Annotated in this window: 42 protein-coding genes and 1 pseudogene; 32 read left to right on the top strand and 11 right to left on the bottom strand. The window is 41.0% G+C overall.

Annotation, left to right across the window (positions count from 1 at the left end):
• The first annotated feature begins 463 nt into the window (after window positions 1-463).
• The gene (locus V7K46_RS12915) at window positions 464-1,426 is read left to right on the top strand and encodes a hypothetical protein (RefSeq protein WP_335113639.1); all 963 of its coding nucleotides are present in this window, start codon (window positions 464-466) and stop codon (window positions 1,424-1,426) included.
• A gap of 268 nt (window positions 1,427-1,694) precedes the next feature.
• Here V7K46_RS12915 and V7K46_RS12910 read toward each other — a convergent pair whose 3' ends face one another.
• Window positions 1,695-2,057, bottom strand: a complete 363-nt coding sequence (locus V7K46_RS12910; RefSeq protein ID WP_335113637.1) for a response regulator transcription factor — start codon at window positions 2,055-2,057, stop codon at window positions 1,695-1,697.
• 47 nt (window positions 2,058-2,104) lie between these two features.
• On the bottom strand, window positions 2,105-3,505 hold the full coding sequence (locus V7K46_RS12905) for a response regulator (protein ID WP_335113635.1): 1,401 nt from the start codon (window positions 3,503-3,505) through the stop codon (window positions 2,105-2,107).
• Window positions 3,506-4,256: 751 nt separating this feature from the next.
• On the opposite strand from V7K46_RS12905, the gene V7K46_RS12900 reads away from it, so the two are divergent.
• The 25 genes from V7K46_RS12900 to V7K46_RS12780 all read left to right on the top strand — a co-directional run bounded on the left by V7K46_RS12900 (window position 4,257) and on the right by V7K46_RS12780 (window position 39,084).
• Window positions 4,257-4,931 (top strand): vWA domain-containing protein, encoded by a 675-nt coding sequence (locus tag V7K46_RS12900; protein WP_335113633.1) that lies wholly within the window; start codon window positions 4,257-4,259, stop codon window positions 4,929-4,931.
• A gap of 50 nt (window positions 4,932-4,981) precedes the next feature.
• A complete protein-coding gene (locus tag V7K46_RS12895; RefSeq protein WP_335113631.1) occupies window positions 4,982-5,764 on the top strand; it encodes a PP2C family serine/threonine-protein phosphatase in 783 nt (260 codons plus the stop codon).
• Window positions 5,765-5,821: 57 nt separating this feature from the next.
• A complete protein-coding gene (locus V7K46_RS12890) occupies window positions 5,822-7,990 on the top strand; it encodes a tetratricopeptide repeat protein (RefSeq protein ID WP_335113629.1) in 2,169 nt (722 codons plus the stop codon).
• A 927-nt stretch (window positions 7,991-8,917) separates the two neighbouring features.
• A complete protein-coding gene (rfbF, locus tag V7K46_RS12885; RefSeq protein WP_335113627.1) occupies window positions 8,918-9,691 on the top strand; it encodes a glucose-1-phosphate cytidylyltransferase in 774 nt (257 codons plus the stop codon).
• Between the two features lie 162 nt (window positions 9,692-9,853).
• The gene (gene lhgO, locus V7K46_RS12880) at window positions 9,854-11,068 is read left to right on the top strand and encodes an L-2-hydroxyglutarate oxidase (protein ID WP_335113625.1); all 1,215 of its coding nucleotides are present in this window, start codon (window positions 9,854-9,856) and stop codon (window positions 11,066-11,068) included.
• 393 nt (window positions 11,069-11,461) lie between these two features.
• On the top strand, window positions 11,462-12,490 hold the full coding sequence (locus V7K46_RS12875) for an NAD-dependent epimerase/dehydratase family protein (protein WP_334965937.1): 1,029 nt from the start codon (window positions 11,462-11,464) through the stop codon (window positions 12,488-12,490).
• A gap of 110 nt (window positions 12,491-12,600) precedes the next feature.
• Window positions 12,601-13,869 (top strand): class I SAM-dependent methyltransferase, encoded by a 1,269-nt coding sequence (locus V7K46_RS12870; RefSeq protein ID WP_335113623.1) that lies wholly within the window; start codon window positions 12,601-12,603, stop codon window positions 13,867-13,869.
• A gap of 409 nt (window positions 13,870-14,278) precedes the next feature.
• Window positions 14,279-15,250, top strand: a complete 972-nt coding sequence (locus V7K46_RS12865) for a glycosyltransferase family 2 protein (protein WP_335113621.1) — start codon at window positions 14,279-14,281, stop codon at window positions 15,248-15,250.
• A 180-nt stretch (window positions 15,251-15,430) separates the two neighbouring features.
• Window positions 15,431-16,438 carry a glycosyltransferase family 2 protein gene (locus V7K46_RS12860; protein WP_335113619.1) on the top strand — a complete coding sequence of 336 codons (1,008 nt, stop codon included), beginning with the start codon at window positions 15,431-15,433 and terminating at the stop codon, window positions 16,436-16,438.
• Window positions 16,439-16,478: 40 nt separating this feature from the next.
• Window positions 16,479-17,330 (top strand): phytanoyl-CoA dioxygenase, encoded by an 852-nt coding sequence (locus V7K46_RS12855; RefSeq protein WP_335113616.1) that lies wholly within the window; start codon window positions 16,479-16,481, stop codon window positions 17,328-17,330.
• A 432-nt stretch (window positions 17,331-17,762) separates the two neighbouring features.
• Entirely contained in the window at window positions 17,763-18,320 is a 558-nt protein-coding gene (gene rfbC / locus V7K46_RS12850) for a dTDP-4-dehydrorhamnose 3,5-epimerase (protein WP_335113614.1), read from the top strand.
• 175 nt (window positions 18,321-18,495) lie between these two features.
• Window positions 18,496-19,734: a glycosyltransferase gene (locus tag V7K46_RS12845; protein ID WP_335113612.1), complete on the top strand. Its 1,239-nt coding sequence runs from the start codon at window positions 18,496-18,498 to the stop codon at window positions 19,732-19,734.
• 258 nt (window positions 19,735-19,992) lie between these two features.
• A complete protein-coding gene (locus V7K46_RS12840) occupies window positions 19,993-21,306 on the top strand; it encodes an NAD(P)H-dependent oxidoreductase (RefSeq protein ID WP_335113610.1) in 1,314 nt (437 codons plus the stop codon).
• Between the two features lie 288 nt (window positions 21,307-21,594).
• On the top strand, window positions 21,595-22,695 hold the full coding sequence (locus V7K46_RS12835; protein ID WP_335113608.1) for a glycosyltransferase: 1,101 nt from the start codon (window positions 21,595-21,597) through the stop codon (window positions 22,693-22,695).
• A gap of 147 nt (window positions 22,696-22,842) precedes the next feature.
• A complete protein-coding gene (locus tag V7K46_RS12830) occupies window positions 22,843-25,071 on the top strand; it encodes a GumC family protein (RefSeq protein WP_335113606.1) in 2,229 nt (742 codons plus the stop codon).
• A 643-nt stretch (window positions 25,072-25,714) separates the two neighbouring features.
• Window positions 25,715-26,434, top strand: a complete 720-nt coding sequence (hepC, locus tag V7K46_RS12825) for a heterocyst development glycosyltransferase HepC (protein ID WP_335113604.1) — start codon at window positions 25,715-25,717, stop codon at window positions 26,432-26,434.
• A 153-nt stretch (window positions 26,435-26,587) separates the two neighbouring features.
• Window positions 26,588-28,420, top strand: a complete 1,833-nt coding sequence (hepA, locus tag V7K46_RS12820) for a heterocyst formation ABC transporter subunit HepA (protein ID WP_335113602.1) — start codon at window positions 26,588-26,590, stop codon at window positions 28,418-28,420.
• 222 nt (window positions 28,421-28,642) lie between these two features.
• Window positions 28,643-29,803 (top strand): glycosyltransferase family 4 protein, encoded by a 1,161-nt coding sequence (locus tag V7K46_RS12815; RefSeq protein WP_335113600.1) that lies wholly within the window; start codon window positions 28,643-28,645, stop codon window positions 29,801-29,803.
• A 54-nt stretch (window positions 29,804-29,857) separates the two neighbouring features.
• A complete protein-coding gene (locus tag V7K46_RS12810; protein ID WP_442939836.1) occupies window positions 29,858-30,868 on the top strand; it encodes a glycosyltransferase family 2 protein in 1,011 nt (336 codons plus the stop codon).
• A gap of 137 nt (window positions 30,869-31,005) precedes the next feature.
• Window positions 31,006-32,202: a glycosyltransferase family 4 protein gene (locus tag V7K46_RS12805; RefSeq protein ID WP_335113598.1), complete on the top strand. Its 1,197-nt coding sequence runs from the start codon at window positions 31,006-31,008 to the stop codon at window positions 32,200-32,202.
• The gene (locus tag V7K46_RS12800) at window positions 32,120-33,076 is read left to right on the top strand and encodes a glycosyltransferase family 2 protein (protein ID WP_335113596.1); all 957 of its coding nucleotides are present in this window, start codon (window positions 32,120-32,122) and stop codon (window positions 33,074-33,076) included. The genes V7K46_RS12805 and V7K46_RS12800 overlap by 83 nt, the downstream gene beginning before the upstream one ends.
• A 187-nt stretch (window positions 33,077-33,263) precedes the next feature.
• Window positions 33,264-34,718, top strand: coding sequence for an O-antigen ligase domain-containing protein (locus V7K46_RS12795; RefSeq protein ID WP_335113594.1), 1,455 nt, complete (start codon window positions 33,264-33,266; stop codon window positions 34,716-34,718).
• Between the two features lie 58 nt (window positions 34,719-34,776).
• A complete protein-coding gene (locus V7K46_RS12790; protein WP_335113592.1) occupies window positions 34,777-35,898 on the top strand; it encodes a glycosyltransferase family 4 protein in 1,122 nt (373 codons plus the stop codon).
• A 121-nt stretch (window positions 35,899-36,019) separates the two neighbouring features.
• The gene (locus V7K46_RS12785) at window positions 36,020-37,669 is read left to right on the top strand and encodes a GMC family oxidoreductase (protein WP_335113590.1); all 1,650 of its coding nucleotides are present in this window, start codon (window positions 36,020-36,022) and stop codon (window positions 37,667-37,669) included.
• Between the two features lie 341 nt (window positions 37,670-38,010).
• Window positions 38,011-39,084 (top strand): SBBP repeat-containing protein, encoded by a 1,074-nt coding sequence (locus tag V7K46_RS12780; protein WP_335113588.1) that lies wholly within the window; start codon window positions 38,011-38,013, stop codon window positions 39,082-39,084.
• Window positions 39,085-39,282: 198 nt separating this feature from the next.
• On the opposite strand, the gene V7K46_RS12775 is transcribed toward V7K46_RS12780, so the two are convergent.
• The 6 genes from V7K46_RS12775 to V7K46_RS12750 form a co-directional block, all read right to left on the bottom strand.
• On the bottom strand, window positions 39,283-40,467 hold the full coding sequence (locus V7K46_RS12775; RefSeq protein WP_335113586.1) for an MFS transporter: 1,185 nt from the start codon (window positions 40,465-40,467) through the stop codon (window positions 39,283-39,285).
• A 521-nt stretch (window positions 40,468-40,988) separates the two neighbouring features.
• Entirely contained in the window at window positions 40,989-41,993 is a 1,005-nt protein-coding gene (locus V7K46_RS12770) for an SDR family oxidoreductase (protein WP_335113584.1), read from the bottom strand.
• Between the two features lie 551 nt (window positions 41,994-42,544).
• Entirely contained in the window at window positions 42,545-43,816 is a 1,272-nt protein-coding gene (locus tag V7K46_RS12765; RefSeq protein WP_335113582.1) for an ATP-grasp domain-containing protein, read from the bottom strand.
• Between the two features lie 197 nt (window positions 43,817-44,013).
• A complete protein-coding gene (locus V7K46_RS12760) occupies window positions 44,014-45,630 on the bottom strand; it encodes a GIY-YIG nuclease family protein (protein WP_335113580.1) in 1,617 nt (538 codons plus the stop codon).
• A gap of 76 nt (window positions 45,631-45,706) precedes the next feature.
• Window positions 45,707-46,246: a DOMON-like domain-containing protein gene (locus tag V7K46_RS12755; protein WP_335113578.1), complete on the bottom strand. Its 540-nt coding sequence runs from the start codon at window positions 46,244-46,246 to the stop codon at window positions 45,707-45,709.
• On the bottom strand, window positions 46,243-47,361 hold the full coding sequence (locus tag V7K46_RS12750; protein WP_335113576.1) for a phosphotransferase enzyme family protein: 1,119 nt from the start codon (window positions 47,359-47,361) through the stop codon (window positions 46,243-46,245). Before V7K46_RS12750 ends, V7K46_RS12755 begins: the two co-directional genes overlap by 4 nt.
• A gap of 194 nt (window positions 47,362-47,555) precedes the next feature.
• On the opposite strand from V7K46_RS12750, the gene V7K46_RS12745 reads away from it, so the two are divergent.
• Together V7K46_RS12745 and V7K46_RS12740 are read left to right on the top strand one after the other, a co-directional pair.
• A complete protein-coding gene (locus V7K46_RS12745; protein WP_335113574.1) occupies window positions 47,556-48,554 on the top strand; it encodes an aldo/keto reductase in 999 nt (332 codons plus the stop codon).
• Between the two features lie 59 nt (window positions 48,555-48,613).
• Window positions 48,614-49,210, top strand: coding sequence for a TetR family transcriptional regulator (locus V7K46_RS12740; protein WP_335113572.1), 597 nt, complete (start codon window positions 48,614-48,616; stop codon window positions 49,208-49,210).
• 325 nt (window positions 49,211-49,535) lie between these two features.
• On the opposite strand, the gene V7K46_RS12735 is transcribed toward V7K46_RS12740, so the two are convergent.
• Both V7K46_RS12735 and V7K46_RS12730 read right to left on the bottom strand, forming a co-directional pair.
• Entirely contained in the window at window positions 49,536-50,975 is a 1,440-nt protein-coding gene (locus V7K46_RS12735) for an MlaD family protein (protein WP_335113570.1), read from the bottom strand.
• Between the two features lie 204 nt (window positions 50,976-51,179).
• Window positions 51,180-51,968, bottom strand: coding sequence for an ABC transporter ATP-binding protein (locus V7K46_RS12730; RefSeq protein WP_335113568.1), 789 nt, complete (start codon window positions 51,966-51,968; stop codon window positions 51,180-51,182).
• Window positions 51,969-53,134: 1,166 nt separating this feature from the next.
• Between V7K46_RS12730 and V7K46_RS12725 the strand changes: the two genes are divergently transcribed.
• The 4 genes from V7K46_RS12725 (at window position 53,135) to V7K46_RS12710 (ending at window position 57,358) form a co-directional block, all read left to right on the top strand.
• Complete coding sequence (locus tag V7K46_RS12725) at window positions 53,135-54,172, top strand: threonine aldolase family protein (protein ID WP_335113566.1); 1,038 nt, start codon at window positions 53,135-53,137, stop codon at window positions 54,170-54,172.
• 187 nt (window positions 54,173-54,359) lie between these two features.
• On the top strand, window positions 54,360-54,506 hold the full coding sequence (locus tag V7K46_RS12720) for a hypothetical protein (protein WP_335113564.1): 147 nt from the start codon (window positions 54,360-54,362) through the stop codon (window positions 54,504-54,506).
• 282 nt (window positions 54,507-54,788) lie between these two features.
• The gene (locus V7K46_RS12715) at window positions 54,789-55,136 is read left to right on the top strand and encodes a hypothetical protein (protein WP_335113562.1); all 348 of its coding nucleotides are present in this window, start codon (window positions 54,789-54,791) and stop codon (window positions 55,134-55,136) included.
• Window positions 55,137-55,327: 191 nt separating this feature from the next.
• Window positions 55,328-57,358, top strand: coding sequence for an amylo-alpha-1,6-glucosidase (locus tag V7K46_RS12710; protein WP_335113560.1), 2,031 nt, complete (start codon window positions 55,328-55,330; stop codon window positions 57,356-57,358).
• A gap of 81 nt (window positions 57,359-57,439) precedes the next feature.
• Here the strand turns inward: V7K46_RS12710 and V7K46_RS12705 are convergent.
• Window positions 57,440-57,671: pseudogene (locus V7K46_RS12705) on the bottom strand (hypothetical protein); the annotation flags it as partial.

Raw genomic sequence — 57,671 nt, 5'->3', positions numbered from 1 at the left:
AAAAAAGTTAACAGCATCAGCGATCGCAGAACTTGAATTTTTAAAACTCGATAAAACCTCATAAGTAATATTTTGTCACTCCACAAACTACAAAAATCAGGCTTCACTCTTTTTTGTAGTGTAATTGCATTCTATTGTAGTACTCAATAGAGGTAAATTTGCCCTGTTTGAGCCGAAAAATTACTGCTAAAACTGCCTCTAAAGCATTCACCAGAAGGATTATTGAACAATTTATCTGAAATTTGACTCAACAATATCAAAACAATGGCCAATCCAATCTAAATTTTGTTCATTTTAAATATAAATCTGATTTTGTATAGTTTTACTAAGTGTGGTACTTGCTGTATTTATTCGTATTTTTTTTTGAAGATGAAAGTCAAAAAATGCTTTCATTCATGTCGTTGATCTTCCTATTGATGGAGGAATTTAAGTTTGAGTAATAAGTAATAGGAGTTTAATTCTAATGGCAACTTCTGACAATAGCAATCAAACAACTGCCGGGTCACAAGGTAGTAGCAACACTTCAACTGGTAATGGCAATTTTTCTTTCAGTGATGGCAAATGGCAGTCCACCGATGGCAGCAGTTTAGATGGTGGCGGTAGCTTTGGTAGCGCTGCTAGTGATAGTAATATCTTCGCTTCCTTCATTGGTGGTAGCACATCTGGTGGTGGTAGCAACCCCTTTACTGGTGGTAGCACATCTGGTGCTAGTACCTCTAGTGCTAACAATACGGCCGCTAGCGGCAACCTCCCTGGTAACTTACCATTTGGCAGCACTCCCCCCTCCAAGGAAAGTGGTAGCAACCTACCTGAAACAGGTAACGGTCTACCTGTACCTTATAACAGCGACAACTGGGTATTTGATATTCAAAACTTAGATGGTGCAAATGCTACTGGTAACAGTGGTCAAGGTAACGGTAACTGGTTATATGGTAGTAACAATACAACCGACGGTAATGGTAACTGGAATTTTGGTAGTAGCAACACAACCAACGGTAACGGTAACTGGAACTACGGTGATGGTGGCAAAAGTAAAGGTAATGGCAACTGGAGCTTTGGTAACGATAACACAACCTCCGGTAATGGTAACTGGAACTTAAGTAATAACAACGACATCTTTGGTAATGCCAATACACAGACTAGTAGTAACAATGATATCCTTGGTAACGGCAACACTGGTAGTGTAAGTAACAGCAATCTCCTTGGAAATCGGATTGAAGCCAGTGGTGATGGCAAAACACTTGTTGGTAATGAAGGCTGGAATTTTTCTGTTAGTGGCAAACTGATATCGCTAGGTAGTACTACGCCCAGTGAAGCTATCGGCACTGATGTCAGCAGTTTACTCAGCAGTCCTGACCTTATAACATCCGCGATGTCAAATCCAGGTTACAACAACGCGAATTATAATTTCTCTGCCATATCCTAAAACTTTCTAGCAGACAAAAGCCAGTTTTTGCATCGGCAAGCCTGTCTATTGTGGCAATGGGCCTTTTGCCAACTTGAGTTGATTACATTTTGAATACAATACTTCTCGGTTAAGCTAAGGTACATTCCTGTTCCAATGATATTCACGGACAGTATAGCGGTTACCGTATGGGTAAGGTACAGAAAAAATAATTAACCGCAGATAAACACAGATACTCGCACACCTAACCCATGTACCTCATTAAAATGAGAATCCCTATATTCCCTTTTCACTCTACAAGAGATTTGAGCGCATGTAATAATTGCTGTTTAGTAAAAGGCTTAGTTAAATAAACATCTGCACCTTGTCGCATTCCCCAAATCCGGTCAATTGGCTGATTTTTAGAACTACAAATAATAATTGGTACTTTTTGAGTCACTGGATTTTTTTTGAGTTGACGGCAAAATTCAAAACCGCTAATTTCTGGCATTACCACATCAGTAATAATCGCATCCAAACGATGAGTTATTGCCTTACTCATCCCATCTTTGGCATCATAAGCTTTAATTACCGTGTGTCCATTCTCTCTTAAAAAACTATTGATTAACTCCAACTGAGAAGGAGCATCTTCAACAACTAAAACTGTAGCCATATTGATTGATTCTCACTAGCTCAAATTCGTTAGATTTTGTGGTTAATTTAAGTCAAATGCATGAAGACTGTTTTCAGCAATTCGGCGCGTGAAAACGGTTTAGTGAGATATCCAGATGCACCTACCAGTTTTGCTTTTACTTTGTCTACAATTCCTTTATTCCCAGTGACAAAAATGATCGGAGTATTTTGAAAAGTTAAATTGTTTCGTATAATCCGGCACAACTCATAACCATCGATTCCTACCATGTTTAAATCCAGCAAAATTAAGTCCGGTTTGTGCCTTATAATTGACAAAACGGCTTTTAATGGATCGTTGATAGTCACTACAGAAAAACTTTCATTTTCTAAGAAATGGCTAATTTCTTTGAGAATTGTGGGGCTATCATCTACAGAAACGATTTTGTGGACTGTTTGTGCCGTTACAGTAGCAGCCGTTACTCTTTGGTAAGTAGGATTTATGTTATTTGATATTGTCGGTTCCTGAAAGTTTTCTTTTGGAGGAGTAGAAATCTGTGGTAGGTGAACAGGAGCTACATTCTCTTCAGAAATATCTGGGTAAGACTTGACGGTAGTGTTTAGTTTTTCTTTGGTATCAACTAATGTAATTAATTTTGAGAAAAGCGTAGGCGTAGCCCGTTGTAGACATCGCTCTTCAAATATCTTTGGTAATTTATCAAATGGTGGATCAGGTTCATGCAAGATAATCTCGCCCTTAACGATGTAAGGGTATAAATTGCGAGCCAGTTGGATTTCATCTTGATTCAAAATTACCGCCAGATGACACAGGCTGAAACCCTTCATCCAATTAGTTAAATCTGGCTGGAGTTTTGGCAAATCTTTTTCCTCAATTTTGCTGTTAATCAACAGATATGGACGTTGATATGGAGAGGAAATTTTCGGAACAAAAGCTTGCCAATTCTGTAATCTTACTTGGCAACGTTCTAGAATTTTTTCTACATCTAACCTACAAATTTTTGGCATTCTATTAAGTGGTTCTGTTAATTCATAAATACCTTCTTTGATTAGCAAAAATGATTCAATCACCTCTTTAACCAATTCTTGAATCAGCACTGCTGCTTGTGTAGAATGTAGATGTTGTTGACTAATAAGCCAGGATATAGCCTGATACTCAGGAGGGTGATTTCTCGAATTGCTATCATATTCGATTAACTGACTATGTGAGTCAGGTTCAAACATCAAACGTAATTGAACACGAACCTCAGTAGTCAGTAGTGGAATTTGGTGACTGAGGCGACGCAAATGACGTTCAAGTCGATCAAACGGTTCCACTGAATGGGTAGCGTAGGTTATTTTGCCTTGTTCTAGGTAAATCGACCAACTAACTGAATTACTCAATGCTTGTAAACAAGTAGTATCGGAGCAATTAGATAACTGTCTTAACAAACTTAGAGGACGTAGTTTAGTGAATGCACCGGAATTATTCATATTTTTCAGTTTTTTTGCGGAATCAACAACCAAACATTTGTAAATGGAAAATATCAGCTATGAAGTATTTTCTTCTTTGTAATTTTTCTCTAGGCAAAAATTATTTCTCTTAAAATATGTATATATAATAAAAATTATAATTTTTATAACTTTTTTGTTGCCTTTGGCACCTTTTACTTAATTTATCTCAAAAAACCAGTAGGTGAGTATGAATAAAGGTAAACACATATCATAGCTAGACTATCAGTAAATGCTAGTAACTTCTAGATTTTACTCACTAGCGACAACTCTTGGCTGAAGACCTGAATAACGACGTTTATTTATACCCACTTCCTGAAAGAGGCAAATTTGAATCCAAATTCACGCAGTTACACTGGTATACTTCTAGAGTTAATGATCTTGATTGTGGTTAATCACTTTCCTATAAAGGAAGAATTCTCCTATATAGAATCTTTAAAAATATATCTGGGAAAGTTTAGGTATTTATTGTACTGTATGTTTAAGGGATATAAATTTTTGGTAGATACATTACAACAGGTAATTCTGGGTTTTGATAAACTATTTTTTGCTAAACTAAGCTGTACTTAAGTTCTTCTTAAATATATAGTGAACTTCATGAAAATAATTTGTTTAATAAAGATTAGAGCATCTACCACTAAATATTATATTCTGTAGTCGTCTCGGCAACTGAAATTATATACTCTGAGAAAAGGGAAATAAAGCATTGGACTTTAACATAACACAAAAAGTTATGCATGATACATTAAGACTTGATGAAGTAGTAGAATTTGCTGAGAATCCAGAACCACGTTGTCCTTGTGTGCTCTTGCTAGACACATCTGGCTCGATGCAAGGAGATCCGATTGAGGCTTTAAATCAGGGTTTACTAAGTTTAAAGGATGAATTAGTCAAAAATTCTTTAGCCGCAAGACGGGTGGAAGTGGCGATCGTAACTTTTGATAGTAATATCAATGTAGTACAAGACTTTGTGACTGCCGATCAATTCAATCCGCCGATTTTGACAGCCCAAGGCTTGACTACGATGGGTGCAGGAATTCATAAAGCTTTAGACATAATTCAAGAGCGTAAATCTCAGTATCGCGCCAATGGGATTGCTTACTATCGTCCTTGGGTATTCATGATTACCGATGGAGAACCCCAAGGGGAGTTAGAGCAAGTAGTAGAGCAAGCAGCCCAGCGTCTACAGCGAGATGAAGAAAATAAGCGCGTAGCATTTTTTACAGTAGGTGTAGAAAATGCGAATATGACGCGTTTAAATCAAATAGCTGTGCGTACCCCGCTGAAACTCAAAGGATTAAATTTTATCGAGATGTTTGTCTGGCTATCAACTAGTATGTCATCTGTTTCTCATTCGCAGGTGGACGAACAGGTAGCATTACCGCCGATTGGTTGGGGGACTGTTTAATTAAAGATTGCAGCTTGATGTTTACACAGCTAGCTGTTGGAAAAAAATCTATGAATATATCAAAACAGATTGCTCAATGGCGAATTGTGGCTGCGTCTGTATGTGGTACAAGTCACTTAAAAAACAATCAGTTATGTCAGGATGCTCATCACTGGCAGATATTGTCAGATAATGTTTTAGTGGCGGCCGCAGCAGATGGCGCAGGTTCTGCTAGCCTTGGGAAAGTGGGAGCGATGGTTGCTGTGGAAACAGCAATCGAAAACATTTCCACTAAAGGACTCACCCGGAAAATTCTGACTGATGATGCCTATGTGCGATCGCTCTTAAATGATGCCATACTATCCGCCAAAAAAGCCGTGGAGGATGAGGCGGCTACTTGTGACAAACAGCCTCAAGATTTAGCAACTACCTTAATCATGATGGTTGCCACACCAGAAGTTGTAGCTGTGGCACAGATAGGTGATGGTTTGGCAGTGGCAAAAGATCGGATGGGCAACCTCCTGGCACTTACCATGCCTGACAGTGGCGAATACATTAACGAAACCACTTTTTTAACTTCGCCTACTGCCTTAGATGCAGCGCAGATGAGAGTCTGGCGCACAGACATAGTAAATGTTGGCATCATCACCGACGGACTACAAATGCTGGCTTTGAATATGGTTGTTGGCGAACCTCACAAACCCTTCTTTTTTCCGTTGTTTGAATTTGTAGCCAATACTGAGGATAAGACAGTAGCTAAGGAGCAGTTGATAAAATTTTTACGCTCAGAGCGGATTACTCAACGCACTGATGATGATTTGACACTCATTATAGCTGCGTTCAACGACTCATGAGCAATAAATCTACAGGTTTGACATCTTACAATAACTCCCGTTAGCGGTAATTTCATTATGCAGGTACTACGTTGTTCCCCTAGAAAAGAAATCCTCAGCCTCAATGTCAGTTTGGGGCGTGGCGGTGAAGCTTGTGTTTATGCAGTGCCATCCGATAACAACTTGGTGGCGAAGATTTACCACAAGCCAACGACTGCCCATGCTGCAAAACTCCAGGCGATGCTTGCCAACCCGCCAGAGAACCCTACGGCTAGTTTGGGGCATATCTCTATCGCTTGGCCAGAGGATTTATTACGGGCAGCAGATGGCAAAAATAGCATCTTGGGATTTTTGATGCCACGCATTCAAGGGATGCGTCCAATCATCGACTTTTACAACCCCAGAACCCGTCGCCAACACTGCCCCCTATTCAACTATCAGTACCTGCTCCGCACGGCTCGCAACTTGGCGGCGGCTTTTGCAGCTTTGCACGCTAGTGGATATTGCATTGGCGATGTGAATGAGTCAAATATCCTCGTCAGTGACACAGCACTGGTGACTTTGATAGACACAGACTCTTTCCAAGTACTCGACCCAAACAACAATGTTGTTTATCGCTGCCCAGTAGGTAAACCAGAGTTTACCCCACCAGAATTACAGAATAAAACTTTTGCCCAGCATGATCGCGAAATTTCTCACGACTTGTTTGGGCTATCGGTGCTGGTATTTCAACTTTTAATGGAAGGCACCCACCCATTTTCTGGGATTTTTCAAGGCGCTATTGAGCCACCATCCTACGAAGCCCGAATTGCATCAGGTCATTTTACTTACAGCCAAAAGCGGTACGTACCCTACCTTCCTACACCCATTGCACCCCCTTGGGAAATTCTCCATCCCAGCTTACAGGAACTATTTGTCCGTTGTTTTGAAGAGGGTCACAACAACCCACAGCTGCGCCCCAGTGCCCAGACTTGGCTCTCAGTAATAGCTGAAGCCGAAGATTCCCTGATTACCTGCACTACAAATCCCCAGCATCGCTACAACAACCATATGCGTAGCTGTCCGTGGTGTGAACGGACTGTGCGATTAGGCGGACGCGACCCCTTCCCATCACATCGGGCTATAGAAGCAAGAGAACATTTACAACCGCGAATCAAACCGAAAAAGCGCTACACTCAGACACCGTATTTGCCACAACGAGCGGCGTCACTGCATTTAGCTAATTCTTGGCAGCCAGTAATTACCCCAAGCGGTTCATTTTATAAACGTTCCAAGAAGTCAAAATTGTACCCGATTATTTTTTGTTTGATGGGTTTTGGTTTATTGGGATATGCGGACGTAATGATTAAATTTACTCAGCCGTTGGTTTCCCAAAATGCTTACACCCAACAAACATTGAATTCTCGCCAGACAAATAACAAACTTAGCTTCGCTGATTACTATCAGCAGGGTGACGCTGCTTACAAAGACCGAGACTATGAAAAAGCAATTGTCAACTTTAGCGAAGCAATTAAACAACAACCTACACATCCCAGAACGATTGTAAATCGTGGCAATGCCCGCTATAACCTGAAAGACTACGAAGGAGCAGTTGTAGATTATAGCCAAGCTCTCAAAATCAATCCCAATCAAATCAAAGCTCTTGTGAATCGGGGTAATGCCCGCTTTATGCTTTCCGAATATAGCAACGATCCTGATCAAGAATATAATCTAGCGATCGCCGACTATAATCGAGCCATCGGCTTGGATAATAATGAAGTTGAAGCTTATATCAGACGGGGGATTGTCCGCACCCAAATGGCTAAATACAGCGGTGAATCTCAACAAGCTTACAAAAGAGCGATCGCAGATTTTACTCAAGCGATAAAACTTAATGTATCCAAAGCAGAAGCTTACTTTCAGCGAGGTTTTGTCTATTATCAAATTGCCCAGTATAGCAGCAATTATGAGCAAGAATATAATCTAGCGATCGCTGACTTTAACCAAGCACTAACTATTAGCCCCAGATTAGCCAAAGCATACCTCAAACGAGGTATGGTTCGTTATGAACTGGCACAATATGGCGGTAGTGAATCTAACAAAAACCAGACGAAAGCTATCCAAGATGTACAGATAGCTGCCAAAATCTTTCTTGAGCAAGATGATATGGAAAATTATCAGCAAGCACTCAATAATGTATGCGTAGTTGTAGAAAACCAATGTGACCCTTTATTCCAAGGCTCAAGTAATCTCCAAAAAACTAACTAAAAACAAGTAAGTTTTTTACTGGCATATTATTGATTTTGATTGAATAAATCATATCATGTCCGGTAAGTTACTTGTGATTTCTGCGTGACCTCTCAACAGGGGAGCATCCCAAATGTGTAAAAACATAATTTATCATTGCGTAGGGTACAGAACGCACTCAAGCAAAGCAATCGCTTTATACAGATGAAGTGAATTGCAACATTTGGGCTACTGTACAGCTTCTGGGTTCGCGAAGCGTCTGGTAGAGTTGGAGTATGCTTCATTCACAATTGACTTGTAATGATTTTGGTAAGTTTGCTTGCATTGGGATGCTCCCCCTCTCAAGAGCAGCCCCTCCCCTACTAGGGGAACTCGTAGCCCCCACGAAGTGGGGATTAGAGGCAGGGAGCTTGTAGCTTTAGCTATAGGCTTTTTAAGGTTCTTTTATTATAGATAATTCAACGGACATGATATCAGGTCTGACTAGGGTTAGCGTAAGTTAACCCTAGTTATTTATTGGGTAACATTATTTATTTAATTCAGTAACTTATTTTCATCTTTATAGGTATTCATAGAGCTTTTATATAGAAAAGATTTTATTTCATATCACCTTCATAATTTTGCCAAAAATTATAGTTAGATTATTGACGGAGAAAAAGAAATCAAAAACAAATTTTTCTCTATCTAAGTGCATCCTCTTCATGTCGAGAAAGTCAAACAATTTTGGATTTTAGATTTGCGTTAGTGAGTCTTGTCTGCAATACGCTACTCGCGAACGAGCCTCTTTGGGATTAGTCATCAAATCTCACGAGCGGATGAGTAGATTTGTTTTGCCCACTTTCAGAGCGGGGCATGTATCAAAAAACTCTTTTAATCAAAAATCCAAAATCTAAAATTGGCACGGAACGGTCAAATAATAATACCCCTACAAATCTCCGAGGTAATTGCATGAAAGCGGTGATTTTGGCTGGAGGGCTTGGTACACGCCTCAGTGAAGAAACTAGTATCAGACCCAAGCCGATGGTTGAAATTGGTGGTAAGCCAATTCTCTGGCACATAATGAAGACATACTCCGCCCACGGCATTAATGACTTCATCATTTGTTGCGGTTACAAAGGTTACATAATTAAGGAGTATTTTGCTAACTACTTCTTACACATGTCAGATGTTACCTTTGACATGCGATTTAATCAAATGAACGTGCATTCTGGTTATGCTGAACCCTGGCGTGTTACCTTAGTAAATACGGGTGATAATACCATGACAGGCGGACGCTTAAAGCGAATTAGTGAACATCTTGGTAATGAGACTTTTTGCTTTACTTATGGTGATGGTGTAAGTAATATTAATATTACCGAGCTAGTTAAGTTTCATAAAGAACAAAAGACCTTAGGAACACTCACAGCCGTTCAACCAGCAGGACGTTTTGGTGCCATTTCTTTAGGATATGAGCAAACTAAAATTACTAGCTTTCGGGAAAAACCTGAAGGTGATGGAGCTTGGATTAATGGCGGTTTTTTTGTGCTAGAACCAGAAGTAATTAACTTAATCACTGGTGACTCTACGGTATGGGAGCAAGAGCCATTAGAAAAGCTAGCTGATATGGAACAGCTATCAGCTTTCAAACATGATGGTTTTTGGCAACCGATGGATACTTTACGTGATAAAAACTACCTAGAGGGGCTATGGAAGAACAGTCAAGCTCCTTGGAAGATATGGTAAAGGAGAGTTATGAGTCATTCAATTTTGGATTTTAGATTTTAGATTTTAAATTTTTTTGAATCCGAAATCCAAAAATCAAAATCTAAAATTGGCAGAGTTATGAGTTTTAACTTCTAACTTCTGACTCCTCACTTTTTTGTAATTTAAAGTGCGATAATACTAATGTATGATTTTGCGATTATAGGTGGGGGAATAGTTGGACTCTCGACAGCGTTGGCTTTAGGAAAACGCTATTCTAATGCACGTATTTTAGTACTAGAAAAAGAGAGCCAATGGGCATTTCACCAAACAGGCAATAATAGCGGGGTGATTCATTCTGGTATTTACTATCAGCCAGGGAGTTTCAAAGCTAAATTTTGTCGTGACGGTTCTCGCTCAATGGTAGAATTCTGTCAAGAGTATGGAATTGAGCATGAAGTTTGTGGTAAGGTAATTGTTGCAACTGAAGAACAAGAGCTACCACGCCTAGAAAATCTCTACAAACGCGGCTTAGAAAATGGCATAGAAGTCCAGAAAATCAGCCCCGAAGAAGTCAAGGAAATTGAACCTCATGTAAGATGTGTAGGTGGACTTCGGGTATTCTCAACTGGTATTGTTAATTATAAGCAAGTTTGTTTGAAATACGTCCAGCTAATTCAACAGCAGGGTGGGGATTTACACCTCAATAGAAAAGTTCTGAAAATCTCCCCAAGTGGTAAAAATCAGGTACTGGAAACAAACAACGGTAGCTTTGAAACACGCTTTGTAATTAATTGTACTGGATTGCATAGCGATCGCACTGCCAAATTAGGTCAAGTTGAACCCCAAGCAAAAATCATCCCATTCCGGGGAGAATACTACGAACTCACACCAGAAAAACGCTATCTAGTCAAGACACTAATTTACCCAGTTCCCAATCCAGATTTTCCCTTCCTGGGTGTTCACTTTACGCGGATGATTGATGGTAGCGTCCATGCAGGGCCAAACGCGGTTCTATCGCTCAAACGCGAAGGTTACAAAAAAACCGACTTTGACCTGCGGGATTTTGTTGAGGTCATCACCTATCCTGGTTTCTGGAAGTTAGCAGCCAAACACGCTGATGAAGGCATCCAAGAAATCATTCGTTCCTTTAGCAAAGCAGCTTTCACCAGAAGTTTGCAAAAACTAATTCCCGAAGTCCAAGCAGAAGACTTAGTTCCCACCCACGCAGGAGTCCGCGCTCAAGCCTTAATGAACGATGGCAAGCTTGTAGAGGACTTTTTGATTGTTTCCGGTCAAAACTCTATCCATGTTTGCAATGCTCCTTCTCCTGCGGCCACATCTTCTCTAGAAATCGGTAAAGCCCTTGTCACCCAAATTCCCCAACTCTCGCATCTAGACAGTGTAGTAACTGCATAGATAGCATAGTTGGTTGCACTTTCAGGATTACCTCTGTCAAAGTAACTTATAAAATCCTTGCTTTTATCTCTGTGTTCTCTAAGGTTACATAGTTAAATAAATTACTTTTTAACCACAGAGGCGCAGAGAACACAGAGGAAAGAAGAATTATTTTTTGGAAAATTTACCCACTTTGACAGGGCTACTCTAAGCATACGTATAGAGCCGCTACACATAGAGTGCTACTGCCCAATCAGTAATTTTAGATTTTAGTAGTTGGAATCGTCATCTTCAATGACTGTTAGCCAAGTCATATAGCGGTTCCCTTTTGGATGCAACATGCTGGCGCACATTTATCTGTGCGCCCTTACTAGACGAAGAATTTAACTCATCAATACAAAGGCATTAACCACAATGAAAATATTAGTAACTGGAACAGAAGGCTATCTAGGTTCGTTATTACCACCTCTGTTAATTGAACGGGGACATGAAGTTATCGGTCTAGATACAGGTTTCTATAAAGTTGGTTGGCTGTACAACGCTAATGGGGTGACACCCAAAACCCTCAACAAAGATATCCGCAACATTACCCCTGAGGATTTGGAAGGTATCGAAGCAATAGTTCACATGGCGGAACTCTCCAACGACCCAGCCGGACAATTAGCACCCAATATTACCTACGAAATTAATCATGTAGGTTCAGTTCGTCTAGCTAGCCTGGCCAAGGCTATGGGTGTGCGTCGCTTTGTATATATGTCTTCGTGCAGTGTCTACGGTGTTGCTACCGCAGGTGATGTCACCGAAAAATCTCCAATTAATCCCCAAACAGCCTACGCAGAATGCAAAACTCTGGTAGAACGAGATGTCAGACCACTCGCTGATGATGACTTTTCTCCCACCTTTATGCGGAATGCCACTGCCTTTGGTGCTTCTCCCAGAATGCGCTTTGATATTGTTTTAAACAACTTAGCAGGGTTGGCATGGACTAGCAAAGAAATAAAAATGATTAGTGATGGTACACCTTGGCGTCCATTAGTCCACGCATTGGATATTTGCAAAGCAATAGTTTGCACCTTAGAAGCACCACGGGACATTGTACATAACCAAATCTTCAACGTGGGAGATACAGCGAACAACTATCGCGTTAAAGAAATTGCTGAAATTATTGCTGATATTTTCCCAGATTGTAAATTGTCCTTTGGTGACAACGGTGCAGATAACCGCAGCTATCGGGTATCCTTCGAGAAAATCAACACAATCCTCCCCGGATTTAAGTGTGATTGGAATGCCCAACTTGGTGCCCAGCAGCTATTTGATTTGTTCAGTCAAATACATATGGCTGAAGATACTTTCTTATTTAGAGGATTTACCCGCTTAAAACAGCTAGAATATCTGATTCGTACTGAGCAAATTGACAAAGATTTCTTCTGGAATAAAAAGTAGCTAGAGTAGCCTGGTAGCAGCGAACAAATAATCTAAGCCTCCGAATCAACAATATTTGATTCGGACTTATTTACCCTATCGAATTATTTGCAATTAGTGAGTTGAAGTTTATGGCGATCGCAAAATGTCGATTCAGTGGTCAACCTCTACACAAAACTTTTATTGATCTAGGAATGTCACCCTTAGCCAATGCTTATCTGACAGCAGAACAGCTAAATAATGCAGAAAAATTTTATCCTCTGCACGCTTATGTCTCTGAAGACACTCTTTTAGTTCAATTAGAACAGTTTGAAACTCCAGATCAGATTTTCAGTGACTATGCTTACTTTTCTTCTTACTCAACCAGTTGGCTAAAACATGCCAAAGCTTACACTGAGATGATGGTAGAAAAGTTTGGTTTTAATCATCATAATCAAGTTATTGAAATTGCCAGCAACGACGGCTACTTACTGCAATATTTTTTAGAAAAGGGAATCCCAGTTTTAGGAATAGAACCAGCCGCAAATATAGCCAAGGTTGCTGAAGCCAGAGGCATTCCTAGTATCAACAAATTTTTTGGGGTTGAAACTGCTAAAGAACTTGTGATCCAAGGAAAACTCGCTGACCTTTTGATAGGAAACAATGTTTTAGCTCATGTACCGGATCTAAATGATTTCATAGCTGGAATGAAACTCATCCTCAAACCCAATGGCATCTTGACGATGGAGTTTCCTCATATTTTGCGACTCATTCAACAAAATCAGTTTGATACTATTTATCACGAACATTTTTCTTATTTCTCACTCCTCACTGTCGAAAAAATTTTTGCAGCCCACAAATTGCAAATTTTTGATGTAGAGGAATTACCAACTCATGGCGGTTCTTTAAGAATTTATGCCAAACATAACCACGCTGATAATCACAACATCAGCGACCGAATAAGCCATCTCAAAGAGAAAGAAATCGCCGCCAGACTGCATCGCATAGAAACTTACATCACATTTGCTGAAAAAGTCAAAGAAACAAAGCACAAGCTATTAAATTTTCTCTTGACGGCTAAAGCAGAAGGTAAATCAATCGTGGGTTATGGCGCACCAGCTAAAGGTAACACCTTGCTTAATTATTGTGGGATTGCTAAAGATTTTATCGATTATACAGTAGATTGCAGTCCCTACAAACAAGGCTTATTTTTACCTGGGACTCATATTCCTATCTTTGAACCAGACAAAATCCGCGAAACTAAACCAGATTATGTCCTAATTTTACCTTGGAACCTCAAGGAGGAAATTATGGAACAAATGGCATTTATTGGCGAGTGGGGTGGACAGTTTGTTGTACCGATTCCTGAAGTAAAAATTTATCCTTGTCCTATTCCGGATCGGCTTTTAATAGCATCGTAATTACTAATTATAAGCAACAAAGTTGCCTATTGTTACTGTTTTTGTATTGTCACTATGATAATTGGCAATATGGTTCAGTTAAAGCTTAATTCTCCCAACCCTCCTTCTGAAGTAGAGAATTAAAGACGGTACCCAAAAGGGGCAAAATCCTCATCCCACAAGATTGGATAATTTATTTTTCAGAAATCCCTAAAGAGTAATTAAAGGGTGTATCTACTATAAAACTTTCCTGCTAAACCACAAAAATTAGACTGGAAGGCAGCTGATTAATTACTAATACCAATTCTTTGTGAAACTGCACAAAATCAAGCTTGGTGAGACAAGGTGCTTAAGCCCTTTGTTAGCAACATCACAGATAATCGGTATCAGCTACTGCTAGTACCTTCTTAACTACAGATTTGAGCTTAATATGAATAAACTGCTTACCATCGGTATTCCTACATTCAATCGTGCCCAGCTTTTAGATAAACAACTTACTTGGTTAGCTAAAGCTCTTAAAGGGTTTGAGTCAGACTGCGAAATATTTATTTCTGATAACTGTTCTACAGATAATACCCAAGAAATAATTAAAAAGTGGCAGATAATTCTTAGTAATGTTAGATTTACATCAAACAAAAACAGTGAAAATATAGGTGTAATGGGTAATATTGCTTGTTGCTTAAAAGCTGCAACTAGCAAATATGTTTGGACAATTGGTGATGATGATCCAATTCAAGAGAAAACCCTAAATTATGTGTTAAAAACACTAAAAAAATCTTCAGATTTAGCATTAATGTTTTTAAACTTCTCCGGTCGCCAAAAAGCAACGGGTCAACTTGTTGTAGAACGCTGGTTGAATAGTGAGAATGATGAGCCAAGAGTTGATGGGAAAGCAGTATTTCAAGGTTATCTGAACGAAAACTTTGGTGGTGTACTTTTTATATCAGCAGCAATTTATCGAACAGATTTAGTGCAACGCGCTGTACAAAAATGGCCATCTGCTACTAGTAATTGGGCATCTCAAGCATATTGGACTGGGTTTTGCGCTGCTCATGGAAGTGTGATTGTCACTAAAGACATTTATTTAGAATGTACTATGGGCGCTAGTCTTTTGGATCTTGATCCAACATGGAACTTCAGAATGCGATATGCTTACATACCTGAAGTTTATATAAAACTACTAAAGGTAGGATATCCTCATAAATTTTGTCAGGAAATGATTTGGCAGAATTTCCAACAAAAAACTGACTGGAAAATCTTATTAGGTGCTTTAAAACGTTGGCCTTTCTTGACAATAAAGATATTTATTCCTTACCTCCGTTTGCTAAGTATATCAGCTTGGGCAATTCTTTTTCCACCCAAGCCGCTAGAAACTAGTACAGCACGGCTTAAATCTACCTAGCATTTCAATTAACAACACTTGGGGCTTAACAAGGGGATTTTGCTCCAAAGGTAGGTAAACTTCCACCACAGTCTACTAGCCTGTAATTTATTGTGTTAATTGTCAATAAATTGATTATTAATCCTAACTGTTGACAATGACCACTCATATACGAATTTAATTAATTACTAAGCTGTTCCCATGCAAAAATTACTGACTATTGCTATACCGACTTATAATCGTGCTGAGTTACTTGATAAACAGTTAGCATGGTTGGCTCAAGCTATCAAAGCTTTTGAAAATGAATGTGAAATTTTAGTTTCTGATAATTGTTCAACAGATAATACTCAGGAAGTGATCCAAAAATGGCAAGCAACACTTAGCCATATTACATTTAAATCAAATAAAAACTTTAAAAATTTAGGCGTAGTAAAAAATATTATGTTTTGCCTAAATTCTACTACAACAAAATATGTTTGGACAATCGGTGATGATGACCCAATTCAAGATAAAGCTATTGCTTATGTCATCAGTCAACTTAGACAACATGAAGATTTATCATTATTGTTCCTCAATTTTTCCGGTCGGAACCAAATTACTGGAGAACCAGTCCATCCACCAACAATTGTTGGTAATCGCTGGTTTGATATTGATAGTGAAGATGGTGATGGTGATGGTAAAGCCATATTTGAACATTGTTTTTCAAAAAGTGTTGGTGCAGTAATTTTTCTGACTGCTACAGTCTACCGCACTGATTTAGTAAAACGCGCTCTCCAAAATTGGCCAGACGCTGAGAATAACTGGATATCTTTAGCATATTTAGCCGGATATTGTGCTGCTAATGGCATTGTAATTGTCACTAAAGAGATTTATTTAGAATGTGTTGTTGGTGTGAGTTATTGGCAGAAAGAACCAAAGTCGGCACTGTTAATGCAATACAAACACATCCCTGAAGTGATTTTGAAATTGGAGCAGAGTGGATATTCTAAGCAGTTTTGTCGGCGGATGCTTTTGCAGAACGGCAAAGAAGTCAACTTGAAAGTTTTCTTGGGTGCTTTAAGAAGATGGCCGATGTCCGCTATCAAAACAGTAGTTCCATTTTTGGCTTTAGTCAGCTTGTGTGCTTTTGACGTGATGGTTTCTAAAGAGTTTAGGTTAGCAGAATCAAGTGAAATATCTACTCAAGAAGTGCAAAGCTATAAGCCCTAAGCTACTAAATTACTAATCCAAATTAGAAGGTATTTACGACATGTTTACCGCCATTAAGCGCAAAATAGCTACACTGTCTTCTGACTTTAAATACCACGTAGCCCGTTGGAAGCATAGCAGAAATCTGCCAGCATTGGAAAGAAGCGATCGCAACATCCTTAATGCTCTCACAAAAGACGGCGTTTGCGTCACAACACTGGCGAATTTAGGGTTCAACTCTAGCTCAGAACTGCTCAAAGCTGCTCACCATCAATTGTCTCAGATGGAAAATCTAAACAACGACCATTTAGAGCAAAAGTTGCCACAAATTTACACAGTTACAGGTTTACCAGAATTTTATGCCTGGGGGATCGAGAAAAGGCTACTCAACATCATCGAAAATTATATCGGTCTTCCCATTGCTTTTCATGGTATACATTTACGCAAAGATTTCAATAATAAACATCAGTTTGGGACGCTGCTATGGCATAGCGATGCAGAAGACCGTCGGATTATCAAAATCATTATTTACTTGAATGATGTAGAAGAAAAAACTGGGCCTTTTGAATACATTCCTCGCTCTTTAACTCCCTTATTTAGTTGGAATTATTTTCAGCTTTACTACAAACTTTGGAAGTCAGGCTATATGGGTATCGATGATGAAGAAGTAAAATCAGTCATCCCCAAATCTGCTTGGAAATCTTGCCCAGGCCCAGCAGGTACAGTCATTCTTGTAGATACGAAAAATACTTTGCATCACGGCACAGTCCGCACAGAAGACCGAACAACATTATTCTTTTGTTACACCGCTAACCCTCCCGAACGACCACACCTCTGCACCCAATATTGGGATGATACTTATCCCAGAGCAGAATTACGTTCTTCATCAGATGCAGTTAAAATTCCGACTTAATGCCCTTTCATAAAAGGATGTTTTAAAAGTTGTTAGTGATGTACTTTTAGATCCCCCTGGCTACCGTGTACACACAAGTCGAATTGGTAATTAAATGGACGAAAAAGAACGGAAAATTATTTTTAAACCTTTTGATTTTCTGTTATAACTCTATCAATAAACTGACACTATTGATAATCAGTTTTATCAACTCAAAACCTTACCAATATACGGCTTCTATCTTACCAGACATTTAGTACTTGTGTGTACACTGTAGCCTTTGGAGAATTTAGGGGGATCTTGATATTTTCCAAACATCCTCTAAGGTGCGTTACGTTCCTAACGTTGCCTACGAAGTTGTAGGTGATTAAATCCACGTTCATTACTGTTATCTTTTGGTGCAAATACTAAGCAGTTAGCAAGTATTTTCTGTACTCAACATTAAGGAATCATATGATTTTCACTGAAACTGCACTCAAAGATGCACTTATTATTGATTTAGAAGAAAAACCAGACCACCGTGGTTTTTTTGCTCGCTCTTTCTGCGCTCAAGAATTTGAGGCACATGGCTTAAAGCCAACAGTTGCTCAATGTAACCTGTCTTTTAATTACAAAAAAGGCACTATTCGGGGAATGCACTATCAAATTCTGCCAGCAGCAGAAACGAAACTAATTCGCTGTACTAAAGGCGCTATCTATGACGTAATTATTGATATGCGTCCTGAATCTCCTAGCTTTTTATCACACATCGGTGTAGAATTAACTCCAGAAAACCGCCGCGCTTTGTATGTTCCAGAAATGTTTGCTCACGGCTATCAAGCACTCACAGATGAGACTGAAGTCTTATATCAAGTCAGTGAATTTTACACGCCAGGGTATGAGAGGGGTTTACGCTATGACGACCCATTCTTTAACATTGATTGGCCTCTAAATGTGACTGAAATCTCTGAGAAAGATTTAAATTGGACTTTGTTGAGAATGATGGCTGTTGGCGGTACAACTTCCAGATAAATATAGCAATATTAAATAATTCGTGGAATTACTTTTTGAACCACATTAAAAGTACGCAAGTAGTGTAATTTCAACAAAAAAATATTTCACGGGTGAATTAGGATTGATGTATATACAACTGTCAATTGCTAATTAACATCTGAGATGTTAACTTCATTGAATTAGGTATAAATAAATGCCAAATAGTATTCTATCTCGTGTTGGTGATACTATCTCTTTTGTCTCCAAAAAAGTCCAAGCTCGGATCAATTATGCCAAAACCTTACAAGTTGTTTCCCTGAAGCCCAAACAGCCTTCCAAAGGAAATGTACTTCTTTCTTATCGGATTGAGCCATTCCTGATAAAACCAGGTCAGCCTATCCCCAATGACCAGAGTTGGAACTGGGAATGTCTACTAATCGCACAAACTTTTTTAAACATGGGCTATAACGTTGATGTTATCCAGTTCCATAATGATAAATTCGTTCCTCAAAAACACTACGCATTTTTCATTGATATCCGTCATCGTCTAGAAGCACTTGCACCAAAACTAAATAAAGATTGTATCAAGATTTTCCACGTTGACATTGCTAATATGGTGTTTCGCAATGCAGCTGAATGCAATAGACTTTTAGAACTCCAACAGCGCCGAGGAATTACCTTACGGCCACAGCGATTTGAAACACCCAACTTGGGAATCGAATATGCCGATTACGCTATCATATTGGGCAACAATTTCACAGTTGATACATTCAAATATGCCAATAAAGCAATGTATCGTATTCCGATTTCTTCATCACTCGTTTATCCCTCTCCTGATGAGAAAGACTTTGAAGCGATAAGAAAGCGTTTTCTGTGGTTTGGTGGTAGTGCTTTAGTTCTCAAAGGATTAGACTTAGTTTTAGATGCCTTTGCCCAAATGCCGGAATACCATTTAACAGTTTGTGGCCCGGTAAGTAACGACAAAGAATTTGAGCAAGCTTTCTATAAAGAACTGTATGAAACACATAACATTCATACTTATGGTTGGATTGATGTTAGCAGTTATGACTTTTTGAAGGTTACAAATAATTGTTTGGGACTTGTTTATCCTTCCGTTTCTGAAGGACAGGCAGGAGCAGTCATAACCAGCTTACAAGCTGGGTTAATTCCGATTTTAAGCTACGAATCTGGTGTGGATGTTCACGATTTTGGTGTGATTTTTGATAACCTTTCCCTTGAAGAAATTAAGGCGAAAGTTAGAAGTATTTCCAATTTGCCTGTAGAAGACCTAAAACTGATGTCTCGTCAGGCATGGGAATATGCAAGAACAAATCATACCAAAGAAAAGTTTGCTCAAGCTTACAGAAATGCTGTGGAGCAAATTATCGAAAATCACAGCCAGAAAAAACAGACTGATTCCGTAGCATCTAGCAAACAGCTAGTTAGTACTTAGCTCTGGTGATTATAAATCGCAAAACCATACAAACTAAGTCTGTCGGACTGGACTGATGAAAATTAACAAGGGGCAAAATCCCCTTGTTAAAACTCGCGCAGGCGGGTTTTGCCTGTATAGCCGTGACTTATATGCTTGGTGCAAGCTAATCCTAATTCCCATAGAAATGTACTTAATATTTAGTTGTGACCAATTATTAAGTGCAAGTTTATAGAGAATTTGTATCACAACCAACAGTTCCAAAAAGGAGTTTAGTTCATGATTATTATCGATCGCGCCTTACAAGCTCGTGCAGCAGCAGGAAATCCTATCAAAGTGGGAATGATTGGTGCTGGTTTTATGGGTCGAGGAATTGCCAACCAAATTGTCAATTCAGTGCCAGGAATGGAGTTAGTTGCTATCTCCAATCGTCAGATTGATGCAGCTAAACAAGCTTATTCGGAAGCAGGAATTGAGGATATTCAAGTTGTTGCAACTGTCAGCGAGTTAGAAGATGCGATCGCTAACGGTAAGTATGCAGTCACAGAAGACGCTAAGTTACTGTGTCGGGCTGAGGGCATCGAGGCCATAATCGAAGTCACAGGTGCAGTGGAATTTGGCGCTCACATCGTCATGGAAGCGATCGCTCATTGCAAACATGTAATTATGATGAATGCCGAACTCGACGGCACTATTGGCCCGATCCTGAAAGTGTATGCTGATAAAGCAGGCGTCATCCTCAGCGCTTGTGATGGCGATCAGCCAGGGGTACAAATGAACCTTTACCGCTTTGTGAAAAGCATTGGTTTAACTCCCTTATTATGCGGTAACATAAAAGGACTCCAAGACCCCTATCGCAATCCCACCACCCAGGAAGGATTTGCTAAACGTTGGGGTCAAAAGCCTCACATGGTGGCTAGCTTCGCCGACGGAACCAAAATTTCCTTTGAGCAAGCGATCGTTGCCAATGCCACAGGCATGAAAGTTGCCAAACGGGGAATGTTGGGATATGACTTCAATGGTTATGTCGATGAAATGGCCCAGATATATGATGTTGAACAACTCAAGGAACTGGGCGGTATTGTTGATTATGTAGTTGGAGCAAAACCTGGCCCAGGTGTATATGTATTTGCCACTCACGATGACCCCAAGCAACGCCACTATCTCAACTTATACAAATTAGGCGAAGGCCCTCTTTACAGCTTCTATACTCCTTATCACCTCTGTCATTTTGAAGTTCCCCTGTCCGTAGCGCGTGCTGTCCTATTCGGTGATGCCGTTATGTCTCCACTCGCAGGCCCGCTAGTAGATGTTGTCACCACTGCCAAAATTGACCTGAAAGCAGGAGAAACCCTAGATGGCATCGGTTACTACATGACCTACGGACAATGTGAAAATTCCGATATCGTTCAACAGCAAAATCTCCTACCAATTGGTTTAGCCGAAGGATGTCGCCTGAAACGAGATATTACTAAGGATCAAGTCCTCACATACGAGGATGTAGAATTGCCTAAAGGCAGACTCTGCGACCAATTAAGAACTGAGCAAAACACTTATTTCGCCGCAGAAAAAATCTTAGTAGCAGTTGGGTAATATCGGTTCTAAAAATATTTGCAACAAATGAACTGGCTGTAGGGGCGTACAGCCCTGGCGAATAGAATTCGCGGCTACACAAACAAAGTCCACCTGCGTGGACTAATACAAAATTAAGGGTTCGTTTTGCCTGTGTAGACGCGATTTCTAACCGCCGATTTGACTACATATTTGTAGGAAGAATTTCGTGAAGAGGATAGGAAGTTATACTGCTGAACACTAAAGTTGTTGATAGGAACTTGCTGGGGAGCGTTGAAATAAACTTGATCGAAACTTTAAGTCAAATTCATGAAAATTGCTCTAGTCCATGATTATTTAACCCAGCGAGGTGGGGCAGAGCGTGTGTTTGAACTGCTTTGTAAGCGCTATCCCGAAGCAGATATTTTCACATCTCTATACGATCCACAAAAAACTATTGATCTAGGCGATCGCATAGTCAACACAACCTTCTTACAAAAGATTCCCTATGCAGCAAAATATTTCAGGTCAATGGCTCCTCTATATTTTCCTGCCTTTCGTGCCTTGAATCTGCAAGACTACGATCTAATTATTAGCAGTAGCACTAGCTTCGCCAAAGCAGTGCGAAAAAATCCCAATGCTCGCCACATTTGCTTTTGCCATAATGTCACCCGTTTCTTATGGGATACAGCAACTTATTTAAGAGAGTACGGAGACTATAGATATTTTGCTCCTTTAATCGAACAAATATTTCAAGTAATGAGAAAGGTAGACCTGAAATATGCACAGGAACCTGACCTTTACATTGCTAATTCTAGTGTTGTTGCCCGCCGGATCAAAAATGTTTATGGCAAACAGGCAATAATGGTTAACTATCCAATTGATACTAGTAAATTTCTTTTTTCAGATATAAAAGATGAATATTATCTGGCCTCAGCCCGGATGATCAGCTATAAGCGTCTTGATATAATAGTCGAAGCTTTTAATTGGCTGGGGTGGCAATTATTAATATCAGGTGACGGACCAGAACAAGCACGGTTAAAATCCAAAGCATTACAAAATATTGTGTTCTTGGGACACGTAAGTGATAGAACCCGCAAAGACTTGTTTTCCAAAGCCAAGTCTATTATTGTCGCAGCCCTAGAAGACTACGGATTAGTTCCAGTAGAGGCTAATGCTAGTGGCACACCAGTCATCGCCTACGGAGCAGGTGGAGTATTAGATACTCAAATACCAGGTGAAACAGGAGTTTTTTTCAAAAGACAAACACCCGAATCTTTACAAATTGCATTACTAGAAGCCAATAGTATTTCTTGGGATTACGATCGCATCCGTAATCATGCAGTAGCAAACTTTTCAGAGAATGCATTCTTTAATAAAGTTGAGCAAATTATTAACCAAGCTTGTGGTGGGCACCAATTATTCATTTGATTTCTGAATCTCTGATCACTATAAAATTACCTATTTATTTTCTCTCTCGTCTTTGGCGGTTTGTTAAAAAATAGGTATTCTTCGGAGTATCTCTTAGCGTAAGTCTTGTTGGTGTAGCCTTTCGTAGAAAAGACAAGGATAATAAAAGTGGTTCAAAGTAGTCTAAATCCTCATATAACTCCAGCTTCTGAAACTGAACCAAGTTACGGACAAATGCTTGCGGTATTTGTGCGAAGATTTCCTTGGTTCTTAGCAGTATTAATTAGTTGTATTGCTCTTGCAGGTATAGTAACTTTTAAGACAAAACCAACTTATAAAAGTTCGATGCAACTGCTAGTAGAACCTAACTATCAAGGTAAGACAGAAGGAGCAGGGTTAGACAACCAGTTTACCGACTCTAATGTTGTGATAGATACTGCAACTCAGCTTAACCTGATGCAGAGTTCAGGACTCATCCAAAAAGCAGTTGATAAACTTCAGTCTAATTATCCCGACATAACTTCAGCTGAAATTAAAGCTTCTTTGGTCTTAACTCAAATAAGGAGCAAAGAAGATAATGTCGCTACTAAAATCTTTCAAGTTGAATACACTGCTGGAGATCCAGAAAAAACACAAAAAGTTCTAAGTGCAATTCGACAAGTTTATGTGGAATATAACAAAGAACAACAGAATTCGCGTTTACAAAAAGGTCTGCAAATTATCAGGGAACAGTTAAGTAAAGCCAGTGAAGAAGTAAACGCGGCTGAGACAAATCTACAAAGATTTCGGAGAAATCAGAACTTAATTGATCCAGAGTCACAGGCCAAAGCTATTGAGACGGCTTTGAACAATATTGCCCAAGAGCGACAGACAACTCGTTCTCAGTATGGGGAAGCTTTGGCACGCCAAAAATCTTTGGAAGAACAACTTAACCGTTCTCCCCAAAATGCTTTAGTTGCTTCCCGCCTGAGTCAGTCTACTCGCTATCAAGGCTTACTGAACGAAATCCAAAAAACAGAACTGGCACTAGCACAAGAACGCTTACGCTTTACAGATCAGACTCCGAGTGTGCAAAAGTTCAAAGAACAGCTTCAAAGCCAGAAGGAATTATTGCAACAAGAAGTAGGAAGGACTTTAGGCCCAAAATCTGCTGGTGCATTCAGTTCTGGAGACTCTCTCCTCGAAAAAGGACAGCTCGGTGAAATTGATCTCAGCCTTGCTGGTCAGTTAGTGGAAACACAGACCAATATAGTTGCTTTAACTGCTCGCGATCAAACTTTGGCCCAGAAAGAAAATGAGCTGCGTTTGGAAATTAAACGCTTCCCGCCTCTGTTGGCTTATTACAATCGGATGCTACCCCAATTGCAATTTAGTCGTGAAAGGTTAGAGCAGCTTTTAAGAGCAGAACAGCAATTACGGCAAGAACTTTCCAAGGGTGGATTTAATTGGGAAGTTGTGGAAGATCCTCAAAAAGGCGCACAATTAGGCCCCAATCTCCAACAGAATTTGCTGTTAGGTGCTGTAGTTGGGTTTATGTTAGGAGGGATTGCTGCCTTTATTCGGGAATCGGCTGATGATGCAGTTCACACCACTGCTGAGTTAGAAAAGCAAATGGCCATGCCGTTGTTGGGAACAACTCCCAAGTTACCGCCAGCCAAACCCAGAGAATCAATGATCAAGTTGCCTTTTGGTAAGCCAGAAGTTCTCGCCCCCTGGACAATTCAGGTATTACAATCTCCACCGCGTTGGGAATCGCTGGATCTGATTTACAAGAATATTGAACTTTTAAATACTGTTACTAACTTGAAATCTTTGATGATCACCTCAGCTTTAGCCGATGAGGGTAAATCAGCTTTGGCCTTGGGTCTGGCGATGAGTGCTGCCCGTTTACACAAAAGGGTGTTACTGATTGATGCCAACTTACGCGATCCCAGCCTGCACCAACAACTGAATCTTCCCAATGAACAGGGGCTTTCAACTCTATTGGCTAGTGATGCAACTTTACCCAACCAGATTAGTTTTCAATACTCAGGTTCCGCCTACATCGATATTTTGACCGCTGGCCCCAAACCTGCTGACCCAGCTAATCTGTTAAGTTCCCCTCGGATGATGCAATTAATGGCAGCATTTGAGGAAAACTATGATTTGGTACTCATAGATGCTCCCCCAGTTCTCGGTTTAGTGGATGCCATGCTCACCGCATCATCTTGTCGTAGCGTGGTCATGGTGGCAAGCATTGGTATTGTGACGCGAAGTCAGCTTACTCAAGCTACAGCCATGTTAAGTAAGTTAAATCTGATTGGGGTTGTAGCTAACGGGGTATCAAACTCTAGCAGTAATTACGTACCCTATATCAAACAACAGCAATTAGCACTGCGACAAGCTGTGGAAAAGTAGCTAGTACGGCTACGATAGATCCCCAGATCCCCGACTTCATAGAGAAGTCGGGGATCTAATTAGTTTAAATGCAACACACGGTAGGGTGGCACAACTGTGCTACCCTACGTTTTGATGAACAAAATTTAATTTTGATCCTATCAGGAAAATTCCAGTATATTTATACTATCTTTATGAGTTTTCAGAGAAATCACAGGCTCTTTAAAGAGTAAATAAAGAATTTATTTGAGCGATCGCTATTTCTACATCGTCTTATATTCTAGAGATTAAAGCACCTTCATAAAGGCTAGAAGACAAGAGTGGACTGGTTTTGTTAAATATCTCGATCCAATCAACACCTCAGTGCAATTAAACATAGATATAGATTCATGGGTAATTTCCCTCTACATTTCTCTACTGTCAGTAGTTACCGGAAAATATCGATTGCCCATGAATATTGATAGTAACGTTGATTAATACACCTCTACACCAGCATAATTATACACGATATGTGCTTGGCTGAGTGGCAAATAGCAATAACATATTTTTGCCCTCAATTATCTCCAACTTTTTGGACTTACAACAAGATTCGGATTTGGGTCTTTGGCATTGATAGCCTTTGATAACGCCTCAGCAATTCACTCCTGTATAAACCCAAAGACATATGACAACTTCAATAATTCCAACTCTAGAGAATTTATATGATGTAACCCAGGAACACCAAGAGAATCATGGGTACTGCACACTCCAGTGGCGGCGGGGTAAGCTGTTGGTGAAGCCGCCTGGACGAGTTAAACAACCATATCTGCCTTCATTAGATAGTAAGCGATCGCTAGTAGAATGCTTACAACATTCTCCTGTAAGTTTGGTAAGCATAGATCCAAAGCTGGGTGAGGCTTTACTCAGGTTTTGGGCAGATGCATGTGAAGAAGCTAAAAAACCAATATTCCTAAGCATACCCACTGGCAATAAAATGCCTAAGCAACCCTTGAGACAATTGCAGCGACTAATTGATTGGATTGCTGCTTTGGTGTTGTTGCTATTAGTAAGTCCAGTCATGTTGGGATTGATTGTGTTAATGCAGGTTTACTCGCCAGGATCACTTTTTTGCCGTGAGTGGCGTGTTGGAGAACGGGGTAAACTCTTTCAAGCAATCAGGTTTTGCACACACAACATCACACCGCTAGGGCGTTGGATGGGTAAATACAGTCTGAACAATCTGCCCCAGTTATTTAACGTGCTACGGGGTGACATGAGTTTGATCGGATCTCGTTGTTGGACTTTAGAAGATGCAGTACAGCTAAATAAACTACCAGAAGTTACGGCTTCATGGGAAGTAGAGGCACAGCCCCACTTGTTACATCTGGATAGCCAAACACTTTGAGAATTCAGAAGTCATAATTCTGACTCCTAACTCCTGATTTCTTTGTGAAACTGCACAAAATCAGGCTTAGTAACACTTGGGGCAAAATCCTTTTGTTCTATACAACCTCACAGATAATCGGTATTACATACCAAATTATTGTTAGAAAAATTCATGCATTTCCAACTTCCTCAACAACTTCGTAGTCTGCTCAAAGCTAGCAGCTTTTGGCAAGACAACTATTTGATATTGCGAGAATTTAAACACTTTCGCAAAATTGCAACTCTAGCTCTGATATTCTCAGTTCTGGCAGCAACTTTTGAAGGTGTGAGTATTGGGTTTTTACTTTCCTTTTTGCAAAGCTTAACTAGTCCCAACGCTCAACCTGTCCAGACAGGAATACACTGGTTTGATATTTGGATTTTGGGAGCCAAGACATCGGCAATTAATCGTCTGTACCGCGTATCTCTGCTAATTTTATTGAGTACTTGGTTACGTGCAACCTTTAATTACTTTTCCCAAGTCTACACTGAATTATCTCAACTACATCTTGCCGATCGCTTACGGAAGCAAATTTTTGAACAGTTACAATCCTTGTCACTAAGTTACTTTGCCAAAACTCGTTCTGGTGAACTAATTAACACAATTACCACAGAAATTGAAAAAATCAGACAGGGTTTCAGCGGCACAGCCTTTTTAGTAACTAGAGGACTAACAACCTTTGTTTACTTAATATCAATGTTTTTGATATCATGGCAACTGACGCTGATTTCGGCATTACTATTTACACTTTTAGGTGTAGGGTTATCCAATCTGAACGCTAGAGTCAGAGAATCAAGTTTTGGCATGACAACTGCTAATGCTAATTTTACATCAACAGCCATAGAATTTATTAATGGCATTCGCACTGTTCACTCCTGTGGTACTCAAGAATTTGAACGTCAGCGTTACTACAAAGCTAGCGACAAGGTAATAAGTAGTACAACTAAAGTTGTATTCACCTGGACACTTGTTAAGCCAATTGCTGAAGGCGTAGCGACTACCGTATTGATCGGAATGATTATTTTGGCGTTTACTAACCTTGTTACCAATGGAACGCTACAAGTTGCTTCTTTGCTAACCTTTTTCTTTGTGCTATTTCGCTTTATCCCGTTTGTTCAAGATATTAATGGTACGAGAGCATATCTCAGCACTTTACATGGCTCGGCAGACAACATTAAAAATATGTTGAAAAGTGATGATAAATATTACTTTCAAAATGGCATAATTGAGTTTAAAGGCTTAAAAAGGTCAATAGATTTAGTATCTGTAGATTTTGGCTACGATGATGATAATCTAGTGCTACATAATATTACCCTTACTCTTGAAAAGGGAAAAATGACAGCATTAGTCGGAGCATCTGGTGCTGGTAAAACAACCCTTGCTGATTTAATTCCCCGATTTTATAACGCTACAGATGGATATCTTTACATTGATGAAATTGATGTCCGGCAGTTTGAAATTCACTCCCTACGTCGGAAAATAGCTGTCGTCAGTCAGGATACTTTTATCTTCAATACTAATGTTTGGCAGAATATTTCTTACGGGACTCCTGAAGCCACTAATGATGAAATTCAAGAAGCTGCTAGACTAGCGAATGCACTAGAATTTATTTTGGAAATGCCCGAAGGTTTTAACACCCAGCTTGGAGATAGAGGTGTTAGATTATCTGGAGGACAAAGGCAGCGAGTTGCTATTGCGCGTGCTTTACTACGGAACCCAGAAATTTTGATTTTGGATGAAGCAACTAGTGCCTTAGATTCTGTATCTGAGCGTTTAATTCAAGATTCCTTAGAAAAGCTATCTGTTGGGAAAACAGTAATTGCGATCGCTCACCGTCTTTCTACTATTTCTAAAGCAGATAAAGTTGTAGTTTTAGAACAGGGACGGATAGTAGAGCAAGGGAAGTATCAAGAACTGCTAGAACTCAAAGGCAAGCTTTGGAAGTATCATCAAATGCAGTATTAAATAAGGCAATCAGATTAGAAATAATATCCAATTACCAAAAGACCTGCAACATATAAATCGGCTGTATATCCCTACAGCCGTAAGCGCCTACCTATGTATTTATATCATTAATTTGGTGAAATTACATTGCAAATAAAACAGTATTATCATGCTCATTATCTCTAAACATAATTTTTAAAAACTATTAAAAATAGTGCAATATACTGAACAATAACAGAAAATATGTACCAGAAAATATTTGACAAAGACCTGATTTATCAATGCTCCAATTTTGAAGTAGGTGGGGGCGGAGGTGTCGAAACTTATTTAGCTTCTCTGTTTGAACATCGACCACCTGATATTAGCGATCGCGTGATAAAATCGCTGAAGAATGTTGATCAAAGCCAGTTTAAATTGTTGCATATCCACAGCCCAGATTTACTCTTGCAGCTTACAGGCGAATGTCCTACCATCTTCAGCGTTCATAATCACTCATTCTACTGTCCTAGTGGCACAAAGTATTTAGCAGGGCAGCGCACAGTCTGCGATCGCAACTTTTCTTACTTAGGATGTACCTGGGGTAAACTAATAGATAAATGTGGTAGCCGTAGACCTTTAAGAACTGTTAGAGAACTTCAAAAAACTCAGAATTTTTTAGATGTATTAAAAAAGGTAAAAATTACTTTTATTGCTAATAGCGAATATGTGCGACAAGAGTTGATTCAAAACGGTGTACCCCCTGAACAGACTGTAACGCTACACTGTGGTATATCCGTACCAAAAACAGCAACTGCACCTCTAAGTTTAGAAGTCCACCAAAATCATAGAATTTTGTTTGTGGGACGGATTGTTTCTGATAAAGGTCTGGAATGGTTGCTCAAAACTTTAATACATACAGATCCACAAATTAAACTTGATATTGCAGGTGAAGGATGGGAACGCCCACAGTTAGAAAAGTTAGCAAACACACTCAGATTAAGTAACCGGATTACTTGGCATGGCTGGTGCGATCCTGACAAAATAAATAAACTTTATCAACAGTGTTTTGCAGTCATCTTCCCTAGTGTCTGGCCTGAACCTGCCGGTCTTGTAACTCTGGAAGCCTATGCTAATTATCGACCTGTCATTGGTAGTGCAGTCGGAGGTATTCCAGAGCATTTACGAGATGGAAAAACGGGTATTCTTGTTCCAGGTAATAATATCCAAAAGCTAGCTGATGCCATTCATGAGTTGTATACAGATTATCAAAAAAGCCGACACATGGGCGAACAAGGCCATGCTTTCTTGATGAAGGAATTTACAATAGATACTCATCTAAAAAATCTGCGAAAAGTTTATGCAAAAACAATAGCTGAATTCAATTCCAAAGGTGAAAAAATTTATAGCATATCTCAAGCTAAATAACCTTAATTTAGTCAAAATATTAAAGTGTACATCTTTCATTTATGAAATATAAATATGAAGTTAAAAAATATGTCATTGCATCAAGAAGACCAACAACCTTTAGTCAGCATTATTATCCCTACCTATAATCGACCAGAATATCTCAAGCAAGCGATCGCTAGTGCTATTAAACAGACTTATCAAAATATCGAAATCATTGTTTCTGATAATTGTAGTCCAGAAAATCCTCAAGCACTTGTCGCATCTTTTGGTGACTCACGCATCAAATTTTGGCGACATCAGCAAAATGTCGGTATGCTAGCTAATCAGCAGCATGGTTTCAAGATGGCGCGAGGTAAATATGTTGCTAGTCTCCATGATGATGACATCTGGAATGAAGACTTTTTAGCAAAGCTTGTACCAATACTAGAAGTAAATTCAGAGTTAATTATCGCTTTTTGCGACCAATATATTATAGATGCTAATGGCAAAATTAATCATGTTGGAACTGAAGAAAACACACGTGGTTACAAGCGAGATAAGTTAACACAAGGGATTCATCAACCTTTCTATAAAATTGGGTTAATAGATAAAAGTATACCTACTGCGGCAGCTTGTGTGATTCGCAATAATTTTGTGGATTGGGATAGTATTCCCCCAGAAGTTGGCGGCATGTGGGATTTATATTTAACTTATCTCTGTTGTGTATCTGGTTGTGGGGCTTACTACTATCCAGAAAGGCTGACGCGATACCGTGCCCATGAGCAAACTGATACCATGCTCAGTGGTAGTCGAGATGTGCAGGCAAAAATTCGCAAAGCTAAAAGCGAAATATTTTGTTATCAAGTGTTTATGGAAGACACTCGTTTACAGGAATTTAGGACGTATTTTCAACAGAAATGGTTAGAAGCTAATACCACTTTGGGAATTGGTTTGCTACGAAGTGAACAGATAGCAGCAGCACGTCCTTATTTTTGGCAGGCGCTGAATAAACAAAAATTTAATGCTCGAACTATCGCAGCACTTACTCTTAGTTTTACTCCACAGTTTTTAGCAAGTAAGTTAATGAAAATATCGAAATACTAGAGTAATCGTATCTAAATTTTTGAGTTTATTTTTTAACGAACCACAGAGACGCAGAGGACACGGAGAGAATAAAAACATTATTTTAAACTCTTTTTTTAAACTTTTGCGTGAGTTTATATTACTCAGGAAGATAGTTGATGAAACTTTGTATTGTTACTCATAAAATAAAAAAAGGTGATGGTCAGGGGCGGGTAAACTATGAGGTTGCTAATGAAGCAATTCGTCGTGGTCATCAACTGACATTATTAGCTAGTGAAGTCGCACCAGAACTAGAAGACAATAGCCAAGTTAATTGGATTAAAATTCCAGTAAAAGGTTATCCCACCGAATTTGTGCGTAATTTCATATTTGCCCAAAAAAGCGCAGATTGGTTACGTAAAAATCGCTCTAGCATTGATTTAGTTAAAGTCAATGGAGCAATTAATATGGCTGCGGCTAATGTAAATGCTGTACATTTTGTCCACAGTTCATGGTTGCGATCGCCTGTTCATATTTCTCGCAACCGCCGCGATTTATATGGTTTTTACCAGTGGCTATTTACGGCTTTTAATGCCCGTCGGGAAAAACAGGCTTTCCAAAAAGCGCAAGTTGTGGTGGCTGTATCTGAAAAAGTAGCTCAAGAATTAGTCAACATTGGTGTACCGCGTTCTCGAATTCGGGTAATTGTCAATGGCGTTGACTTAGAAGAGTTTACCCCTGGCCAAAGCGACCGCCAAAAATTAGGTTTACCGGAGAATGTCACCCTAGCCTTGTTTGCTGGAGATATCCGCACACCCAGAAAGAATTTAGATACAGTACTACACGCCTTGGTGAAAGTTCCCGATTTACATTTGGCGGTGGTAGGTCATATCGAAGGTAGTCCCTTCCCACAACTAGCGGCATCCTTGGGGTTAAGCGATCGCGTGCATTTTGTGGGATTTCGCCGTGATATCCCCGAAATTATGCGGTCAGTAGATTTATTTATTTTTCCTTCCCGATATGAAGCTTGTAGCCTCGTATTGTTAGAAGCACTTTCTTCAGGACTACCAGTAATTACTGCCACAGCTACGGGGGGTGCAGAGTTAGTCACACCAGAATGTGGCATTGTCTTACCCGACTCAAATGATATCGATGCTTTAGCTGTGGCGATGATGTCCTTGGTAAGTGTAGATATGCAGCAAATGAGTCAAGCTGCTCGTTCTGTGGCAGAACAACACAGCTGGACTGCTATGGCACAAACTTATGTGGATCTATTTGAGGAGTTAAGCAAGAATGCGGAACACCGTTCTCATACCGACTTATCGCCGTCCACAAGACCTCTCACGCTGCCTTTTGGCGCTACAGGAGCAAACTAAACCAGTCGATCAGGTGATAGTGGTTGTCCGCGATACGGATGCAGAAACTTGGCAATTTCTGGCGCAATACACAGTGCACAACTTGCCACTGCATACGGTGAAAGTGACACAACTAGGGGTAGTGGCAGCTCTCAACGCCGGACTAGCAGCAGTGGAAGGCGATATTGTTTCTATTACCGATGATGATGCCGCACCCCACCCGGATTGGTTAGAGCGGATTGTGGCTTACTTTACCTGCGATAGTCGTCTTGGTGGTCTGGGAGGGCGTGATTGGATATACCACGGCAGCAAATTAGAAGACGAATCTCGCCCAGTAGTGGGACAGTTGCAGTGGTTTGGGCGAGTGATTGGCAACCATCATCTGGGAGTGGGAGAACCCCGCGAAGTCGATATTCTCAAGGGCGTGAACATGAGTTTTCGTAAAGAGGCAATCGGACAATTGCGCTTTGACGAGCGGATGCGCGGTACAGGAGCGCAAGTACACTTTGAAATGGCATTCACTCTGGCATTAAAGCGGGCTGGTTGGAAGATAATTTATGATCCTAACGTTGCTGTAAATCATTATCCAGCACTACGTTTTGATGAAGATCAGCGAAACAACTTTAATGAAATTGCCTTTATTAATTTAGTCCATAATGAAACCTTAGTTTTATTAGAGCATCTGCCATTTATCCGCCAGATTGTATTTTTGTTTTGGGCAGTATTCGTGGGTACATGCGATAGTTTGGGTTTCGTCCAATGGCTGAGATTTTTACCCAGCCAAGGGCAGTTGGCGGGTAAAAAATTGCTTGCATCCTGGCGTGGGCGTTGGCAAGGATATAAAGAATTCAAAATTCAAAATTCAAAATTCAAAATGAATTCAATTTCTTCTTAGCTCTAGTTACTAGGTTTGACTTGGCAATTAAGAGGATGTTTGTAAAGTATCTCTCGTTCCTATGCTCCGCATGGGAATGGCTGATTAGAGGCTCTGCCTCCAGTCAGACATTGAGTCAGAGCCTCAATAAATGCATTCCCAGGCTGGAGCCAGGGAACGAGTTGGTAAATCCAAAATCTAAAATTGAATGAATTCTAAGCAGATACTTTTCAATAGTTTTTTACAAGAAAACTATTCTCCCGAAGAGCGATCGCTACAGGGTTGGATGGCGATCGCAGGTTTTGTATTACTGACTGTAGTTTGCTATTTTGCTGGTGCTACTGCCGCATTGCGCCTAATTTATCCGGTGACAGCTTTAGTAGTAGCTGTGTTTTTATACTTGCGGCATCCCATTCTCTACATCAGCTTCACCTGGTGGATCTGGTTTCTCACACCCTTAGCTACCCGCTTAGTTGACTATCGGGTGGGCTGGGACTCTACTCGGCAAATGCTCATAGCACCCTACTTAGTGGTTTTTGTAACTATAGCAACATTCTTTCGTCACTTTCCCCGCGCCTCTGGTCAAGGGGGCTTGCCGTTTGTTTTGGCTTTTATCGGAGTGTTCTATGGCTTTCTAGTCGGTCTGATTTACAACCCACCAATCCCTGTAGCACGTGGATTGATGGATTGGCTCAGTCCGATCATCTTCGCTTTTCACTTATTTATTAACTGGCGAGATTATCCCAGCTATCGCCAAAACATTCAGCGAACATTCCTCTGGTGTGTGTTGATTTTAGGAGCTTATGGCGTATATCAATTCGTCGTGGCTCCTGAGTGGGACAGGTATTGGCTGATCCAATCAAAACTATTCATGAGTGCTGGAAATCCTGTACCTTTTGGGATGCGTGTCTGGAGTACATTGCACTCAGTCGGCCCGTTTGGTTCAGTCATGCAAGCTGGTTTACTGTTGTTATTTACAAGTTCGGGAAATTTAATTTTTCCGGCTTCAGCTGTTGGTTATTTATCCTTTTTATTGACACAAGCACGTACTAATTGGGGAGGCTGGTTATTTGGAGTAATTATGATTATGGGTTCAGTCAAGGCGCGGATTCAAATGCGTTTAGTTACCATAATTGTAGTGATGGCAATTTGTGTTGTCCCATTGACAACTATCGAGCCAATTTCTGGGGTTTTAGCAGCGCGTTTGGAAACTTTTTCTAATCTTCAAGATGATGGCAGCTTTAAAGATAGATCGGGAACTTATGACAAAAACCTTGGTTTAGCTCTTTCTAATGGTTTAGGTAACGGATTAGGAAATATCTGGAAGGTCAACGAAAAAACTGGTCAAATCGAAGTGGTGGTGATTGATAGTGGCATTTTAGATATGTTTTTCACCCTTGGTTGGTTTGGAGCCATCTTTTATATGGGTGGATTAATCTTGTTAATTATTAGTGTCAGCAGCTATGGTGAAGGTCGTTTCGATAGTTTTATCAGTGCTGCCCGCGCCATTGGTATTAGTTCTGCTACACAGTTAGTTATCGGTAGCGGCATGTTGAGTGTGGCAGGGATGATTCTTTGGGGATTTTTAGCTATGGCTATGGCAGGACATAAATACTATAGCAATCCCAAGAACCACAACTTCTCTAATAAGTCGAGGTTCTGAGCTTTTCAAGTTTATTAAAAAACAAAATCTTACAACTTAAATTGGACTGATATAAATTATGAAAGCAATTATTGTAATGCCACTAGCCGAGCAACGAGGCGGTGGTGAAATGATGCTTTGGGATTTAGTGCAACAGGGACGTAATGCTGGTGTCGAGTGGCTAGTAATATTTTTAGAATCCGGCCCGATGGTAGAAGAAGTAAAGTCCCTCGGTATTGATACGCGAGTTGTAGAAAGTGGACGTTTACGCCAAATCCACCGTTTTATTGGCGCTGTTTTTCGGATAGCTGCGATCGCCCGCCGCGAACGTGCAGATATAATTGTTAATTGGATGTGGATCACGCATATATCTGGAGGTTTGGCAGCAATACTGGCGGGGTTGCCTGCTGTGTGGTATCAACTAGAAGTGCCTAGTGACAAGACTTGGTTGGTGCGAATCGCTACTTTAATCCCAGCCCAGGCAATTATCACCCTCTCCCAAGATGGCAAGCAAGCACAGGCAGAAATTTGGCCCCACAGACCAACACCCTTGGTTTATCCTGGTGTCGCACTAGACCGATTCGAGCCTGATGCTTTGCCAACTCCAGAAGAAGCACGGCGGAAGCTAGGCTTACCTTTACACGGACCGTTGATTGGAATTGTTGGCCGATTGCAACGATGGAAAGGAATGCACGTATTGGTGCAAGCAATGCCCAAAATTTTACAGAAGTATCCTGATGCCCATTGTGTAGTAATTGGCGGTAAGCACGATTTAGAACCAGATTATGAGGACTTCTTAAAAGCGGAAATTGTCGCCTTGGGCTTGAAAGAGCAAGTAATTATGGCTGGGCTACAGCGTAATATCCCGGAGTGGGTGCAGGCGATGGATGTATTTGTTCATGCATCAGATAAGGAGCCATTTGGGATTGTGATTATTGAGGCGATGGCGCTGGGTAAACCTGTGATTGCTGGCAATGCAGGCGGGCCGACAGAGATTATTACCGATGGGATGAATGGACTATTAACACCTTACGGCGATGCGGATAAATTAGCGATCGCAATTCTCCGCTATCTTGACGAGCAAGAATTTGCCCGAAGTGCGGGAATAGCTGCCAGGCAACGCGCCCTCGATTTTTCAACGCAGAATTATGCCCAAAACTTTATTAGTGCAATTCGTTCTGCAATCCCAAGCATTTCATAGGCTAAATGAAACAGTAAACTTTTAGCAAAAGTCAATTTTATGAAAATAAAACCACAGATTTACATCATATATGTGCATCTGTGGTTAAGAATAATAAATCAGATTAAAAGGAATTAAATTAATGTTGATTGATAGCCGTAAATTGCCAATAGATGAAGTTATTGATACTGAAGTTTGTATCGTTGGTGCTGGGCCAGCCGGAATTACACTCGCACGAGAACTAATTGGACAAGACTTTCGCGTTTGCTTATTAGAAAGTGGTGATTTGGAATTTAATCAAGAGACTGCATCTCTTGGTCAGGGTGAAACTGTTGGAGATCCATTTCCACCACTGCAAGATATGCGTCATCGTCAATTTGGTGGAATGGCTAATGTCTGGAATATTGAAATCAATAAAAATCAACTTGGTCTGAGGCATGTACCATTAGACGAAATAGATTTTGAAAAACGAGATTGGGTGCCATACAGTGGCTGGCCTTTTAGTAAATCTCACCTGAATCCATTTTATGAGCGTGCTCAAGCAGTCTGTAAACTCGGTTCTTTTGCTTATGAAGCTGAGGCTTGGGAAAATGCTCAATCTCCTCGGACACATTTCACAAGTGACCGAGTTACTACCAGTATGTTTCAGTTTGGCCTCCGTGATATTTTCACCAATGAATATCGCCACCAAATCAATCAATCTCCTAATATCAGCACATTCCTGAACGCCAACGTGGTAGAAATTGAGGCAGACGAAACAGCCCAAACAGTGAAACGCGTGCAAGTAGCTTGTTTATCTGGTAATAAATTTTGGGTGGCTGCAAAAGTATTTATTTTAGCCACTGGTGGTATTGAAAACGCACGTTTATTGTTGCTATCAAACCGAGTTCAAAAAAATGGATTAGGCAATCAACATGATTTAGTGGGTAGGTTCTTTATGGATCATCCTTTTATCCGTTGTGGTATGCTTGTTCCGCAAAATCGCAAAATATTCAATTCGATGGCTTTGTATGACTTACGCCGGGTTAATAATGTCACGGTGATGGGAAAATTTGCCCTGACGGAAGAAGTTATGCGTCGCGAAAAATTACTCAATATGACCGCGTTGTTATATCCCAGAGATGAAAGGTTTAGATCAGCAGCAAAGGCTTCTGCGAGAATTTTGTTCTCTTCAGTTCGACAAGGGCAGTTACCCAAGAATGTTTTTCAACATTTGCAAAATGTAATTACGAATATTGATGATTTAGTAGCTGATTGGTATAAATATAATTTCAAAAAAGAATATTTGTTCCCTGATTTAAGTCATGGTGGATGGTCTTACCATGAAGGTAATGAACAGAAATATACAAAGTTTGAAGTTCTCAGCCAAACTGAACAAACCCCAAATCCAGACAATCGGGTGACACTCAGTAATCAATTAGATAAGCTTGGTTGTCCGCAAGCAAAATTAACTAATCGTTGGAGCGAAATAGATATTTGCAGTGTAAAGCGATCGCAGCTAGTATTTGCAGAAGAGTTTGCTAGTGCAGGTCTAGGTGAGTTGCAGATTGAATTAGATGGAGATCGTCCAGTTGCTTCGCTGAGTACCCATCACAATATGGGAACAACGCGTATGCATGATGACCCAAAACAAGGAGTAGTAGATGCAAATTGTCAAGTTCACGGCATCTCTAATTTATTCATGACAGGTAGCTCTGTTTTCCCTACAGGAGGCTATGCTAATCCTACGCTCACCATTGTTGCCTTAGCAATTCGACTGGCAGATCATGTGAAAGCACAATTGTGTCACTAAGTACAACTTTGCGTAAAATCGTCACACTTTTAAACGTAGCGATCGTCTGAGCTCACATCACCACATTACAGTACCTGTACTAAGACTTTGGTTTGTATAAGCTCATCGTTAACGCTCGGTAATTCAATCTATCTTGCCGGAAATTACAAATTTTTCTGTCCTCAACTATCAGTAATATCATGTCCGGTTAATTAGTTATTATTTGGCACATCATATTTTTTCTAGAAGCTTTGCACAGAGTCGGTTTTGCAGATTGAATGGCGGCTCGTTATAGCGTCGCTCCCTTTGTGCAAAAATAAAGGTTTCAGTAGTTTGATCGGTGAGAGTGTGAAGGAAAAATTATGTTCTCAATAATTAGAACAGGTATAGTTGCAGTAATGACTGCGGCTATGGTCGGACCCGCCTTAGCAGCGAGGGCAGCAGATTTGACCTATGTTACCTCTTTTGGTGGTACTTATGGCAGCGGTAACGGGCAGTTCAAAACTGCAATTGGCGTGGCAGTAGATTCTTCTGGCAATGTTTACGTGGCAGATGATTATAGCAATCAGGTAGACAGGTTTAATCCCAGTAATTTTAGCGGTACATTCACCTCTTTTGGCACTGTTGGCAATGGTAACGGGCAGTTCGCTGGTCCAGACGGCGTAGCAGTAGACTCTTCTGGCAACGTCTACGTAGCAGATACTAATAACTATCGGATCGTCCGGTTTAATCCCAGTAATTTTAGCGGTACATTCACCTCTTTTGGTGGCACTTATGGCGGCGGAAATGGGCAGTTCGCTAGTCCACGTAACGTAGCAGTAGACTCTTCTGGCTTAGTCTATGTAACAGATTTGCCTAATGGGCGGATCGTCCGGTTTGATCCCAGTAATTTTAGCGGTACATTTACCTCTTTTGGCACTCCTGGCGTTGGTAACGGGCGGTTCGCTGCTCCATATGGGGTAGCAATAGACTCTTCTGGCTTAGTCTATGTGTCAGATAATGCTGCCAACCACATTGTCCGGTTTGATCCCAGTAATTTTAGCGGTACATTCACCTCTTTTGGTACTGGTGGCAGTGGTAACGGGCAGTTCACTGATCCAACTGGCGTAGCAGTAGACTCGAATGGCAACGTCTACGTGGCAGATACTAGAAACGGCAGTCGGCTCGTCCAGTTTAATCCCAGTAATTTTAGCGGTACATTTACCTCTTTTGGCACTCAAGGCAATGGTAACGGGCAGTTCTATCTTCCATTTGGCGTAGCAGTAGACTCTTCTAGCAACGTCTACGTGGCAGATACTAGTAACTACCGAATTGTCCAGTTAAAAAGTGGCAATATTTCATCGGTACAAGTACCTCAACCATCAGACATGTTAGGCATTCTCGCTTTAGGTATCATCGGTTTAGTTGCCAAATTTAAGCGCTTACCTTGCCCCTAGTTAGGTGCCTAAGCTTGAGTTTATGGATAAAGTCGAGCTTACTTTTCACGGGATGTGGAAAGTCAGGTCTATTTATCCTTCCTTTTTGAATGCTTGATCTGCCGCCCTACCGATCGCCCTGGCATAAGTGAAGCAGGAGTTAAAAAACGCCGCCCAAAAGCTTACCCCTTAATGACTTTTAACTTCCGCCTTGCAGTACTAGGCTTTTAGCGAATGTTGCACTAGCCAGCAATGTAAACCCACCATTATCAGCGCCAGTGGTAGCATTAACATTGGGATGATTTCTAAATTTGTCCAACTTGCAAGCCAGCCTGCTCCAGTGGGTATAATCGCTGCCCCCAAACTGGCGGCACTAGTGGCAATGCTAACAGCCGCAGGAACATAGGGATCTGGTAATCGTTGAGGAATTAACCAAATGGTTGCAGGGAAAATGGCTGCTAACCCAAAACCAATCAACGGTAAGCTAATCCATTGATCTGGCAGTTGCCACCAGGCAAGCAATCCAATGATCACAAGACTGAGCGACATACTAATTGTGCGGACTGCTCCAAGCGATTGTAAGAAATAACCTAAGATGAAACGTCCTAATGTTAATCCCAGCCAGTAGGCACTAACGCTGTAACCAGCAATCAGCGTAGGAGTGTGACGAGCGACAGACTGTACAGTATATGCCCAGTTGCCAATGCAGGCTTCAGTGCCAACATAAACTAGCAAAAGTAGCCCAGTTAGCAGTACTATCGGAGTTTGGAGCGCTCTGCCCAGATTTTCTAAGGCAGTTGTATTTGATGCCAATACCCGTTGTGTCATTGGTGTGTAGTTGAAAATGATTACACCCAGGACGCTGACAATTAATAGGCTGACAATCCCGGCTAATACCCCATAAACCTGTCGCCAGTTCATGCCAACTGCTAACAAAGTAGTAGCGATCGCCGGGCCTGAGAGTGCGCCAACACCATAGAAAGCATGGAGCAAACCAATCAGATTGGCACTGCCGGAATTTTGCACAATGTAGGTGTTGATGCCTGCATCAATCAACCCAATGCCCAATCCCAACCCCGATCCAGCCGCAACCATGAGAAACCAGGAGGGTGAGGTAGCATAGATTATTAGTGCCATCGTCAGCGCACCCGCAGCAATCAACAGCATTCGGGCTAACCCCAGCCGACTACTCACAAGACTGCTGGTGAATGCTGCCAGAATGTAACCGCTAATTTGACTGAGAAAAAGTAGGGTAACGGTTGCTGGAGTCAGGTTATAGGTAGACAGAATTGAGGGCAGAAGAACTCCTAATCCTGCTTCAGCAATGCCAATGGCAATAAAGGCATAGAAGGCGATCGCCGAACCTATCCACAGAGGCGGTAGGGTGCGTTGATAGTCTCTCATTGGCTAGAATGCTCCTGGATCGGACAATTTGACTGCTGAGATTTACTCAATTAATCATCCTCAAAAATAACTTTATACTCATCTTTCTGTAGTGATGCACTAATACAACCTAAATTATTTTATTGGTGTCCACTACGAATTTAGCTATAAAATTCTTTATTAATTGGTGTAAAAATCAACCTATCAAACTGACAGGGAAAACGCATCTAATTATTGACGAACCTGAATGAGAGTGAAATACGCTAATACCGCAACTACTTAGGGCTTTCAGAAAATTAAATCTTTCCTCTTAGAGTATTGCTTGATTCAATTTGAGACAAAATAGCGTAGGCAAAGCCCGCCGTTCGCGTAGCGTCTCGTAGAGAAGGCATCGCCTGAATCTATAGTTATGTATTTTTCTGCCTTAAACTATCAGTAATTATCTCAAAACCTCATCACTATATTGCCAAAAAGTCTACAAGGATTTGAGAAAAACCCTTGTAAGAACTGGATTGCAAATTTTCGGACAGGTCTATTTATCCTTAATCTTTGAATACTTGAGCTGCTAAGAACGCTAATGCTACTGTACCAGCGATCGCACCCCACTGGAGAAGCGGATTTTTATCTAGCCAGTCAGAAACACTCGGTATAACTAAGTTACCAAAATCTCCGTTAACTCTGTCGTCTTCAGGAACAGATTGGTAAAAATTATTTGGTGCATCTTCAGACTTCGCCTCAGAAGAACGTAGTAAATCGAAGCCGACGAGCAGTAACAGTGAATCTACTAATGATGGTGAGACGCGCTGTACCACATCTAATATTTTAGCTACATCCCCAACTAAGAAGTCACGAGTTGGATGTTCGGCTACATAGAGGATAGCATCAGCTACAAGTTTAGGCTCGTAGTAAGGTGGTATCCCGAAAGGCTTTACGCCTAATTTCGTCAGACCATTATTCCAGAAAGGGGTATTAATCACCCCTGGTTTCACACTCGTGACGCTGATCGGCCATTTTTCATGTTGCAACTCAAGGCGCATGGCTTCGATAAAGCCCTCTACCCCGTGCTTGGCTGCCGAGTAAGCACTTTGGTAGGGGAGCGATCGCCTACCTTCCATTGAAGAGACGTGGATCAGTGCCCCCCGTCCCTCACGCTTTAGATGGGGTAGAGCCGCCATTGCACCATACACCTGTCCCATGAGATCGACATCAATAACATGCTTAAACTCTTCTGGTGTTGTATTGTCGAAAGTGGCAAAGATACCGATAGCAGAGACATGTACCCATGTATCGAGTCGCCCGTAGACTTCTACAGTTTTATCTGCGATCGCCTTAACTTGCTCAAATATTTCCACATCAGCTACGCAAAAAGTTGCCTCGCCGCCAAAGCTGCGAATCTCTTCGACTAAAGACTTTAGCTTCGACTCACCGCGAGCCGAGACTACCACTTTTGCCCCGCGTCTAGCAAACTCAAGAGCTGTCACACGTCCGATACCGCTGGAGGCTCCAACAACAGAAACGACTTGCTGATTGATTGGCTTTAATTGCATAAGTGTTACTTTTTAAAATAAATTAGGAATTGGGAATTGGCTTCGACAGCGTTAGAGACTTTAGCTTCTGTAGGTAATTCAGTCGCTTTTTTAGTATCAGTTGTTATTAAACATATTTCTTAATAACTCTACTATACATATATTATGTTAATTATTATTACAGTTGCAGTTCTCTGTCTATTGGGGAATCTACAAGCGTCACAGGAAGTATCTATAAGCATCCTCGAACCAGCTTTTAGCAGGTAGCCAACACAAAATAAGCAATTATAACCAGTGTTAATAATTACAATGTCATACAATTCCATGACTGCAATGTGGGGATTAAAACATATTCCCTAATATTAGAAAGTGCTCAATATATCTAAATCTTTCGTGGTTTATAAAGTTTTTATATATTTAGCAGTAGTCTTTTTGTTGCTAAGAAGCAAATTTATTTGAAATTTTTACTCATTTGTATAAAACGAAGTTAATTACTTTAAGACTTAGGCAAAGAACCCCGGCTTCTACGATAAATAAGGTTTTCTAACGCCAGATATGAATAGTGGTGTTGTTCAAGGGAGCCATTGTAATCCCTTATCCTGTAATTTTTGCTCGATATACTGCATTTGCTGGATAGTTTCTCCAGTAACGATCGCATAAATCTCGGTGTAGATTTTTCCATATTTGACCTTCTCTAAAGCCGATAGAATAATCAAGTCCTTGCGATCTAGTTCTGGTTTTAAGGTCACTAAAATTGAATCCAACGTTCCTTCCATGCGGTAGTCACTGGAATATTTAGCAACTTCCTTTCCCAGTCCCAGTAGGGTATGACGCTGCAAGCACAATGGAGTCGATCCATTGACTCGAAAATTAGCATCGATCGCATAAAATTGTCCGTCTTGGTCTTCTAGCACATCAAACCCAATTACGCCGAAATAACCCTGTTTGTGAGCATACTGACCAATGGCGGCAATCATCTCAAAGAACTTGCTCATGTCAGTGTTGCGGTAGTCAATCAGTCCCCCTAAATAATTACCTTCTGGAGTGACGAGTTGGCAGGTAGTGCCGATCAGGGTTATCTCTCCCGCCTTGTTGACATAGAACTGTACGCAGTAATTCTGTACCTGATTCTTGATGAACTCCGAGACAATAATTTTATCGAGCAACTTAATATCCAGATATTTATTGATTTCTTCAAGACAGTAGTTGAGATCGCTGGGGCTTTTGATGATATAAGTGCCTTCTCCTGAGAGTCCGTGGGACGTTTTAATTAAGTAGGGAAATTGTGGTAACTGAATATCTTCTAGACTATATGTGTGCAAATTGTAACTTTCGTATTTTGGACATTGCACCCCCAGTTCAGCTAAAGTTACTTTGCTGAGTAAGCGGTAATGGGTGTCTGAATCAATAGCGTGTTTTTCAGGTTTTAGACGATCAAAGGGAAAGAGAGTGATAAGTTTGTCAAAGCGATCGCTTTGACTGAGGTCATCTAGATGAGTCAAGCGATCCATGACCAACCTATTGGAATAGCTGAAGCCGAAATGCTCTTGCCAGTATGCAAGCAGCGACTTTGGCGGCGGAGCGATCGCAATTCCTGGAATGCGATCGCCTAATACAGCTAAAATTTTCCAAGGTTCCTTTTGGCAAATCTTGTCAAAGGAGGTTTTGGTGGCTTCACTACTGCCATCTTGAATAAAATATTTTTCCAGGTTGGGATAAGCAGCCCAACTGGCAGTTGCAGGGTAATTTAGGATAAACCCATAAGATGCATCTATGATGTCTTGAGCAAATAGATCGGAAAGAGAACTTCCTTGAAAGTATTGAAAGTTATATTTTGAGTTCATTTAGCCCTCCGATAAAGCATATATCATAAAACTGTAAATATGTAAATATCGCTGTATTGAGATATTTAATCTAATTGCACCAACTAGTTCATAGTCTAAACAAATGCGATCGTAACCTACTTTCAAAACACAAAATTACAGAGGAGCAAATACGATCCATTTGATAGTCAAAGTTTTTCAGAATGAAATGCTAGTAGCTAAGTGCGTGAAGACTCAGATTTGAATGAAAATCTAAGTTTAGGTATTCCACTTTCGTGTAAGCGACTTTTGATAATGTCTACAACTTCGCTGTATGACATATCATCTTTAGGACCAAATGGTATATCTGCTCTCCATTTTCCGTTTAAACTGACAGAAAGCATAGCAGGTACTAGGAATTTTCTAGGGGATATATATGCTTTGCTTATGTATCCTTCTTCTTCATTAAGCTTTACTTGGGAAAAATCTGATAAGTATGGTTCTAACACCAACCAAAAAACTCGATCTACTGTCGCTGCTAAATAAACTTCTTTGTAAAGAGAACCTTGTAATGTGCTACCTTTTGCTCCATATATGAAATTACCTCTACCAACTGTCGTTGTTTTACCGTTCTCTAGCTTAATAACTATGTAGCTTATTGGTTCTTTAAGATTACCCAAAAATGTTTTGACGAAGATAGCCATCCTTTTATCTTTCATGCTGTCTACGTAGTCATCATCTATTGGTATAGACTCCAAATACTTATTAACCTGATACTGTTCCAAGTCAATACCACGTTCTATTAATAATTTCTTGAAATACTCTTTTTTAGCAATAAGGTTTGTTAGTCTATTGGGAGAGTTGGTATTGCTTTCTTCCTCTGTCTTGTGTTCTATCAGGATAACTTTAAGTTTACTAGTGTCTATGTGTTCGTTAAATAGTAATTTAATCAGATCCTTGTTATATGGAGATAATCGTTCTATTGCCTTCTGACGATTTTGCTCATATGCATGGTATTGCTTCTCAGAAGACATATAAATTCCAGTAACACTTAGCAGGCATTTATTTTTGAGTGCAACTAGAGAATCTTCATTGACAACCCTCATATCAACTCCAGCCAATTGAGTCAATTCATAACCTTGAATATGTTCTAAAGCTTCTTTCGCGGCTCTGTAGATTTCGATAGCAAAGCCATTAACTAATAGTCTTCTTAAGAAGAATAAACCATATTTCTCATCTTTCCTTTTACCTTTACAAGCCCAGTTATCTGAATAGTTAGTCCGCTGCTTGAATACATGTTTTAATAAACGATTAATAGACGGCCAATCCTTTGCAAATTCTTCTAATTCCTTTAAATTTATACAGATGTGTATTACATTCAGTGGCAATACAGCTTTCTGAACTCTCCAATCATCTCGCCAATGTATAGAATCATTAATCAGCTTAGGATCTTGTTTTCGTGGAGGTTCTACACCTAGTATAAAACTGTATGGTGCAAGGATAGTTAGTGTTTCCCGTAATAGCGTTTCTGTTGGATGTAGTTTCTTTGTTCTAATTTTAGTTCCATTCAGTTGCGGGTTGTACTCTTCAATGCGCTGTCGTTCCATAGCATTGAGATGTGATTCAGCTACCAATTCGTAGTATATGACAAACTGCTTCTTTCGTTGTTTTTGTAACTGATACAGTCTGTGATGGCTATCACCTGCCCAACGACTACGTAAATTTTTCGCCTGCCCTACATACCAAACTATAAATTGTTCATCTAATACATAGTATATTCCTGAATTTTCAGGAAGTAACTCTCTATTTTTTATATTTATATGAGGTAATTGGAAGATAAATTCATTTGCATTCATATTCACGTTTTATACTTACTAAGTTAAGTCTCTACAGCTAATATTCCCAACTTTGCAAGCTATATGAAAATGTATCTCACAACTTAACAATAAAACTATCCCGCAGATGAAAGTCAGCCTCTGCATCTCGATGAGTTAACGCCCAGTAAGTCACCTCACCATCTCTATGTTTAATAACTGTAGTAATGGCAAGTTCGATTTCTTGCTCTGCCGAGATAATTTTATCCAAATCGACATCTAACGCAAGTGCTAAACCGTCAACTTGATTCTGAATGCTAAACAGTAGCTTTTCAAAAGCTGTTTCCTCTTGCATCCCTTGACGATAGTCCTCAAAGCGATAGATATTCCAGTGTCCAGCAGGGGAGAGGTTAAATTCCCAATACCGTATAGAATCTTTGATGCCAAGGAAGAACTCAAAACAAGTGTCTTCCCACAATTCGTCCTTGCGTGATGGTGCATTTGATAGTGAAGCAATTGCAATTTCTTTTAAGTTACCTCCAAGGTTGTAGCAGATGGTAAGGTGATTAGCATTTCGAGAGATATTGCCTGTAATTTTCAAATTAGGAAACGACTCAGTAGAGGGGAAAGGTTGCAGGGAAAATGTCTGGTGGTTCATTTCATATCTTCGATAATTTTGCGAATCTGCGTTTCTTGAGATTCAATACTTTCGGTAAGCTTAAACTGGACGATCGCTCTTGCCAAGTTATGTTCTGGGTGCTTAACTTTGAAGTAGACATTCCCTGCTAAATAATCAGCAAAGAATCTTAGTCCTAGTTCAAAAGTAATTAGACGAATCGCATGATATATGTATGCATAATCATTCTCGGTCAAAAATGCCTTAGCCACAGCGAGATAACCTTGTAAGATTTCCTGACACAAATCGGTATCGAAATAAATACTTTCCCAATTCTCGGTTTCTTCACCAGCCGGATTGCAACCCGATCGTAGGCAATCGCCAATATCGTAATGTACCAAACCGGGTTTCACAGTGTCCAGGTCGATGACGCTGACGGCTTGCTGGGTAACAATGTCAAACATCACGTTATTAATTTTTGGATCGCCATGCATCAGACGTAGGGGTAGCTTACCTTCAGCTTTGGCATTTTCTAGAATATGTGCAAAGGCTTGGCGATCGCTAACAAACTGTAAGCAATAATTAACTTCCGAAGATTGAGGCGCACTAGTTTTCGGCAAAACTTCCTCGTAATGCTGAAGATAAAACGGTGTAATATGGAACCCTTCAAGGGTGTCAGCAAGTTTTTCTGCTGGCAAATCGCTGATTAGATTGTGGAACATTCCCAAGGCATAACCGATTTCTTTCGCGTGGGAGCGATCGCGCATACTATCAAAAGACTGGGAGCCTTCTATAAAGCTGATTGCCCGCCAAAATGAGCTATCTGCATCCTTCCAGTGGTCTTGAGCGTTTTTGGTCAACAATACGCGTGGCACTTCCCAGCGACGATTAAGGGGTGTATCCTGCAACCTTTTTTGAACGTGTTCAGTTAAGGTACGCATATTCTGCATAATCAGTTGTGGCTGACGAAATACCTGTGTGTTAATGCGTTGCAGGACAAAATGTTGTTCCTTTGAGGAATCTAGAGTTGCTAAAAAGGTGTCATTTATATTACCACTGCCAAATGCTTTAACGTCTGTAACTTTCCCCCATTGGGCAAATTGGTTAGCGATCGCAACTAGATTTTCTGCACCCTGTGTATTAAATTTTTCTATCATGTTCGTGTTTAACCTGCATTACTCCTCACGAAGATTTTAGGCTGATAAGTAGATCCAACAAATAGTCAAATTGCAGGCTTGCTTCAACAGATGCTCACAGTGTTGGACAATTTAAACAAATATTGAATGACAGATATTGATTTTTGTCATCTATTTGATTATCATAGTTTTATCACCACAGTGGAGAGGTTGCTATGTTGTCGCGTCAACTTGGAAAAAACGGTTCAACAATATCGGCACTTGGGCTTGGCTGTATGGGCATGTCTGATGCTTATGGCCCAGCCGATCGCGAGGAAAGTATTGCAACGATTCATGCAGCCCTTGATGCAGGCGTTACCTTACTAGATACAGGCGACTTTTACGGCATGGGGCACAATGAACTGCTGCTACACGAAGCCTTAGCAGGACGGCGGCGGGAAGATGTCTTCATTGCTGTTAAATTCGGTGCGCTGCGGTCTCCTGACGGCAAGTTTATTGGCTTCGATGGTCGTCCTGAAGCCGTGAAGACTTCACTTGCCTATACATTGAAACGACTGGGAACCGATTACATAGACCTTTACCAGCCAGCCCGGCTCGATCCGAGGGTGCCCATTGAAGAGACAGTTGGGGCGATTAGCGAAATGGTGAAAGCTGGATATGTTCGCCAGATTGGTTTATCTGAAGTGGGTGCAGATACAATTCGGCGTGCTCATGCGATTCATCCCATTAGCTGGCTTCAGATCGAATATTCGCTGCTGAGTCGTGGTATTGAAAATGACATCCTCCCGACTGTGCGTGAATTGGGCATTGCTGTCACCGCTTATGGAGTCCTCTCACGGGGGTTGTTGAGCGGTCACTGGTCGAAAGAACGCTCTGAGCAAGCGCAAGACCCTCGCGCACATCTGCCCCGCTTCTCTGGAGAGAATCTGGATCGCAATTTGTTGCTGGTCGAAGCCCTTCGCCTTATTGCCCAAGAACACAGTACCACGGTTGCTCAAGTAGCAATTACTTGGGTGCTGTCGCGGGGGAACGATATTGTGCCGCTGATTGGGGCACGGCGTCGCGATCGCTTGAATGAAGCGTTGGGGGCGCTGGATCTGCACTTGGGCGAGGATGATCTCGCCCGGATTGAGGCAGCAGTGCCACTGGATGCCGTAGCTGGCGATCGCTATGCTCCAGAACAAATGGCGATGCTGGATAGTGAAAAAAGATAAAATATCTTTAGCATGAATGATTCATGCTGGATAGTGAGAAGAGATAAAATATCCTTAGCATGAATGATTCAGCTTTAACACCGGAGCGGATTCTTGACGCGGCGGAAGAGGTTTTGCGTCGTTACGGTCTGGCAAAGGCAACAGTCGTGGATGTGGCTCGCTTTTTAGAAGTGAGCCACGGCACGATTTATCGGCATTTTCCCAGTAAGGCTGCCCTGCGCGATGCAGTAGCAGAACGGTGGCTGCATCGGGTTTCCACACCGCTAGCAGCGATCGCCCAAGAGCAGGGTTCCGCCGTTGAACGGTTGCACCGATGGTTTGAGCAACTCATGACTCTGAAACGTCAAAAAGTCTTGGACGAGCCAGAGTTGTTTGCAACCTATTCAGCGATCGCTCAAGAGGCGCGAGGGGTGGTTCAGGCTCACGTTGATGAACTGTTAAAGCAAGTAGCTGCGATCGTCGAGAGCGGTATTTCCAGTCACGAGTTTAGGGTGGCTAATCCGCAGGTAGCGGCGAAGGCAGTCTTGCAAGCGACGGTTCGGTTTCACCATCCAGCTCACGCATCCGAATGGAGTGATCCAGACATCGATACAGACTTTGCCCAAGTATGGCGCTTGATAATTGCTGGTCTTGTGGTGCGTGAGTTAATCGTTTAGATGCTTGTCAGCATCGGGTGAAAGCAGGCGCACGCGATCGGGGATAGAAACATCCCCGTTAGGGAAAGTGTGTAAAGTCAGCTAGTTATACCATTTCTTTGTGAGGCTGCGCCAAACCCTTTTAACTTCTTTCTTTCTTTGTGTCCTCTGCGTCCAACTCTTGGAGACGCTGCGCGAATGCGGTTCGTTTTTCTTTCTTGTACTTAAATATGGTTTAACGCATCTTCATACAGAATTGGTATTAGCCTCCTCCAACAGGAACAACTAAGTAAAATTGTTTCCATCCCCTTTATGGGAAGTGGTTATGTATTGTCAAGTGTATTACTTATTTTCCCGTCTCCAGTTGCTCCCGTTGCTTACCATACTCCCGCAGCTGCTTCAAGAGGTCTTCTTGGGATGAGTTAGAGATAGACGCACTGGGGGTTGGTTCAAGGTTGGTGTCGGTACTGACAAAATTAGCAGGTGAAGGATTAATTACATAGACGGGTAGGGACTTGTCATTAGACATCGCCTGTTGGGTTGGTGCTGGGGTAGGAATTAGATTCTTTGGTTTGCTCACAGCAGCTTTTACCGTATCTAGAGTCGTAGCAACTTGCACTTGTTGCTGCATCTGTTGTGTAGAAGATACTAAACCACTTAGACCATTCACCAATTGCCGCAAATTTTTTCGGAAACTAGGATCACCTGTCAATTCATCCAAATCAGATGTAATTTTTTGGCTATTTTCAAACGTTACTCGTGCTGAATCTAAAGTTTGTTGCAGCAGCACCACATTCTTTGGATCATTTAAGGTTTTAGAAGCATCGCGTAAATTAGCTGAGGCTTGCGCTGCATTTGCTGAAAGAGTTTCTAAATTGTTGAGTAATTGTCCTTGAGTCAATCGATTCACAGATGGTGATAGGCTACTGACTGTAACACGCAGTTGGTTGCTGGTTTCAGTAATATTGTTCAAAGCGCCAACCAGCGAAGAACGATTTGTTGTCAACAGATTATCCAGGTTGTTCAGCAAACGACTTGCTTGAGTTGCAGTTGTATCAAATTTATTTAGTGTTTGATTCGCGGATGCATTAAGTTGGTTTGTCGCTTGTTGCACTGAATTAGCAGTGGCTGAAAATGTATTTAGTTGTTGTTGCAAACTTTTGGTCAACCCTCGTAAATCCTGACTTAGCTCAGTAAAACTTGTTGCTGCGCCTGTAGTAGTTTCTAGAACCCTATTGACATTTGTATAAAATTTTGGGTTATTGTATGCAGCAGCTAGGTCAGTTGAACTGCGAATTAGGTCATCAACACTGATCCCAACCTGACCTTTTAACCGAGAGCCATTACAGACGATGAGGCTGTTATCACAATTTTTATCTAGGGGTTTAGCAAGCACAACCCCAACAGGTAACGTTGCTTTTGGTGTGATGTCGATAATACTTTCGCTAATTAATCCGCTTTGATTAGCTTCCACCACTACATTCCGGGGGATAATTAGGTCAGCTTGGGCAATTTCAATCTCTACATCAATGGCATTTGCTTTTGGTAGAATCTGCCAAATAGTTCCTACTTTAACGCCTCGATAGCGAACTGTTGCTCCTTTTTGCATTCCGCCAGCGTTAGCAAATTCCACAATAGCTTTGTATGAACGACCAGGAGCAGTAAATCTATGTAACCACAGAAAGAGTAACCCAAATACTCCCAGTCCTAACAGGATTAACAACCCCACAGAGCCTTCTCTAAATGTTCGCCCAGACGCGAAGCCGCTTCTCATAAGTCCTCGCATTTTTTTGCCTCCACCAACAACCAATAAAGAGTTAGGAGTGAGAAGTTATAAGTTGAATTTAACTCATAACTCCTGTACAGACACGATTAATCGCGTCTCTACTCATAACTCCTGTACAGACGCGATTAATCGCGTCTCTACTCCTAACTCCTGTAGAGACGCGATTAATCGCGTCTCTACTCCTAACTCATAACTTTTAAGTTTCTAGCCGACGACTTGAATCGGCCCTTTCACACTTCCACTGATAAATTGTCTGATCAACGGATTTTCTGTATTGTATATTTCACTAACTGTACCCTGCCACTGCACTTTACCTTCATAGAGAAATATAAGTCTATCAGCTGTATGGCGGATAGTGCTGTGTTGGTGGGTAACAACGGCATAGGTACTACAAACTCCATGTAAACATTGCAAATAGCGGATTAAATCTTCGATTACTGTTGAGGCAATGGGATCAAGTCCGGCTGTTGGTTCGTCGTATAGTAGAACTTCTGGATTTTCTAAGGGATTATCGGGGTTAGACATAATCGCACGCGCAAAACTTACCCGTTTTCGCATTCCCCCGGAAAGTTCGGATGGGTAGAGATTGCTTATTTCTGGCAAACCTACCATCTCCAATTTTTCTTTTACCAAATCTCGAATGCGCGATCGCCGTAGCTTTGAATTTTGATAAAGTAAAAATCCCACATTCTCCTCCACCGTCAGCGAATCAAATAGCGCCGCCTGCTGAAACACCATGCCAATGCCAACCTGCTGGCCACCATCCTCAATCAAACCGTCTCGCCGCACTCCTTGCACATAAATTTCTCCTTCATCGGGAATAAGTAACCCCGCCATTACCCGTAAAATTGTTGATTTACCAGTCCCTGATGGACCAATAATCCCCAGTGCTTCTCCCCGGTAAATGGTCAAGTCTACATTATCTAGAACTTTATGGCTACCAAAGGACTTAGAAACACCTTTCAGTTCAATCAATGGTTCAGGTTCAGTCATTAGTTATTAGTCATTGGTCATTGGTGAGCCAGTGGCTTGGGTGGGTTCCCCAATTTGTACCCCTACAAGGAAGCAAGCTACGGGTATCTCCCCTTCTCCCCAAAGGAGGGGCTAGCGCCAAAGAAGCAACTGGCGTGGTTTCCCTGATGAGCAACTGGTGAGTCCAGTCCTGTTCGACTTTGCTGTTGTTCCCTACAGTAGGCAGGTTTTTGCCCACTGTAGGGAACTGGCTGTCTTCTCAACTCTTGGAGAGGCTGCGCCCTAAGCGAACGCAAGAGCGAGTCATTGAGCCTCACCAGCGTCACCCGAACGCAAGAGCGTCTCCGTCAGGAGAAGGGCGTTATGGACGTACCCCTATGGGAATCTTGCTACGCGTAGCGCACGCACCAGAAGGAGCATTACACGGTCATTAGTCAGTACAAAATATCCAAATGACTAATGACAACTAACAAAGGACAAATATGCCCAATTAGTGATGTCATAGTTATTGGTAGAGCATTGTATTGTACATTATAAGTATATGATTAGCATTCTGATTAACAAACTTTATTTTTTTAGCATAATATTTAGTGATTTGCGATGTTTAAGTCCTAGAATCCCCTCAACACAAAGCTGACGAAGACACCGTAGTAATTTAATATCTCAGTAAAGGGAAACTATGACTCCAGTCTTCTGTAGACATCAGCAAAGTCATATATAGCAATCCTAAATCAGATGTGAAAGCTTCCCTTTCTTTTATTGGCGTTCTTCTCTCACGAGACACTACGCGTACTTCTGTAGGACTTACACAATAACTTTCTGAAACCTTATACGTTTGTGTCCTTCCCTGCGGTCAGCCACAACTCTATGAGACGCTTCTCTACGAGAGGCTCCGCCAACGCGAACGTGTCTATGCGTCCTTCTCTATGAGACGCTGCGCGAATGCGGTAGCCTGCGGCAACGCCAAAGGCGTATGCGTCTACGTTTTTTCATGATTTTGCGTAAGTCCTGTTCTGCAAAGAAGCTACGTGTAACGGACGCACAAAAAGGCGGTTCGTTAATTTTCACAACTCACATAGGATTGCTATTTTAGTATAAACATACTAATAATTGCTATAACTCAATACGCTTGTCAAAATTTTTCACTAATATTGTAACAATTACTGATAAAAATCAAAGTAGAGATTATGAGTAGCAACTTAGAGCAGTTTGCAAGTGATAATTCCTCTGGTATTTGTCCGGAAGCGCTGGAATATATGATTAGGGCAAATCAAGGTAGTGTTCCAGCCTATGGAAATGATGAATGGACTCAAAAAGCCACAGATTATTTTCGAGAACTCTTTGAAATTGATTGTGAAGTATTTTTTACTTTTAATGGTACTGCCGCAAATTCTTTATCTTTAGCTGCCCTTTGTCAGTCATATCACAGCGTCATTTGTCATGAAACATCTCACATAGAAACAGATGAATGTGGGGCACCTGAATTTGCATCTAATGGCTCTAAACTGTTACTTGCTCAAGGTAAAAATGGCAAGCTAACATCAGAGGCGATAGAGGCTATTGTTACTAAACGTACTGACATTCATTATCCTAAACCTAAAGTTATTAGCATTACACAATCAACTGAATTAGGAACTTTATATTCTATTGAAGAACTTCTGAAAATTAAAGAAGTGGCGAAAAAGTATAACTTAAAGATTCATATGGATGGCGCTCGTTTTGCAAATGCAGTTGCTGCAATGAATAAAAGTCCTGCTGAAATTACTTGGAAAACTGGAGTCGATGTGTTGTGCTTTTGTGGTACAAAGAATGGAATGGCATTGGGTGAAGCCATTCTTTTCTTCAACAAAGAGCTAGCAGAAGATTTTGATTATCGATGCAAACAAGCAGGTCAGCTAGCCTCAAAAATGCGGTTTATCTCTGCTCCCTGGTTGGGTTTATTGGAAACTGGTGCTTGGCTAAAAAATGCCAGACATGCCAATCAATGTGCTGATTACTTAGAAAATCAACTATTAAATATAGAAGGTGTTGACTTGATGTTTCCTAGAGAAGCCAACGCCGTGTTTGTTAAATTACCTGAACAAGTCATTCACGCCTTAAAAGCAAAGAACTGGCAGTTTTATACATTTATTGGTGTGGGAGGAGTACGTTTTATGTGTTCTTGGAACACAACAAAATCAAGGATTGATGAGTTAATTGGTGATATAAAAAAAGCGATTGATTGAAAAATAATTCAGAAGTTACAATTCAGGGGCAAAGCCGGAAATTTAAAAATGTGGTCTTGAAATTATTCCGCCATCTGCTGAATGTTCGCAAGTATAAGCTAATATAACTACAAGCGATCGCACTTATACACCAAACAACAGTGCTGGAAAGTCTGAGAATAATTAAGAAATTCCTATTGCTGGAGTTATGGAATTTGCCCAAAGGTTACGAATTAACCAATATCAATTTGTTTCTCCTAGTGTCGTGACGATTTCTGGGCAGACATTGGTATTTAAAAATGGCTTTTTGGTGAGAGATCCAGACGGTCACACGATGCGGATTGTGGAGAAGTAATTGATAGGATATAGGAGCAATTTCTCTTGATTATTGACTTAAATCCTAGACGTTGCTGTGGTTGCATTACAGATATAGCAATCCTAAATGAGTCGTGAAAATCTCCGATTCCTCTCTCTGCGCTCTCTGTGCCTCTGCGGTTAATTTATTTTTACAAATGATTTAGGACTGCTATATTACATTCAAGACTTGGTATCTACGCGGCTGCTTATAGTGTGTAAAAAAATGTGATATTCTCCTCTTTTAGTACACATAAACTATCAAAAAGCATAAGGAGAAACTTTGATAGACGTTTATTTGCCTCTCCCATACACACCTAAAGCCATAAATAAAGAGCCTTGCGTTTTATTTAAGCTTGGTAGCACTTCTCTTAGTCTTGAACTTGGTCAAGAATTTGACCTGACTTCGACTGTAAATATTTTTACAAATATTTATTTTACAGTCATGGTTACAGGTTTTTATAAGGAAATTGTTTTAGTACAAGTTAGCAGTGATATTTTTGAGCAAGCTAAAAAAAGTTTTTTTTCGTCACATTCTCAAGAAGATTATAGACGACTTTCTGAACAAGAGTATTACTCCCTTTACCCAGAAGAACTTGAACTCATCCCAGGAAGAGTTATAATCTACTGAGTTTTTCACTTTCAATTATTGCGATCGCACTTGTTTTTAATTTAGGGTGAGTGCGATCGCTATGGTGTTGTAAAGCCTGGTGGGATTAACGGAAAATTGCGCTATTATCAACTCTTAATACCACTCTTAGCACACTAGAGGATTCATAATCGATAATCCAGATATTGATCGCCAGGAAGAATGTTAATTTTATGTGTATAGAATTTGGGCGGGAAATCTGCGGCAATCTTGACACCGCAGAATCGCGGGAGTGGTTAGTTACTAACGGCATTGGTGGTTACGCTTCTGCAACTGTGGCAGGTTTATTGACCCGCCGCTATCACGGACTACTGGTAGCGGCATTAAAACCACCTTTAGGTCGCACTTTGCTGCTGGCAAAACTAGATGAAACTGTCCTGTATGACACTCGCTCTTATTCTCTACACACCAATCGTTGGGCGGATGGGATTGTCAGTCCCCACGGTTATCAACATATTGAACGTTTTTCTCTGGAAGGTACAATACCCGTATGGCGGTTTGCTGTTGCTGATGCCTTATTAGAAAAACGCGTGTGGATGCAACAAGGCGCTAATACAACCTATGTCCAATATACTCTGCGTCGTGCCACCCAACCGCTGAAGTTAACACTCAAAGCAATGGTCAACTACCGTGATTATCACAGCGATACTCAAAGCAACGGTTGGCAGATGTCTGTTGAGCAGGTGGAACAGGGGATTTGTATAACTGGTTATTCGGGCGCTGTACCACTGTATCTACTGAGCGATTTGCCTAAAGGCGATAGCAGCGCTTCAGGTGGTAGTGTATCTGTTGCCCACAATTGGTATTATGGCTTTGACTTAGCAGTTGAACGCTATCGGGGATTGAGAGATAAAGAAGACCATCTCCACGCTGCCACCTTTGAAGTTACACTGAATCCTGGAGAAGCGATGTCTACGACGGGCTGCGCCTACGCATTTGTAGCCAGCACAGAAAAACAACCAGATTTGCATGGCGAAGCTGCACTTAAGTTGCGTCGCGCTCAAGAGCAGAAGCTAACAGGACTTTGGAATAGTAGCCGACCCCTCAACACTAAGGAATCACCTAGCTGGATCAACCATCTAGTATTAGCTGCTGACCAGTTTATTGTTAACCGCCCAGTGCCAGAAGACTCTCACGGTAAAACCATCATCGCTGGTTATCACTGGTTTGGCGACTGGGGACGCGACACAATGATTAGTCTCCCTGGTTTGACAATTTCAACTGGTCGCCCAGAGGTAGCACGCTCAATTCTTCGCACCTTTGCCAGATACGTAGACCAAGGAATGTTGCCGAATCGCTTTCCGGATGCAGGTGAGCAACCAGAATATAATACTGTCGATGCCACTCTTTGGTACTTTGAAGCAGTCCGCGCTTACTACAGTTCTACAGACGATGATAATTTGCTTGGTGAACTCTTTCCAATACTTGCAGACATCATTAATTGGCACTGTCGCGGTACACGCTACAACATCCACCTCGATCCAGCCGATGGCTTACTTTATGCAGGCGTTACAGGTGTACAACTGACCTGGATGGATGCCAAAGTTGACGATTGGGTAGTTACGCCCCGAATTGGCAAACCGATTGAAGTTAATGCCCTGTGGTATAATGCTCTACGGACAATGGCAAAGTTTGCCCGTCAGCTTGGTAAACCACACCAAGAATATGAGGCGATGGCAGACCGTGCTCAGTATAGATTTTCTCGCTTTTGGAATGACGAGACAGGTTATTGCTATGACGTTCTAGACAGTCCTGATGGTGATGATTCGGCGTTGCGTCCTAACCAAATCTTTGCTGTTTCATTGCCAGAAAGTCCGCTAACACCTGCCCAGCAAAGGAGTGTGGTGGAAGCTTGCGGACGAGTGCTACTGACTTCTCATGGACTGCGATCGCTTGCCCCCGATCATCCCCAATATCAGGGTAAATACGGTGGCAATCAGTATCAACGTGATGGAGCTTATCACCAGGGGACAGTTTGGGGTTGGTTGTTGGGGCCGTTCGTCCTAGCACACCTGCGCGTCTACAAAAACCCTGAGCAGGCTCGTCAATTTTTGGAACCAATGGCTAATCATCTGACTGCACACGGTCTTGGCAGTCTCAGCGAGATTTTTGATGGAGATGCCCCGATGACTCCACGAGGATGCATTGCCCAAGCGTGGACAGTGGCAGAGGTTTTGCGTGCTTGGTTGGCGACAACGAGTTGATGCAGGGAATAATTCAGGACTTACAGCTATTTTCAGGAAATAACCCGTACAATAATTCCGCTCAATATCCTGCCAGAGATGTCATGGACGTGATTTGCAATCGATATAAAATACAACTGTTATTTCGGCGAGCGCATTTGTTATTTCGGCGAGCGCATTTGTTATTTCGGCGAACTCATTTGTTATTTCGGCGAACTCATTTGTTATTTCGGCGAACGCATTTGTTATTTCGGCGAACTCATTTGTTATTTCGGCGAACTCATTTGTTATTTCGGCGAACTCATTTGTTATTTCGGCGAACTCATTTGTTATT

Origin of the sequence: Nostoc sp., from assembly GCF_036917395.1 — a bacterium.
Lineage (GTDB): Bacteria > Cyanobacteriota > Cyanobacteriia > Cyanobacteriales > Nostocaceae > Nostoc.
Note: the sequence above shows the minus strand (reverse complement) of the source record. Positions and strands in the feature narration are given on the sequence as shown.

Excerpts from the sequence above, each read along its gene's own strand:
- V7K46_RS12865 (WP_335113621.1), top strand. The coding sequence starts at position 14,279 with ATGAATAAACTGCTTACCATCGGTATTCCTACATTCAATCGTGCCCAG.
- V7K46_RS12805 (WP_335113598.1), top strand. The coding sequence starts at position 31,006 with ATGAAACTTTGTATTGTTACTCATAAAATAAAAAAAGGTGATGGTCAG.
- V7K46_RS12915 (WP_335113639.1), top strand. The coding sequence starts at position 464 with ATGGCAACTTCTGACAATAGCAATCAAACAACTGCCGGGTCACAAGGT.
- V7K46_RS12720 (WP_335113564.1), top strand. The coding sequence starts at position 54,360 with ATGGAATTTGCCCAAAGGTTACGAATTAACCAATATCAATTTGTTTCT.
- hepA (WP_335113602.1), top strand. The coding sequence starts at position 26,588 with ATGCATTTCCAACTTCCTCAACAACTTCGTAGTCTGCTCAAAGCTAGC.
- rfbC (WP_335113614.1), top strand. The coding sequence starts at position 17,763 with ATGATTTTCACTGAAACTGCACTCAAAGATGCACTTATTATTGATTTA.
- V7K46_RS12760 (WP_335113580.1), bottom strand. The coding sequence starts at position 45,630 with ATGAATGCAAATGAATTTATCTTCCAATTACCTCATATAAATATAAAA.
- V7K46_RS12845 (WP_335113612.1), top strand. The coding sequence starts at position 18,496 with ATGCCAAATAGTATTCTATCTCGTGTTGGTGATACTATCTCTTTTGTC.
- V7K46_RS12725 (WP_335113566.1), top strand. The coding sequence starts at position 53,135 with ATGAGTAGCAACTTAGAGCAGTTTGCAAGTGATAATTCCTCTGGTATT.
- V7K46_RS12785 (WP_335113590.1), top strand. The coding sequence starts at position 36,020 with ATGTTGATTGATAGCCGTAAATTGCCAATAGATGAAGTTATTGATACT.
- V7K46_RS12855 (WP_335113616.1), top strand. The coding sequence starts at position 16,479 with ATGTTTACCGCCATTAAGCGCAAAATAGCTACACTGTCTTCTGACTTT.
- V7K46_RS12800 (WP_335113596.1), top strand. The coding sequence starts at position 32,120 with ATGCGGAACACCGTTCTCATACCGACTTATCGCCGTCCACAAGACCTC.
- V7K46_RS12790 (WP_335113592.1), top strand. The coding sequence starts at position 34,777 with ATGAAAGCAATTATTGTAATGCCACTAGCCGAGCAACGAGGCGGTGGT.
- V7K46_RS12860 (WP_335113619.1), top strand. The coding sequence starts at position 15,431 with ATGCAAAAATTACTGACTATTGCTATACCGACTTATAATCGTGCTGAG.
- V7K46_RS12910 (WP_335113637.1), bottom strand. The coding sequence starts at position 2,057 with ATGGCTACAGTTTTAGTTGTTGAAGATGCTCCTTCTCAGTTGGAGTTA.
- V7K46_RS12755 (WP_335113578.1), bottom strand. The coding sequence starts at position 46,246 with ATGAACCACCAGACATTTTCCCTGCAACCTTTCCCCTCTACTGAGTCG.
- V7K46_RS12740 (WP_335113572.1), top strand. The coding sequence starts at position 48,614 with ATGAATGATTCAGCTTTAACACCGGAGCGGATTCTTGACGCGGCGGAA.
- V7K46_RS12710 (WP_335113560.1), top strand. The coding sequence starts at position 55,328 with ATGTGTATAGAATTTGGGCGGGAAATCTGCGGCAATCTTGACACCGCA.
- V7K46_RS12835 (WP_335113608.1), top strand. The coding sequence starts at position 21,595 with ATGAAAATTGCTCTAGTCCATGATTATTTAACCCAGCGAGGTGGGGCA.
- V7K46_RS12810 (WP_442939836.1), top strand. The coding sequence starts at position 29,858 with ATGAAGTTAAAAAATATGTCATTGCATCAAGAAGACCAACAACCTTTA.
- V7K46_RS12730 (WP_335113568.1), bottom strand. The coding sequence starts at position 51,968 with ATGACTGAACCTGAACCATTGATTGAACTGAAAGGTGTTTCTAAGTCC.
- V7K46_RS12795 (WP_335113594.1), top strand. The coding sequence starts at position 33,264 with ATGAATTCTAAGCAGATACTTTTCAATAGTTTTTTACAAGAAAACTAT.
- V7K46_RS12875 (WP_334965937.1), top strand. The coding sequence starts at position 11,462 with ATGAAAATATTAGTAACTGGAACAGAAGGCTATCTAGGTTCGTTATTA.
- lhgO (WP_335113625.1), top strand. The coding sequence starts at position 9,854 with ATGTATGATTTTGCGATTATAGGTGGGGGAATAGTTGGACTCTCGACA.
- V7K46_RS12780 (WP_335113588.1), top strand. The coding sequence starts at position 38,011 with ATGTTCTCAATAATTAGAACAGGTATAGTTGCAGTAATGACTGCGGCT.
- V7K46_RS12870 (WP_335113623.1), top strand. The coding sequence starts at position 12,601 with ATGGCGATCGCAAAATGTCGATTCAGTGGTCAACCTCTACACAAAACT.
- rfbF (WP_335113627.1), top strand. The coding sequence starts at position 8,918 with ATGAAAGCGGTGATTTTGGCTGGAGGGCTTGGTACACGCCTCAGTGAA.
- V7K46_RS12905 (WP_335113635.1), bottom strand. The coding sequence starts at position 3,505 with ATGAATAATTCCGGTGCATTCACTAAACTACGTCCTCTAAGTTTGTTA.
- V7K46_RS12840 (WP_335113610.1), top strand. The coding sequence starts at position 19,993 with ATGATTATTATCGATCGCGCCTTACAAGCTCGTGCAGCAGCAGGAAAT.
- V7K46_RS12775 (WP_335113586.1), bottom strand. The coding sequence starts at position 40,467 with ATGAGAGACTATCAACGCACCCTACCGCCTCTGTGGATAGGTTCGGCG.
- V7K46_RS12890 (WP_335113629.1), top strand. The coding sequence starts at position 5,822 with ATGCAGGTACTACGTTGTTCCCCTAGAAAAGAAATCCTCAGCCTCAAT.
- V7K46_RS12770 (WP_335113584.1), bottom strand. The coding sequence starts at position 41,993 with ATGCAATTAAAGCCAATCAATCAGCAAGTCGTTTCTGTTGTTGGAGCC.
- V7K46_RS12735 (WP_335113570.1), bottom strand. The coding sequence starts at position 50,975 with ATGCGAGGACTTATGAGAAGCGGCTTCGCGTCTGGGCGAACATTTAGA.
- V7K46_RS12750 (WP_335113576.1), bottom strand. The coding sequence starts at position 47,361 with ATGATAGAAAAATTTAATACACAGGGTGCAGAAAATCTAGTTGCGATC.
- V7K46_RS12765 (WP_335113582.1), bottom strand. The coding sequence starts at position 43,816 with ATGAACTCAAAATATAACTTTCAATACTTTCAAGGAAGTTCTCTTTCC.
- V7K46_RS12745 (WP_335113574.1), top strand. The coding sequence starts at position 47,556 with ATGTTGTCGCGTCAACTTGGAAAAAACGGTTCAACAATATCGGCACTT.
- V7K46_RS12815 (WP_335113600.1), top strand. The coding sequence starts at position 28,643 with ATGTACCAGAAAATATTTGACAAAGACCTGATTTATCAATGCTCCAAT.
- V7K46_RS12895 (WP_335113631.1), top strand. The coding sequence starts at position 4,982 with ATGAATATATCAAAACAGATTGCTCAATGGCGAATTGTGGCTGCGTCT.
- hepC (WP_335113604.1), top strand. The coding sequence starts at position 25,715 with ATGACAACTTCAATAATTCCAACTCTAGAGAATTTATATGATGTAACC.
- V7K46_RS12900 (WP_335113633.1), top strand. The coding sequence starts at position 4,257 with ATGCATGATACATTAAGACTTGATGAAGTAGTAGAATTTGCTGAGAAT.